The organism is Vagococcus sp. CY53-2, assembly GCF_022604695.1.
Classification (GTDB): Bacteria; Bacillota; Bacilli; order Lactobacillales; family Vagococcaceae; genus Vagococcus.
The window spans coordinates 480,639-538,309 of record NZ_JALAHP010000001.1 but is presented as its reverse complement, the minus strand read 5'-3'; the positions used below and the strand labels follow the sequence as shown (position 1 = coordinate 538,309).

Annotated in this window: 51 protein-coding genes, 1 tRNA gene and 3 pseudogenes; 49 read left to right on the top strand and 6 right to left on the bottom strand. The window is 31.5% G+C overall.

Annotated features, from left to right (window positions below; translation table 11 throughout):
• The first annotated feature begins 422 nt into the window (after positions 1–422).
• The 5 genes from guaC (at position 423) to MN581_RS02580 (ending at position 7,478) form a co-directional block, all read left to right on the top strand.
• Positions 423–1,400, top strand: a complete 978-nt coding sequence (guaC, locus tag MN581_RS02600; RefSeq protein ID WP_117972963.1) for a GMP reductase — start codon at positions 423–425, stop codon at positions 1,398–1,400.
• A gap of 143 nt (positions 1,401–1,543) precedes the next feature.
• On the top strand, positions 1,544–3,274 hold the full coding sequence (locus MN581_RS02595) for an ABC transporter ATP-binding protein (protein ID WP_117972962.1): 1,731 nt from the start codon (positions 1,544–1,546) through the stop codon (positions 3,272–3,274).
• Positions 3,267–5,042: an ABC transporter ATP-binding protein gene (locus MN581_RS02590; protein WP_277756521.1), complete on the top strand. Its 1,776-nt coding sequence runs from the start codon at positions 3,267–3,269 to the stop codon at positions 5,040–5,042. The genes MN581_RS02595 and MN581_RS02590 overlap by 8 nt, the downstream gene beginning before the upstream one ends.
• 226 nt (positions 5,043–5,268) lie before the next feature.
• Complete coding sequence (locus MN581_RS02585) at positions 5,269–5,958, top strand: response regulator transcription factor (protein WP_117972960.1); 690 nt, start codon at positions 5,269–5,271, stop codon at positions 5,956–5,958.
• Positions 5,958–7,478 carry a HAMP domain-containing histidine kinase gene (locus MN581_RS02580; RefSeq protein WP_241699139.1) on the top strand — a complete coding sequence of 507 codons (1,521 nt, stop codon included), beginning with the start codon at positions 5,958–5,960 and terminating at the stop codon, positions 7,476–7,478. Before MN581_RS02585 ends, MN581_RS02580 begins: the two co-directional genes overlap by 1 nt.
• 75 nt (positions 7,479–7,553) lie before the next feature.
• Here the strand turns inward: MN581_RS02580 and MN581_RS02575 are convergent, their stop codons facing one another.
• From MN581_RS02575 to MN581_RS02565, 3 genes are all read right to left on the bottom strand, one after another.
• Entirely contained in the window at positions 7,554–8,060 is a 507-nt protein-coding gene (locus MN581_RS02575; protein ID WP_117972958.1) for a thioredoxin domain-containing protein, read from the bottom strand.
• A 17-nt stretch (positions 8,061–8,077) separates the two neighbouring features.
• Positions 8,078–8,671, bottom strand: coding sequence for an ATP-dependent Clp endopeptidase proteolytic subunit ClpP (gene clpP / locus MN581_RS02570; RefSeq protein WP_117972957.1), 594 nt, complete (start codon positions 8,669–8,671; stop codon positions 8,078–8,080).
• Positions 8,672–8,851: 180 nt separating this feature from the next.
• Positions 8,852–8,923, bottom strand: a tRNA-Arg gene (locus MN581_RS02565).
• A gap of 62 nt (positions 8,924–8,985) precedes the next feature.
• On the opposite strand from MN581_RS02565, the gene rpoN reads away from it, so the two are divergent.
• The 26 genes from rpoN to MN581_RS02435 all read left to right on the top strand — a co-directional run bounded on the left by rpoN (position 8,986) and on the right by MN581_RS02435 (position 38,444).
• Positions 8,986–10,329, top strand: coding sequence for an RNA polymerase factor sigma-54 (gene rpoN / locus MN581_RS02560; RefSeq protein WP_117972956.1), 1,344 nt, complete (start codon positions 8,986–8,988; stop codon positions 10,327–10,329).
• 172 nt (positions 10,330–10,501) lie between these two features.
• The gene (locus MN581_RS02555; RefSeq protein WP_117972955.1) at positions 10,502–11,539 is read left to right on the top strand and encodes a sugar-binding domain-containing protein; all 1,038 of its coding nucleotides are present in this window, start codon (positions 10,502–10,504) and stop codon (positions 11,537–11,539) included.
• A gap of 42 nt (positions 11,540–11,581) precedes the next feature.
• Entirely contained in the window at positions 11,582–12,586 is a 1,005-nt protein-coding gene (gene gap, locus MN581_RS02550) for a type I glyceraldehyde-3-phosphate dehydrogenase (RefSeq protein WP_079348009.1), read from the top strand.
• A gap of 89 nt (positions 12,587–12,675) precedes the next feature.
• Positions 12,676–13,863, top strand: a complete 1,188-nt coding sequence (locus tag MN581_RS02545) for a phosphoglycerate kinase (protein ID WP_241699138.1) — start codon at positions 12,676–12,678, stop codon at positions 13,861–13,863.
• A gap of 21 nt (positions 13,864–13,884) precedes the next feature.
• Positions 13,885–14,640, top strand: a complete 756-nt coding sequence (gene tpiA, locus MN581_RS02540; RefSeq protein ID WP_117972953.1) for a triose-phosphate isomerase — start codon at positions 13,885–13,887, stop codon at positions 14,638–14,640.
• 1 nt (position 14,641) lies between these two features.
• Positions 14,642–16,168: a 2,3-bisphosphoglycerate-independent phosphoglycerate mutase gene (gene gpmI, locus MN581_RS02535; protein ID WP_241699137.1), complete on the top strand. Its 1,527-nt coding sequence runs from the start codon at positions 14,642–14,644 to the stop codon at positions 16,166–16,168.
• A gap of 103 nt (positions 16,169–16,271) precedes the next feature.
• A complete protein-coding gene (eno, locus tag MN581_RS02530; RefSeq protein ID WP_125956685.1) occupies positions 16,272–17,573 on the top strand; it encodes a surface-displayed alpha-enolase in 1,302 nt (433 codons plus the stop codon).
• Positions 17,574–17,788: 215 nt separating this feature from the next.
• Positions 17,789–18,721, top strand: coding sequence for a tyrosine-type recombinase/integrase (locus tag MN581_RS02525; protein ID WP_241699136.1), 933 nt, complete (start codon positions 17,789–17,791; stop codon positions 18,719–18,721).
• A 65-nt stretch (positions 18,722–18,786) separates the two neighbouring features.
• On the top strand, positions 18,787–19,236 hold the full coding sequence (locus MN581_RS02520) for a hypothetical protein (RefSeq protein WP_241699135.1): 450 nt from the start codon (positions 18,787–18,789) through the stop codon (positions 19,234–19,236).
• Positions 19,237–19,847: 611 nt separating this feature from the next.
• Entirely contained in the window at positions 19,848–20,024 is a 177-nt protein-coding gene (locus tag MN581_RS02515; RefSeq protein WP_241699134.1) for a hypothetical protein, read from the top strand.
• Positions 20,025–20,369: 345 nt separating this feature from the next.
• Complete coding sequence (locus tag MN581_RS02510) at positions 20,370–21,893, top strand: hypothetical protein (protein WP_241699133.1); 1,524 nt, start codon at positions 20,370–20,372, stop codon at positions 21,891–21,893.
• Between the two features lie 274 nt (positions 21,894–22,167).
• A complete protein-coding gene (locus MN581_RS02505) occupies positions 22,168–22,545 on the top strand; it encodes a hypothetical protein (RefSeq protein WP_241699132.1) in 378 nt (125 codons plus the stop codon).
• A 98-nt stretch (positions 22,546–22,643) separates the two neighbouring features.
• Positions 22,644–23,405 carry a hypothetical protein gene (locus MN581_RS02500; RefSeq protein ID WP_241699131.1) on the top strand — a complete coding sequence of 254 codons (762 nt, stop codon included), beginning with the start codon at positions 22,644–22,646 and terminating at the stop codon, positions 23,403–23,405.
• Between the two features lie 169 nt (positions 23,406–23,574).
• A complete protein-coding gene (locus MN581_RS02495) occupies positions 23,575–24,183 on the top strand; it encodes a recombinase family protein (RefSeq protein ID WP_241699130.1) in 609 nt (202 codons plus the stop codon).
• Positions 24,184–24,432: 249 nt separating this feature from the next.
• Entirely contained in the window at positions 24,433–24,621 is a 189-nt protein-coding gene (locus MN581_RS02490) for a hypothetical protein (RefSeq protein WP_241699129.1), read from the top strand.
• 28 nt (positions 24,622–24,649) lie between these two features.
• Entirely contained in the window at positions 24,650–24,880 is a 231-nt protein-coding gene (locus MN581_RS02485) for a hypothetical protein (RefSeq protein ID WP_241699128.1), read from the top strand.
• 18 nt (positions 24,881–24,898) lie between these two features.
• A complete protein-coding gene (locus MN581_RS02480; protein ID WP_241699127.1) occupies positions 24,899–26,806 on the top strand; it encodes a LysM domain-containing protein in 1,908 nt (635 codons plus the stop codon).
• Between the two features lie 935 nt (positions 26,807–27,741).
• Complete coding sequence (locus MN581_RS02475; RefSeq protein ID WP_241699126.1) at positions 27,742–28,092, top strand: hypothetical protein; 351 nt, start codon at positions 27,742–27,744, stop codon at positions 28,090–28,092.
• A gap of 336 nt (positions 28,093–28,428) precedes the next feature.
• On the top strand, positions 28,429–29,247 hold the full coding sequence (locus tag MN581_RS02470) for a hypothetical protein (RefSeq protein ID WP_241699125.1): 819 nt from the start codon (positions 28,429–28,431) through the stop codon (positions 29,245–29,247).
• 265 nt (positions 29,248–29,512) lie between these two features.
• Complete coding sequence (locus MN581_RS02465; protein ID WP_241699124.1) at positions 29,513–29,803, top strand: hypothetical protein; 291 nt, start codon at positions 29,513–29,515, stop codon at positions 29,801–29,803.
• A 148-nt stretch (positions 29,804–29,951) separates the two neighbouring features.
• Positions 29,952–30,563, top strand: a complete 612-nt coding sequence (locus tag MN581_RS02460) for a recombinase family protein (protein ID WP_241699123.1) — start codon at positions 29,952–29,954, stop codon at positions 30,561–30,563.
• A gap of 63 nt (positions 30,564–30,626) precedes the next feature.
• Positions 30,627–31,340, top strand: a complete 714-nt coding sequence (locus tag MN581_RS02455) for a hypothetical protein (protein WP_241699122.1) — start codon at positions 30,627–30,629, stop codon at positions 31,338–31,340.
• Positions 31,341–31,418: 78 nt separating this feature from the next.
• Positions 31,419–33,413, top strand: a complete 1,995-nt coding sequence (locus MN581_RS02450) for a site-specific DNA-methyltransferase (protein WP_241699121.1) — start codon at positions 31,419–31,421, stop codon at positions 33,411–33,413.
• Positions 33,413–36,103, top strand: a complete 2,691-nt coding sequence (locus tag MN581_RS02445; protein WP_241699120.1) for a DEAD/DEAH box helicase family protein — start codon at positions 33,413–33,415, stop codon at positions 36,101–36,103. The genes MN581_RS02450 and MN581_RS02445 overlap by 1 nt, the downstream gene beginning before the upstream one ends.
• 448 nt (positions 36,104–36,551) lie before the next feature.
• Positions 36,552–37,457 (top strand): site-specific integrase, encoded by a 906-nt coding sequence (locus tag MN581_RS02440; RefSeq protein ID WP_241699119.1) that lies wholly within the window; start codon positions 36,552–36,554, stop codon positions 37,455–37,457.
• A gap of 45 nt (positions 37,458–37,502) precedes the next feature.
• Complete coding sequence (locus MN581_RS02435; RefSeq protein ID WP_241699118.1) at positions 37,503–38,444, top strand: SH3 domain-containing protein; 942 nt, start codon at positions 37,503–37,505, stop codon at positions 38,442–38,444.
• A 406-nt stretch (positions 38,445–38,850) separates the two neighbouring features.
• Here the strand turns inward: MN581_RS02435 and MN581_RS02430 are convergent, their stop codons facing one another.
• On the bottom strand, positions 38,851–39,846 hold the full coding sequence (locus tag MN581_RS02430; RefSeq protein ID WP_241699117.1) for a hypothetical protein: 996 nt from the start codon (positions 39,844–39,846) through the stop codon (positions 38,851–38,853).
• A gap of 45 nt (positions 39,847–39,891) precedes the next feature.
• Positions 39,892–40,593, bottom strand: coding sequence for a site-specific DNA-methyltransferase (locus MN581_RS02425; RefSeq protein WP_241699116.1), 702 nt, complete (start codon positions 40,591–40,593; stop codon positions 39,892–39,894).
• Between the two features lie 65 nt (positions 40,594–40,658).
• Here MN581_RS02425 and MN581_RS02420 point away from each other — a divergent pair, with 65 nt between their 5' ends.
• The 10 genes and pseudogenes from MN581_RS02420 (at position 40,659) to MN581_RS02375 (ending at position 47,062) form a co-directional block, all read left to right on the top strand.
• Positions 40,659–42,047 (top strand): hypothetical protein, encoded by a 1,389-nt coding sequence (locus MN581_RS02420; RefSeq protein WP_241699115.1) that lies wholly within the window; start codon positions 40,659–40,661, stop codon positions 42,045–42,047.
• Positions 42,048–42,247: 200 nt separating this feature from the next.
• Positions 42,248–42,382 (top strand): annotated as a pseudogene (locus MN581_RS02415) (hypothetical protein); the annotation flags it as partial.
• A gap of 146 nt (positions 42,383–42,528) precedes the next feature.
• Positions 42,529–42,895 (top strand): annotated as a pseudogene (locus MN581_RS02410) (recombinase family protein); the annotation flags it as partial.
• Positions 42,896–43,181: 286 nt separating this feature from the next.
• Positions 43,182–43,607, top strand: coding sequence for a hypothetical protein (locus tag MN581_RS02405; RefSeq protein ID WP_241699114.1), 426 nt, complete (start codon positions 43,182–43,184; stop codon positions 43,605–43,607).
• A gap of 18 nt (positions 43,608–43,625) precedes the next feature.
• The gene (locus tag MN581_RS02400) at positions 43,626–44,243 is read left to right on the top strand and encodes a hypothetical protein (protein WP_241699113.1); all 618 of its coding nucleotides are present in this window, start codon (positions 43,626–43,628) and stop codon (positions 44,241–44,243) included.
• Positions 44,243–44,818 (top strand): hypothetical protein, encoded by a 576-nt coding sequence (locus MN581_RS02395; protein ID WP_241699112.1) that lies wholly within the window; start codon positions 44,243–44,245, stop codon positions 44,816–44,818. Before MN581_RS02400 ends, MN581_RS02395 begins: the two co-directional genes overlap by 1 nt.
• A 154-nt stretch (positions 44,819–44,972) precedes the next feature.
• The gene (locus MN581_RS02390; protein ID WP_241699111.1) at positions 44,973–45,215 is read left to right on the top strand and encodes a hypothetical protein; all 243 of its coding nucleotides are present in this window, start codon (positions 44,973–44,975) and stop codon (positions 45,213–45,215) included.
• On the top strand, positions 45,184–45,663 hold the full coding sequence (locus MN581_RS02385) for a hypothetical protein (protein WP_241699110.1): 480 nt from the start codon (positions 45,184–45,186) through the stop codon (positions 45,661–45,663). Before MN581_RS02390 ends, MN581_RS02385 begins: the two co-directional genes overlap by 32 nt.
• A gap of 145 nt (positions 45,664–45,808) precedes the next feature.
• A pseudogene (locus MN581_RS02380) lies at positions 45,809–45,922 on the top strand (hypothetical protein); the annotation flags it as partial.
• A 192-nt stretch (positions 45,923–46,114) separates the two neighbouring features.
• Complete coding sequence (locus MN581_RS02375) at positions 46,115–47,062, top strand: hypothetical protein (protein ID WP_241699109.1); 948 nt, start codon at positions 46,115–46,117, stop codon at positions 47,060–47,062.
• Between the two features lie 331 nt (positions 47,063–47,393).
• Here MN581_RS02375 and MN581_RS02370 read toward each other — a convergent pair whose 3' ends face one another.
• Positions 47,394–48,335: a sugar-binding domain-containing protein gene (locus MN581_RS02370; protein ID WP_117972944.1), complete on the bottom strand. Its 942-nt coding sequence runs from the start codon at positions 48,333–48,335 to the stop codon at positions 47,394–47,396.
• Between the two features lie 212 nt (positions 48,336–48,547).
• Between MN581_RS02370 and MN581_RS02365 the strand changes: the two genes are divergently transcribed.
• The 8 genes from MN581_RS02365 to MN581_RS02330 form a co-directional block, all read left to right on the top strand.
• Positions 48,548–49,684, top strand: a complete 1,137-nt coding sequence (locus MN581_RS02365; protein WP_117972943.1) for an NADP-dependent malic enzyme — start codon at positions 48,548–48,550, stop codon at positions 49,682–49,684.
• A gap of 20 nt (positions 49,685–49,704) precedes the next feature.
• Entirely contained in the window at positions 49,705–51,009 is a 1,305-nt protein-coding gene (locus tag MN581_RS02360) for a 2-hydroxycarboxylate transporter family protein (protein ID WP_241699108.1), read from the top strand.
• A 25-nt stretch (positions 51,010–51,034) separates the two neighbouring features.
• Complete coding sequence (gene citC / locus MN581_RS02355) at positions 51,035–52,075, top strand: [citrate (pro-3S)-lyase] ligase (RefSeq protein WP_241699107.1); 1,041 nt, start codon at positions 51,035–51,037, stop codon at positions 52,073–52,075.
• 17 nt (positions 52,076–52,092) lie between these two features.
• Entirely contained in the window at positions 52,093–52,389 is a 297-nt protein-coding gene (gene citD, locus MN581_RS02350; protein ID WP_117972940.1) for a citrate lyase acyl carrier protein, read from the top strand.
• On the top strand, positions 52,389–53,279 hold the full coding sequence (gene citE, locus MN581_RS02345) for a citrate (pro-3S)-lyase subunit beta (RefSeq protein ID WP_117972939.1): 891 nt from the start codon (positions 52,389–52,391) through the stop codon (positions 53,277–53,279). Before citD ends, citE begins: the two co-directional genes overlap by 1 nt.
• Positions 53,280–54,815 (top strand): citrate lyase subunit alpha, encoded by a 1,536-nt coding sequence (gene citF, locus MN581_RS02340; protein WP_241699106.1) that lies wholly within the window; start codon positions 53,280–53,282, stop codon positions 54,813–54,815.
• A 12-nt stretch (positions 54,816–54,827) separates the two neighbouring features.
• On the top strand, positions 54,828–56,228 hold the full coding sequence (gene citG, locus MN581_RS02335; RefSeq protein WP_241699105.1) for a triphosphoribosyl-dephospho-CoA synthase CitG: 1,401 nt from the start codon (positions 54,828–54,830) through the stop codon (positions 56,226–56,228).
• A 103-nt stretch (positions 56,229–56,331) separates the two neighbouring features.
• The coding region (locus MN581_RS02330) for an IS1182 family transposase (RefSeq protein ID WP_241699104.1) at positions 56,332–57,671 on the top strand (1,340 nt) is incomplete at its 3' end.

Sequence of the window (57,671 nt, the reverse complement as noted above, 5' to 3'; positions counted from 1 at the left end):
TTAATAGTTTGGTCATTATAGCAACAGCAACAATCATGTTAAGAGAGAATAGTTTGACTTTTTTTCTGTTCATAGGATTAGGAATGATACAATCTGCTGTTTCTAGTATGCTGTCATTTATCCCATTAGTATTAAAATTTTTCTATAACAGGGGTTTTGATCATGAATAACTTAATTATAGTTATAGTGACAGGTATTTTGATTTTGATGTCGCTTCGATTTATGAAGACTCAAAATTTGTAATATTTATAAAAGACGAACAATAATATTATAAAAAGCAAGAACTTTAATGAAAGTTCTTGCTTTTTTTTAAAATATGGTGTAGATTATCAAAGGAATAAGAAACGATATATTATTATTTTTAAATAATAATTCGTCTTTTTATTCCAAATATCACATTTTGACTCTCTAGGAGGATGGAAATGAAGATTTTTGATTATGAAGACGTTCAATTAGTGCCAAACAAGTGTATTGTTAACAGTCGTTCGGAATGTGACACGACAGTCACTCTGGGTGGAAGACAATTTAAGATGCCAGTTGTACCAGCTAATATGCAGACTATTATTGATGAGTCAATTGCTGAATATTTAGCTTCAAATGGATATTTCTATATTATGCATCGTTTCAATGAACAAGCGAGAAAACAATTTATTAAAGATATGCATGATAAAGACTTATTTGCCTCAATTAGTGTAGGGGTTAAAGCAACTGAGTATGATTTTGTTAATGAATTAAAAGAAGAAAATGTAGTCCCTGAATATGTTACCATTGACATTGCGCATGGTCATTCTGATTCAGTAATTAATATGATTAAACACTTAAAGAAACAATTACCAGAAACATTTGTCATTGCAGGAAATGTTGGAACGCCTGAAGCAGTGAGAGAATTAGAAAATGCTGGAGCTGATGCCACAAAAGTTGGGATTGGACCTGGCAAAGTGTGTATTACTAAATTAAAAACAGGATTTGGTACTGGTGGTTGGCAACTTTCAGCATTAAGACGATGCAGTAAAGCTGCTAGAAAACCATTGATCGCAGATGGTGGTATTAGAACACATGGTGATATTGCGAAGTCTATTCGCTTTGGAGCAACTATGGTTATGATAGGTTCATTATTTGCTGGACATGAAGAGTCACCAGGTGAGATGAAAGAAGAAGATGGTGTATTGTATAAAGAATATTTCGGAAGTGCTTCTGAATTTCAAAAAGGTGAACATAAAAATGTTGAAGGCAAAAAAATCTGGACACCATTTAAGGGAAAATTAGAAGATACATTAAACGAAATGCAGCAAGATTTGCAATCGTCTATTTCTTACGCTGGTGGAAAAGATGTTGAAGCCATTCGCAAAGTAGATTATGTGATTGTTAAGAATTCTATTTTTAACGGTGATATATTCTAAACTATTTATTAAATAGAAAAACTACTAAGCATAAATGAATTGGCTTGGTAGTTTTTATTTTATGGCAGTAAATAAAACATAATAGTAGCTGTCATCTTTTTATTGATGTATGATAAGTTCTGAAAGTAAAGAGGAGGGACAATATGGGGATTTTAATAACGAAATTAAAACAAAATAAATCTCTTGTCGGATTGTCTTTATTTATGACTGTAATCATGGTGGCATCGCAATTGTGGCAACCAAAATTATTACAGAAAATAATGAATTCAATTATGACTGAAGATCAAGGGGAGTTAAAAAAAGTTGGAACAATGTTGATTATTGTCGCGCTACTTGGTCTAGTTGCCGGGATACTTAATACGATTTTTTCAGCAAGACTCTCTCAAGAAGTTGCATCTGATATTCGTTCAGATGGGTTTAAAAAAGTACAAGAGTTCTCATTTGAAAATATTGAAACATTTTCTACGAGTAATTTGGTTATTCGTTTAACCAATGACATTACTCAAATTCAAAATGTCGTTATGATGATGTTTCAAAGTATCTTTAGAATTCCTATTATGTTTATAGGAAGTTTTATTTTAGCTATGATGACTCTACCTAAATTATGGTGGGTGATTATTTTACTTGTTGTATTAGTGGTATTGACGGTTATGATTGTGTTTAGCATGATGGGAAAACATTTTGCTAAAATCCAACATTATCTTGAAAAAAGTAACGGGATAGCAAAAGAGAACTTAGCAGGAATGAGAGTGGTTAAGTCTTTTGTACAAGAAAAAAATCAAATTAACAAGTTTTCAGCCGTATCAGAAAAATTAACCAAACACACCATATCTGTTGGAAATTTATTTTCCATTATGATTCCAAGTTTTATGTTAATTTCAAACTTAGCGATTGTGATGTCGATTTATTTTACAGCGAATATTGCTAAAACAGATATTGAGGCAATTAGTGCCGTGGTATCCTTTATGAATTATTTAATGCAAATCATGATGAGTATCATTATAGGTGGAATGATGTTGATGATGGCAAGTCGTGGGATGGTATCCATTAAACGATTAAACGACATATTGGAAACAAAACCAACTTTGACTTACTTACCTGAAAATGAATCAACGCCCATTCAATCAGGGTCAGTTGTTTTTGATGATGTAAGCTTTACTTATGCAGGAGACGATTCACCTACGTTAAAAAATGTATCGTTTCATGTGGATAATGGCATGTCAGTTGGGGTTGTTGGCGCAACAGGTTCTGGAAAATCAACACTCGCACAACTGATTGCCAGAATGTATGATCCAACAAACGGTGTCATTGATGTTGGTGGGGCAAATCTTAAAGACGTTAGTAAAGAAGAGTTAAGAAAATCCATCGCAATTGTGTTGCAACGTGCTATTTTATTTTCTGGAACAATAGGAGATAATATTCGTCACGGGGCAAAGAATGCTGATGAAAAAGAGTTATACCGTGCTTCGTCAATCGCTCAAGCGTATGAATTTATTGAACGACAAATGGATGGATTTGATAGTCGCGTGGAAGAACGAGGCTCAAATTTTTCAGGTGGTCAGAAACAACGTTTGTCGATTTCTAGAGGAGTAATTGGTGATCCTAAAGTCTTGATTTTAGACGACAGCACCAGTGCACTAGATGCTAAAAGTGAAAAACTCGTAAAAGAAGCGTTAGCTAATGAATTAAACGACACGACTGTTTTTATCATTGCTCAAAAAATTTCATCTGTTGTGCAAGCTGATACTATTTTAGTGCTAGATGAAGGAAAACTAGTTGCCAAAGGAACGCATCAAGAGTTATTAAAAACCAGTGTTGTGTACCAAGAAATTTATGAGACGCAAAAATCAAAGGAGGTCGAGGAATTTGACTAAGGAAAATCCAAGTGTATTGAGTTTCTTTTGGAATTATCTAAAAGTGTATAAAGTGAAATTTTTTATTATTATTGTCGCCATCATTTTCTCGACTTACTTGCAAGTAAAAGCACCACAGTATACTGGTAAAGCAATTGAAGAATTAGCCAAGTATGCTGGAGCGTACCTATCTGTTGGACATGCTGATAAATCACCTTTTACTAGTGTGATCAAGTTATTGGTTGGATTGTATGTATTAAATGCTATTTCCATGTTTATCCAAAACATTTTAATGTCACGAGTAACTGGACAGTCTACAAATAAAATGAGAATTGGCTTATTTAGAAAACTACAAACGATGACTATTCGTTTTTTTGATACACATCAGCATGGGGATATATTGAGTCGTTTTACGAGTGATTTGGATAATATTTCAAACACAATGAACCAAGCGTTGATTCAAGTATTAACCAATGTATCCATGCTAATTGGTGTGACATTTATGATGTTTCGTGAAAATGTGACAATGTCATGGGTTACACTAGCCATGTCTCCTATTGCCATTATTTTTGCGATGGTTATTATTAAACAAGCCGAGAAAAAAGTTGGAATTCAACAAGAAAGTATCGGGCGTTTGAATGGCTACATTGACGAAAAAATTTCTGGTCAAAAAGTGATTATCACAAACGGACTAGAAGAAGAAACCATTGAAGGATTTGAAAAAGTGAATAATGAAGTGAAGGAAGCAACCTTTAAAGGTCAAGTTTATTCAGGGTTACTGTTTCCAACGATGCAAGGTATTTCTTTATTAAACACTGCGATTGTTATTTTTGCCGGTGGATGGTTAGTGAATAGTGGGAGTATTGAAAAAGCAGCAGGTTTGGGTTTGATTGTCACATTCATCCAGTATTCACAACAATTTTATATGCCACTAACACAAATATCATCTCAATTTAGTATGCTACAATTAGCTTTTACAGGAGCGAAACGATTGAATCAAGTCTTTGCTCAACCAGATGAACCAGATGATAAAAATTTAGAAAAATTAACAGGATTAGAGAAGAACGTCACGCTGTCTCATGTTGATTTTTCTTATGAAGAGGATCGACCTATATTAAAAGATATTTCGATTGAAGCCAAAAAAGGACAAATGGTCGCTTTAGTTGGCCCAACAGGTTCTGGTAAAACAACTGTCATGAATTTATTAAATCGATTTTATGATGTCAATTCAGGTAATATCACGATTGATGGTAGAGATATTAGAGCTGTGACGTTAGATAGTTTGCGTTCTCATATTGGGATTGTATTACAGGATTCTATTCTTTTTTCTGGAACAATTCGTGAAAATATTGTTTTTGGAAAGCCAGATGCGACAGATGAAGAAGTTGTTTCAGCTGCTAAGCAAGCGAATATTCATGATTTCATTGTATCACTTGAAGATGGATATAATACAATTGTTAGTGATGAAAATAGTATTTTCAGTGTTGGTCAGAAGCAATTAATCAGTATTGCTAGAACAATTATTACCAATCCAGATTTATTAATATTAGATGAGGCAACAAGTAATGTTGATACTGTGACAGAAAGTCGTATTCAACAAGCAATGGAAACAATTATTAGTGGTAGAACAAGTTTTGTCATTGCTCATCGCTTAAAGACAATTCTTGATGCAGATTTTATCGTGGTATTAAATCAAGGAGAAATCATTGAATCGGGTACACATGATTCTTTAATAGCTCAAAAAGGATTTTATGCAGAATTATATCAAAATCAATTTGTTTTCGAGTGAAAAACAAAGAGGTTGTCTATGACAATCCTCTTTTTTATTTGATTTCTAGTTCAATTAACATATTAATTTTGTTAAATTAAATTATAATAAGACCCGTCTATCCTGTAAAGATAAGACTTTAAGTAAATTTTTGAAATAATTATAATAGATTTTTAATTAAAATATCGTTATAATAATTAAGACTGTGAAGAAATCTATTAGTTTAATGAGAAAGGCATGTGTATTTATGTCAAATAAAATATTAATTATTGAAGATGAAAAAAACTTGGCTCGTTTTGTAGAGTTAGAGTTAAAGCATGAAAAATATGAGACAGAGGTCCATTATAATGGTCGTACTGGTTTAGAAGCAGCATTATCACAAGAGTGGGATGCGATTCTACTTGATTTAATGTTACCTGAATTAAATGGTTTAGAGGTGTGTCGTCGTATTCGTCAAGTAAAAAATACGCCTATTATTATGATGACAGCAAGAGATTCAGTGATTGATCGTGTGTCTGGTTTAGACCATGGAGCAGATGATTATATTGTAAAACCGTTTGCTATTGAAGAACTGCTCGCACGATTACGTGCATTACTTCGCCGAATTGATATTGAGGGAGATAAAAATGTCGCGAAACAAACGACTTTATCTTATCGGAATTTAACCATTGAAAAGGAAAATCGCGTAGTTCGCCGTGGTGATGAAATTATTGAGTTAACTAAACGTGAATATGAGTTATTACTTATTTTGATGGAAAATGTTAATGTCGTGCTTTCTAGAGATGTACTATTAAATAAAGTATGGGGCTATGAAATAGAAGTTGAAACAAATGTTGTTGATGTGTATATTCGTTATTTACGTAATAAAATTGATGTTCCAGGAGAAGATAGTTATATCCAAACGGTTCGTGGAACTGGGTATGTAATGAGATCGTGATGAATCAATTTAAAAGTAAGATGAATTGGCCTCAAAAATTTTCTTGGAAATCTATCACATTAAAATGGACGATACTAACATCGTTGGTCATCTCTATTTTGTTTACGCTTTTTGCCATTATCTCTTATCAAATTAGTACACGATTAATGGTCGAACAAGAAGAGGTGACGTTTAATCGAACGTTATCTGAAGTTACCACTCGTTTATCAAGAGGAGTAGAATCGCTAAGTTTTAATAGCTCTGTTTTTTATTTAAAAGAATCAACTGGCGAATATGTGGGAGACAGTTACTATGGTGTTAATACACTAGAATCCAGTATGATGAATTTAAATAGTTTTATGTCAGAACTATCTAGACCTGAAATGGATTTAAAAGTATACAACGTTGAGGGTGATTTGGTTTTTGAAACAAAAAATCGCTTTGTTCCATTTGATAAAGAATCACAATCAGAAACGGTTATAAAAACTTATGAGTATGTGACTGGATTAGTTCTATTAAAACCAGTTCATTCTGATCAAACTGGTAAGCTGATTGGTTACGCACAAGGTTTTTATGACTTAGGATTTTATTATAAGTTTAGAAAAGAACTATTACAGAATTTAATTATGATAGGTATATGTGGATTACTTGTTAGTGTCATTGTGAGTTTTCTCTTATCAACTTACTTTACAAGTCCTTTAAGAAAAATGGTAAAAACATTAAATAATATTGAAACAGCTCATAAAACAGGTCTTAGAATGCCTGTTCCTAAATCAAATGATGAGATTTATGATCTAGCTATGGCATTTAACGACATGATTGAGCGTATGGAGCGTTTTATTACCCAACAGCAACAGTTTGTTGAAGATGTATCGCATGAGCTGAGAACGCCTGTTGCGGTCATTGAAGGGCATATGAATTTATTGAATCGTTGGGGAAAAGATGATCCAGAAGTGTTAGAAGAATCTTTAAGTGCTTCGTTGCAAGAAATCACACGTATGAAAAGCTTGGTTCAAGAGATGCTTGATTTATCTCGTGCAGAACAATCGGACTTTCATTATAAAAATGAAACATGTAGGGCAAAAGAAACCATTCAAACAACGGTTAGTAACTTTCAAATGTTGTATCCAGATTTTGTATTTAATTTAGATGACGATGATTTAGATCACTCGGTTGAAATTAAAATGTATCGTAATCACTTTGAACAAATTTTAATTATTTTAATGGACAATGCCGTAAAGTATTCTAGAGATAGAAAAGAAGTGATTATTTCAGCATCGAAGTCTTATCAATCGGTTGATGTGATGATTCAGGATTTTGGTGAAGGTATTTCAGAAGAGGAGATTGAAAAAGTATTTAATCGATTTTACCGGGTAGATAAAGCAAGAGCTCGTCATACTGGTGGTAATGGATTAGGGCTGTCTATTGCACAACAATTAATCGAAAATTATCATGGTACGATAAATGTAAAAAGTCATGTAGATTTAGGAACAGCTTTTTATGTGTCTATTCCTTATGTGACAGAAGAAACGACTAATTAATTGAATCAAAAATATAATAGAATAAAAAAACGTATCAAGCGTAGAGTTAGATGACTCGTGCTTGATACGTTTTTTTTAATTGAATAACGCTAAAAAATCATCATTTGAAATCTTTTGGTCAAAATCAATATCGCCCATAATTAAAGTAGGAACAAAACGAATAGAGGCTTGTTCTGCTTCTTTTACAATACTATCTAACACTACATCATTTGATTGCTTTACAAGTCCTAAAGTTTCTTCAGCAAAATGAGTTACCTCTTCAGCAGAATATAAACGACCCCACTCATTTTGAGTATCATATATCTTTGTAATAATCTCAAGAGCTCGTTCATCCATTGGGACGTACTGATGCATAACGTTACCCAGTATTAGACTAGGCGATGTTTTATTAAAAAGTTTGATGACATAATGAAGATTATGTTTAGATACCTCATCTGTTATTAAGTCTAACTTTTCATTCCACCATTGACGGCAGTACGGACAACGAAGATTAACAAATTCAATTAATGTATATGGTGCTTCCTTTTGCCCAATCTTTATTCCGTTTGTAGTGGTGACTTTTGATGTGTCGATTTGTGTCATAGGTAGGATTCATCTCCTTATTTTAAAGCGGCACTGTTTACCATTACTTCATCAATGAGGCCATATTTTTTAGCATCTTCAGCTGACATGAAATTATCTCGATCAGTATCTTGTTCGATAATTTCAATTGGTTGACCAGTATTTTCAGCTAAAATTTTATTTAGTCTTTCTCTTGTATTCAGAATATGGCGAGCTGCAATTTCAATTTCTGTTGCTTGACCTTGTGCTCCTCCAAGCGGCTGATGAATCATAATTTCAGCATTTGGTAAAGCAAATCGTTTTCCTTTTGTTCCAGATGATAATAAGAAACTTCCCATTGATGCAGCCATACCTAATACGATAGTTTGAATATCAGACTTAACGAAATTCATTGTGTCATAAATGGCAAGACCTGCTGAAACACTTCCACCTGGCGAGTTGATGTAAAGATAAATATCTTTTTCAGGATCTTGGGCATCTAAAAATAATAATTGTGCAATGACACTATTTGCAACGTTATCGTCAATAGGGCCACTTAACATAATGATACGATCTTTAAGTAAACGTGAATAAATATCATAGGCACGTTCCCCTCTAGCAGATTGTTCGATAACTGTTGGTATTAAATTCATATAAATTCCTCCTAATAGTAACGCTACTAGCCATATTTTAACATATTCTTTTTATTCTACCTAGAATTTAGCGTCATTTTAGTCAAAAAAGGTCAAAAGAATAAAAAGTAAATAAAAAGGACCTACGTCCTTCAAAATAGTATGATAAAATATGATATACTTCTTTTAAAAAGAAAGTAACACGCCCTAAGGGAATCGAACCCCCGTCTCAAGAACCGGAATCTTGCGTGATATCCACTACACTAAGGGCGCATCTACTTTTATTAGTTTACCAAAAAAAACATAAATAGCAAGATGAAAAGGAGGAAAAGCTGATGAAAATGTCGCAACATGTTAGACAGGGTCAAAGCCAAGTTCAGACTCAAAAATTAGCCATGACCCAACAATTACAACAATCCATTAAGATACTGCAGTATGGTACAGAAGACTTACTTTCTTTTTTAAATGACAAAATGTTAGAGAATCCGCTGATTGATGTATCCGTTTTCGAGATGGATGATCAATACTTAGTGCCTAAAGATTATGATGTGTCAAAAAGTGATAGAAAAACGGATTGGATAAATCAAATTCCAGAAACGACCCAATCATTGTTCCATTATTTGATTGAACAAATCCATTTGAATTATCGAGATACAGCGTTGAGAAGTCTTAGTTTATTTCTTGTTGAGTTTATTGATACAAATGGGTATTTAACAATTTCAATAGAGGAAGCGATGAAGTTAAAGCAAGTGACTTATATAGAAGTGCTAGATGCATTGACACTTATTCAGATGCTTGAACCCGCTGGTGTTGGTGCTAGAAATCTACAAGAATGTCTTATGTTACAAATAGAAAGAGATGACAATGCTCCTAACCAAGCTTACTTAGTATTGGAAGAATATTTTGATGAATTAGCCAATAGAAAATGGCAAAAGATTGAAAAAAAGTTAGGGATTTCATTAGTGGAGATTCAAGAAATTTTTGACTATATTCAAAAATTACATCCAAATCCAGGATCACTGTTTCATTCAGACGAAGATAATATTATTTACCCAGATTTAGAAGTCAAAGTAGATAGAACAGATAATTCCATTTCTATTGTATCTACTAAAGTAGGAAAGCCAAATATTAGCTTTCAAACAACGTATTTTGAAAAAATGTCTCATCAAGGTGGAGACGAAGTCAAAAAATATTTAAATGATAAAAAAAGTGAATTTGAATGGTTAAAAAAATCATTGGAGCAACGTGGAAATACAATTTTACGAGTAGGAGAAGAAATTGTTAAAAAACAATCAGCGTTCTTTATAGAATCTGACCACCCACTTACTCCCATGAAGTTGAAAAGTGTGGCAGAGGAACTATCGCTTCATGAATCAACTATTAGTCGAGCTGTTAATGGAAAATATTTAACAACAGATTTTGGTGTATTTGAACTAAGAAGTTTTTTTTCAACAGGATTAGAACAAAAAAATTCAAACGAAGTGATTGGTACAAATAATGTTAAACAGTTAATTGAAATAATTATTAAAGAAGAAAATAAAGCCAAACCATTATCTGATCAAAAAATTGTTGATTTATTAAAAGAAAAAAATATTCAAATTTCTCGAAGAACAGTCGCTAAATACCGTGAGGAATTAGGAATTCAGTCATCTTCTATGCGAAAAAGATTTGATAATTAAGAGAAAGTTTGAGTATCAGACTTGTATTATTCACCAAGACTTGTTATTATAAGCGTGTAAGGGTTGGACAAAATAAAAGTTATTTTGACTCAACCCTATCAAAATACAATACGTGGGTCAAAAAAAGTCTATGTTGGACTGAAATTGTCCCTTGAGTTGAGGAGTATTATCTATGAGCAATGATTTTGATATTATTGAACAGATTGCTCCTGACATGATTCAAGTGATTGAACAACGATTTCGTATTATGCGAAACATTTATTGGAATCAACCAGTTGGACGTAGAAAATTATCTGAAAAGGTAAATTTAACTGAACGAATACTTCGAAGTGAAACAGAAGTATTAAAACAATTGAATTTGATTGATGTGTCTAAAATTGGAATGTCGCTTAGTGAAAAAGGATTAAGTCTTTATAGTGATTTAGAAATAGTCATGGCAGAGCAAACGGGCAATCGCGTCCTTGAAAAAAAATTAGCAAGTAAGCTTGGTATTGAGAGGTGTTTGATTACGCCTGGCGATAGTGATGCTGAAAGCAAAGTGTTAGAAAAGTTTGGCGAGGTTATCTCTGATATTCTTTCAACACGTTTACCTGATGGTGAAAATATTATTGCCGTTATGGGTGGGACAACAATGGCAACAGTTAGTCGATGCATGTACAAATTAGAGACACCAGAAAGACATAATATTTTTGTTCCAGCAAGAGGAGGAATTGGTGAAACCATTCAAACTCAAGCTAATTCAATAAGTGCCACAATGGCAGAACAAACTGGTGGTGAGTTTAAAGTATTGTATGTTCCAGAGCAAGTTAGTTCGGAAACATATGAGTTATTACTTCACGAGCCTACCGTCCAACGAGTATTAGAGTTGATATCTAGATCAAATGTTGTGATTCACAGTATTGGACGAGCACTGCATATGGCAAAACGTCGTAATATGAGTGCAAGTGATTTAGCAATGCTTTCTAACAATGGAGCTGTTGCTGAGTCATTCGGGTATTTCTTTGATAAAGACGGAGAGGTCGTCTATAAAATACCTCGAATCGGTCTTCAAATGAAAGATCTTCAAAAAATACCGTATGTTATTGCTGTAGCAGGTGGTAAAACAAAAGCTAAGGCAATAGAGGCATACATCAAAAATGCCCCTAAGCAGACGTGGTTACTCACAGATGAGGGAGCAGCAAAACAGATTTTAAAAGAGGAGACTCTTTAAAATAAATAAATTTTTTCGATTTTCTAAAGGAGGAAATCTCACATGACAGTTAAAGTAGGTATTAATGGTTTTGGACGTATCGGACGCTTAGCATTCCGCCGTATTCAAGAAGTTGAAGGATTAGAAGTTGTAGCAATCAATGACTTGACAGATGCACAAATGTTAGCTCATTTATTAAAATATGATACAACTCAAGGACGTTTCAATGGTGACGTTGAAGTTCATGATGGATTTTTCAAAGTAAACGGAAAAGAAGTTAAAGTAACTGCTAACGCTAACCCAGCTGAATTACCATGGGGAGAATTAGGCGTAGACATCGTTTTAGAATGTACTGGATTCTTTACATCTAAAGAAAAAGCAGAATTACATTTACAAGCTGGTGCTAAACGTGTTGTTATCTCTGCTCCTGGTGGAAATGACGTTCCAACAATCGTTTATAACACTAACCATGAAATCTTAACTGGTAAAGAAACAGTTATTTCTGGAGCTTCATGTACAACAAACTGTCTTGCTCCAATGGCAGACGCTTTAAACAAAAACTTTGGTATTGTTGAAGGATTAATGACAACAATTCACGCATACACTGGTGACCAAATGACATTAGATGGACCACATCCAAAAGGTGATTTCCGTCGTGCTCGTGCAGCTGCTGAAAACATCGTACCTAATACAACTGGTGCTGCTAAAGCAATTGGTTTAGTTATTCCAGAATTAAATGGAAAATTAGACGGAGCTGCTCAACGTGTTCCTGTTGCAACTGGTTCTTTAACTGAATTAGTAACAGTTTTAGACAAACAAGTTACTGTTGAAGAAGTTAACGAAGCAATGGAAAAAGCTGCTAACGAATCTTACGGTTACACAATCGACCCAATCGTATCTTCTGATATCGTTGGTATGACTTACGGATCATTATTTGATGCAACTCAAACTAAAGTAATGACAGTTGGCGACAAACAATTAGTTAAAACTGTTTCTTGGTATGATAACGAAATGTCATACACTGCTCAATTAGTTCGTACTTTACAATACTTTGCATCATTAGCTTAATTTAATACACCCTATCAAGATTATCGAAGCGGGGAAGCTATCGCGCTTTCTCGCTTTTTTTGTTAATTCATAAGGAGGCGTCAACAAGCATGGCAAAAAGAACAGTTGAAGATTTAGAATTAAATGGTAAAAAAGTCTTAATACGTGTTGATTTTAATGTCCCTATTAAAGATGGAGAAATTACAAATGATAACCGTATAATTGCTGCTTTACCAACAATTAATTATGTTATTGAACATGGTGGAAAAGCAATTCTTTTCTCTCATTTAGGTCGTGTAAAAACTGAAGAGGATAAAGAAGGCAAATCATTACAACCAGTTGCTGCTCGCCTATCAGAATTACTAGACAAACCAGTTTCTTTCGTTCCCCAAACACGTGGAGCTGAACTTGAAAAAGCTATCAGTGAAATGAAAGATGGAGATGTGTTGGTTGTTGAAAACACTCGCTTTGAAGATATTGATGGTAAAAAAGAAAGCAAAAATGATCCAGAATTAGGTAAATACTGGGCTTCTTTAGGTGATGTTTATGTAAATGATGCATTTGGTACAGCTCATAGAGCTCATGCTTCAAATGTTGGTATTGCATCTAACTTACCTTCAGCTGCAGGTTACTTAATGGAAAAAGAAATCAAATTTATCGGTGGCGCTGTTGATGAACCTAAACGTCCATTTGTGGCTATTTTAGGTGGAGCAAAAGTGTCTGATAAAATTGGTGTTATCGAAAATTTAATTGAGAAAGCTGATAAAATTTTAATTGGTGGTGGGATGACTTATACATTCTACAAAGCTCAAGGCAAAAATATCGGGAAATCAATTTGTGAACCAGATAAAGTTGATTTAGCTAAAGAATTACTTGAAAAAGCAGCTGGAAAAATTATTTTACCAGTGGATACAGTCTGTGCAGCAGACTTCGATAATGATGCGCCAACTGAAATTCATGAAAATAATATTCCAGATAACTTAGAAGGATTAGATATTGGTCCAAAAACAATTAAATTATTCACTAAAGAATTACAAGGTGCTAAAACAGTTGTATGGAATGGTCCAATGGGAGTCTTTGAATTACCTACATTTGCTAAAGGGACAATTGGTGTCTGTGAAGCTATCGCAAACTTAAAAGATGCTACTACTATTATTGGTGGTGGAGATTCAGCTGCTGCTGCAATCCAATTAGGTTTTGCTGATAAATTTACACATATCTCAACAGGTGGTGGAGCATCACTTGAATACCTTGAAGGTAAAAAATTACCAGGTGTAGAATCTATTTCAGATAAATAAGACTAATAAGGAGTCGAGAACATGCGTAAACCAATTATTGCAGGAAACTGGAAAATGAATAAAACTGTTTCAGAAGCACGTGAGTTCGCTGAAGCAGTAAAAAATAAAATTCCAAGTAACGATGTGGTGGATTCAGTTATTGGCGCACCAACTTTATTCTTAACAGATTTAGTTGATATTGCTAAAGGAACTGATTTAAAAATTGCTGCACAAAACTGTTACTTTGAAGACAATGGAGCATTTACTGGTGAAACATCTCCAGCAGCTCTAGAAGATTTAGGTGTTGACTATGTGATTATTGGTCACTCTGAACGTCGTGAGTATTTCCACGAAACAGACGAAGATATCAATAAAAAAGCAAAAGCAATCATCGCACACAACATGACACCAATCGTATGTTGTGGTGAATCTTTAGAAACTTATGAAGCAGGTAAAACTGCTGAATGGATTAAAGGACAAATTACAGCAGCATTAGAAGGGTTAACAGCGGACCAAGTATCTAACTTAGTTATTGCTTATGAACCAATCTGGGCTATTGGAACTGGTAAATCTGCTGACGCAACGATCGCCGATGATATCTGTGGCGTTGTTCGTCAAACAGTGGCAGATCTTTATTCAGATGACGTAGCTGGAAAAGTTCGTATTCAATATGGTGGATCAGTTAAACCTGAAAATATCGCTGAATACATGGCTAAAGAAAACGTTGACGGCGCACTTGTAGGTGGCGCAAGCTTACAACCTGATTCATTCTTGGCATTATTGGAGGCATTAAACTAATATGGAAAAAGCACCAGTAGCAATTATTATATTAGATGGTTATGGTAAACGTGATGAAGTTACAGGTAATGCTGTTGCACAAGCGAACACACCTAACTTTGATCGTTATTGGAATAACTATCCTCACAACACACTAAAAGCATCTGGTTTAGATGTAGGATTACCTGATGGTCAAATGGGAAACTCTGAAGTTGGACACACTAATATTGGTGCGGGCCGTATAGTTTATCAAAGTTTAACTCGTATCGACAAAGCAATCGAAGACAAAGAGTTTCAAACAAATGTTGCCCTAAATAACGGGATTCAACATGCGTTAGACAATGATTCTGCGCTTCATTTATTTGGTCTATTATCTGATGGTGGGGTTCATAGTCATCAAAACCATTTATATGCCCTTTTAAAAATGGCAAAAGATAGCGGCGTAAAAGAAACTTACGTACATGCTTTCTTAGATGGTCGTGACGTAGCACCAACTTCAGCTTATGGCTATATGGAAGAATTGCTTAAAGTGATGAAAGAATTAGATTACGGAAAAGTTGCGACAGTGTCTGGACGTTTCTATGCAATGGATAGAGATAAACGTTGGGAACGTGTAGCAAAAGCTTATGAAGCAATTGTTGATGGTATCGGCGTGAAAGCGACTGATCCATTACAAGCTATCCAAGAATCTTATGACAATAAAGTAAATGATGAGTTCTTAGTGCCAGTTGTGATTGAAGAAAACGGCAAACCAGTCGGACAAGTAAAAGACAATGACTCTGTTATTTTCTTTAACTTTAGACCAGATCGTGCGATTCAATTATCAAATGCTTTCACTGATAAAGAGTGGAAACACTTTGAACGTAAAAATCATCCTGAAAATGTTAAATTTGTGACAATGACTTTATATAATCCAAGCATTGTAGCAGAAGTAGCATTTCCACCAATTGAAATGAAAAATGTGATAGGGGAAGTATTATCAGATGCAGGCTTAAAACAATTAAGAATTGCTGAAACTGAAAAATACCCTCATGTAACATTCTTCATGAATGGTGGACGTAACGAAGAATTTCCAGGTGAAAGTCGTATTTTAATCAACTCACCTAAAGTTGAAACATATGACTTGAAACCTGAAATGAGTGCTTATGAAGTCACAGATGCATTACTTGCAGATATTAAAGCAGACAAACATGATGCGATTATCTTAAACTTTGCTAACCCTGACATGGTAGGTCATTCAGGTATTTTAGAAGCAGCAATCAAAGCAATTGAAGCTGTGGATGAATGTTTAGGTAAAGTCGTAGATGCGATTATCGCTAAAGGTGGCGCAGCAATCATTTTTGCTGACCATGGTAACTCAGAAACAATGACAACACCAGAAGGAAACCCACATACAGCTCATACAACTGTTCCAGTTCCTGTCATTGTGACAAAAGCTGGCGTAACTCTTAGAGATGGTGGCCGTTTGGCAGATGTGGCTCCTACAATGTTAGACTTATTAGGTATTGAAAAACCTGAAGAGATGACAGGTGAGTCATTAATTAAATAATTCACGTGCTTTTATTTGAAAGTAGTCGTGAAAATGGTACAATGTTTATGGAAGATTCCTTCCGTAGCTATAAAAACGATATTCCTAAAGGAGAGAAATGTTAATGTCAATTATTACAGATATTTATGCTCGCGAAGTCTTAGATTCACGTGGTAACCCAACTATTGAAGTAGAAGTTTATACAGAAAGTGGTGCTTTTGGTCGCGGTATGGTGCCTTCTGGTGCATCAACTGGTGAACACGAAGCTGTTGAATTACGTGATGGAGATAAATCTCGTTATTTAGGTAAAGGTGTTTTAAAAGCTGTTGATAACGTAAATAACATCATCGCAGAAGAATTAATTGGATATGACGTAAGAGACCAAATGGCTATTGACCGTCGTATGATCGAATTAGATGGAACTCCAAACAAAGGTAAATTAGGAGCTAACGCTATTTTAGGTGTGTCAATTGCATGTGCTCGCGCTGCAGCTGATTACTTAGAAGTACCTTTATACCATTACTTAGGAGGATTTAATACTAAAGTATTACCTACTCCAATGATGAACATCATTAATGGTGGTTCTCACTCTGATGCACCAATCGCATTCCAAGAATTTATGATTGTCCCTGTAGGAGCTCCTACATTTAAAGAAGCTTTACGTTGGGGTGCTGAAGTATTCCACGCATTAGCTAAAATCTTAAAATCTCGTGGATTAGAAACTTCTGTTGGTGATGAAGGTGGATTTGCACCTCGTTTTGAAGGAACTGAAGACGGTGTTGAAACAATCTTAGAAGCAATCAAAGCTGCAGGATTTGTACCAGGAAAAGACATCATGATTGGATTTGACTGTGCTTCATCAGAATTCTACGAAAATGGCGTATATGACTATACTAAATTTGAAGGCGAAGGTGCTGCAAAACGTACTGCTGCTGAACAAGTAGATTACTTAGAAGAATTAGTTAACAAATACCCAATCATCACTATTGAAGATGGTATGGATGAAAACGATTGGGATGGTTGGAAACTATTGACTGAACGCTTAGGCGAAAAAGTTCAATTAGTTGGTGACGATTTATTCGTTACAAACACTGAAATCCTTTCTCGTGGTATTGAAATGGGCGTAAGTAACTCAATCTTAATCAAAGTTAACCAAATTGGTACATTAACTGAAACATTTGATGCTATCGAAATGGCTAAAGAAGCTGGATTTACAGCTGTTGTATCTCACCGTTCTGGTGAAACTGAAGATTCAACAATTGCTGACATCGCAGTTGCAACAAACGCTGGACAAATCAAAACTGGTTCTCTTTCTCGTACTGACCGTATTGCTAAATACAACCAATTATTACGTATTGAAGACCAATTAGGCGAAGTTGCTGAATACAAAGGTTTGAAATCTTTCTACAACTTAAAAAACAAATAATTAACGATTAAATATAGCTTATTCTAATGGAATTAAAACTGTTCGGACGTAATGAAGACTCTTCTTTTGAAGGGTCTTTTTTTTATATAAATGAGGTATACCAATTTTTATTAGTTATAGATATGATATGTATTGTTAAATAAGGAATACGTCTATTTAGTAATACAGAACTTTTTATTTTCTTTTATAATAATTAAGATAAAGGAAGTTGAATTATGGAAATTAAAGATGTTTTAGAAGAGTTTTTATTAGATTGTAAAGTTAGGAATCTATCTAAGAAAACAATTAGTTCGTATGATTATCAAATTGGTATATTTATAAATTATATGGAAACTGAATTTAATGAAAAAAGCATTAGAAAAATTAAAAAAGTACATGTAAAAAAATATTTATTGGACTTACAGGAAACAAAAAAAGCGACGTATATAAATCAATTGTTAAAAACATTAAAACTACTATTTAATTATGGCGTTGTAGAAGGGTATTTAGATAAAAATATAATAAGCAATATATCCTATTTAAGAACAGAGACCACTTTGTTGAATACATTCAATGATGATGAAGTTATAAATATGATTGAGTTTTACGGAAAAAATAAAGATTTTTTATCGCAAAGAAATAAGTTAATTATAGAAATCTTTACAGATTGTGGGTTAAGAGCTCAAGAAGTTAGAGATTTAAAAAATGATAATATTTATGATGACTATATCAAGTTTTGGGGTAAAGGAAGGAAAGAGAGAGTGGTTCCAATTAGTCCTTACCTATCTTATTCTTTAAAAAAATATAATAGAGTAAAAAAAGGTTATTTTAATAATTTAAGAAAATATAGAGAGGTAGATAATTATTTGTTTGTTTCAAAAAGTGGAAAAAGACTAACTAATAATGTTCTACTTGAAAAAATAGTTAAAGATGCGTGTAATGCAATTGGAGTAAGAAATGAAGTTCAAAGAAAATCATGTCATTCTTTAAGACATTATTATGCTCAAAAACTATTAAAGAATGGTGTAAATCTCTATACAATAAGTAGATTACTTGGACACTCAAGTATTAAAACAACTCAAACATATCTTAATAGTTTAACCAATGAAGAGATTTTAACAGATATTCATGGAATTACACCATTAACATTGCTCTTGACTGATAAATAATCATTTGACTTAAGCCATAAACGAAGCTATATTAAGACAAAATTATGAAAGAAAGGATTTTAAATATGGCTAAAACAATTAAAAAAGTAAGTGATACGCAACAATTAAGAGAAGCATTACCCTCTATTTTAAAAACAATATTTAAAGAAGGAGCCACGTTTGATGAATTGTGGGAAGAACTGTCAAAAAACAAAAAGCTAGCTAAAATTATGTATACTGATGATAAGAAACCAAGAATAGGTCTTCTACAAGGTTTATCTAATAGAGTGAAAGATGGTAAAGAAGAAAATATGATGATGGTGAAGAAAGAAGATGGCAAAAATTATTTTGTTTATTATGACAGTTCTTTAGATAAACAAATAAAATTGACGACCCATTATATTTCTTCTATCAAATCAATTGAATTTGATAAGGATACTAAATTTACGGAAGAAAAAGAAACATTATTAAAACAACAAACGAACCTTATCAAAAAATTAGAGGAATTGAATGTACAATTAGTGAGTAAAAAATAAATCACGTAACGGTGTGAAACAAAAAACGATATGCGGAATAAAAATAATAGTACAAACGGAATGTTTTTTTATTTTAAAACGGAATAAAAATAATTATATAAACGGAATTTAATTATGTTTAAAAACGGAAGATAAATAATAAATAAAACAGAATATAATATAAAGGTATAAGGTCTCTGTTTTATGCACATGAAAAATCAGGTTAAACATTGGATGAATGAACCACGTAACGGTATGAAACAATATAAAAATAGTTTATTTAGAACATACCTAATCATTCCAAATAAACGAGAGGATAAATTAGAGTTATCTTTTTATCTGAGGTACCACAGAGCGTCTCTAAGCTAAAGAGAACGTTGTTAGGTATTATTTTATTAAACGGACTCAAAATACGACAGAACGCCTCACGTGCCGAAATATAGTAAAAGAGAAAAAAGCTAGAGATAGCTATCTTTCTTCTAAAAACAGTGATTTATAGGCTATTTATTCAAGTTATTTGAATAGATAGTCTATTTTTTTTGAAAGTGGATAACCGATGTACTGAAAAGAGAAGAGAAACGAGTTATCCTATACTCACCATTTAACACTAGTTAAAAAAGGAGGGAGGATTAATGGATAAATTATTAATACAAGAAGCCTTATTAAAAGGGGGACTATGGGATAAAAGGCAGGAGCTAATCAAGTTAAAACAAGCCATACGAGGTATAGAGGAAGAGATACAGTTGGATACGTTGAAATTAAACGAGATTCAACTAGAGATAGAAGACTTAATGCATCAATCAGAATAGATGCTATCACGCAACGGTATGAAACATACAACCTAATAGATAAAATAGATGAGAATTTAAAAAAATATTCTGTAGAAAAGAGGAAAATCGCTTAAAAAATAACATTTATTTCCAATTTTTCATATAGACAGACTTCTCTAATAGTATATATATATCTATCACATCATCTTATTCATCTTCATCATGAATCAAGAACAGACATCATAGGATAGATACATCAGAAAATGACAATCTAGAATCATCTGCAGAATAATTTCATCTTAATTGAATAATCTTCTTCTATTTTTATCTTATTTTAGGGATATAAAGCATCACTGATTTAAAAATTATAGGAGGAAAGGAGATATGAACACACAAGAATTATCACAATTTAGTCAATTACTAAATGCTTTAAAAGGGGGAATTAACCATGGAACCATTAGGCTAATGAGCTTGTCTAATGTTAAGGAAGAGGTTTTATCTATGGAAGAGGATATCTTTAAAAATAATTACGGAAAACCAATTTATGCAAAGAAAGAAACACAAATTAAGGATAGTTGTTACTTAGCTTTAAATAAAGATATGTTTCAACAATTACAGGAATATCATCGTTTCTTTAAAGAAACGGAGAATCTCTATTTTACACCAAATATCTTTAAATTTTCAGGAACTGAGTCAAAGGAAAATGTCACTTATTTAACGGCACTTTTTGCGGATATAGACCATGTGACAGTGGAGGAAGGCTTATCTCGTTTAGAGAATAGTCAATTACCTGAACCAAGTTTTGCCTTATCTTCAGGTCATGGAGTCCACTTTTATTGGATTTTAACCTACAAATTACCTTCGGAAGAAGGATATATAAAAAGCTGGTTAAAGGTACAAAAATTTATTACAAACCAACTCAATAGTGATTCTTCAGTAAACGAAATAAGTCGTTATATGAGGATACCTCTATCCACAAATAATAAAGAGGATACACCAATTAAATCAAAGATTATTATCGATAATTTAAATCGAATGTTTGATTTTAGAGAGGATTTTTATGATAAATTTTGTAAAAGTCAGGAAAAATTTGACCCTTTTAAGTATAAAAAATCATCATCTAAAGAAAAGAAAAACACTAGAAAGACTAATAAACAGGTGACGAATCATTATGCCGATTTTTTATCAAAAGATATCCATTGTCTTCTAGAAAAAAGAATGGAGGCAGGATATCAATGGAAAGGGATACGTCATAATACGTTACTCGCACTAAAATGCTTAAAGTATACAGAAGAGTACCTTAGGTACGTTAATAATAGTGTGTTTGAAGCACCGTTATCTTCGACAGAACTTAATCATATTATTAGTTACCAGCATAAATTTGATTTTATCACACGAGAAAAAGTCTTCAATTTTTTAAAAGTTACTGAATCAGAGGAAAAAGACTTAAAGGTATTAGTGAATGAAGATGAAGCAAAGGTTAGAAAACTGATAAAAAAATTGGATGGAAAATATAGAAAGCTACTAAAAGAAAGTGTGTTGTATTGTAAGATTAACTACATTAAAACGGCAACACAGACGAAAACAAATAAGGAGGTAGCTAAGAAAATGACACTTTCAGAGAGAGACGTGACACGATTCAATCAAAAAGAATACAGTATTCAATTAAAAAATTCGATTATTAAAACACAGATAGAGGATATAATGCTTAGTTTAGACATAATAGAAACAACAATAAGTGAGAGGATTAGCATAGAAAATCTTGAAAAAATGGATGAATTAGGAAAGAAAATAGTTAGAGTAAAGGAATTAATGTTAAAGGATGATGAATTAACTTCTAAAAATAAATTTAAGATGACCATCCTATTAAAGAAGTATAAGGAATTACAAGCATTAAAAGAGAGGTAAAGAGTAAACTCAGAGAGAAAGAGGAGGAATAGGAGGAAGTAAAAGAGAGAGAATGACCTCTTTTTTACTTAAAATCCCTCTAAAAGTTGACTTATTTGAACCATAATTAAAAAAAGAGAATTAAAAATACGGTTGAAACAACTGGCATTTCATTATTTCGATAAAAAAAAGTTGAAAGATGATAACTGAAGTGAGGAAAGAGGAAGAGAATCGAGCTATACTTAATTTGTGGTTGAGAGAGGAACAGCCACAAAAAAATAAAGGAGGGATGATAATGGAAAATAAAGTGAAGGAAACAAATCAAAAAGGAGGGGATAATATGGTAACAACAAGTAGAAGAAGAGAAGACTATCATGAAAGTATGGCATTTGCAGGAAGGAGAATGGATGTTATGTCCTATTTTTCAAATGAGACAGATTATTTAGATAAATTATCTGATAGGGGACATTTAATCGGTGAGTTATTAGAAGCACATAAAGAGTTTGAACAGTTGTCGTGCACATTATTGAAAGAGCTAGTGGTTGATTTAAAAGAGGTTCATGACTTGGAAGAAGCCAGAGGCATAGTAGACGAGTATCAAGAAAAGGTGATGGCTTTAATAAATGAAGACCAATCCGCTTTTTGGCAAACAGGTGACATGTATAAACGTTAGAGTCAACATATATACAAGACATATAAAAAAATAAAATAAAAATAAAAGGAGGAATAAATATGTTAAAAGAGAATAATCAAATAAAAGGAGGAGATAACATGATAAAAACAAAAAGTATATCAGAATTAATGGCAGAAGAGGTGATTGTAAAAGAACAGGGGGAATCAGATATCTACACTATCACTCTAAATGTTCCTTATTATGAGGAACAAGAAAAAATGGCGGAATATGGTTTCAAAATGGTATCAGGATATGATGAGTATGATGCTTATTATGAAGAGTTAGGGTACTATCATGATGAACTTGGGTGCTTAAACATAAAAAACCGTTATAAATATCAAGAACATATCTACTCAATTACTTTATATAATAAAAGTAGCTATGAGGGGGAGGCCTACATGATACTTGAGGAATCTCTTGAGGAGGCAATTAAAAATAGTAAGGAATTAAAAGAGATTAATACATTTTATGAACAACTTAATATCTGTCCAAAATTTTACCCAGAGACAATGAGTGAATGGTTGCAAATAGATTTTGCAGAAAAGTTGTTTGATTGTGAAGACATTATAGAAGCATACGTGAGAGACGGTTCTGTTGATATTGGTGAAGGATACGTTTTAACCTATATTGACTTAGAATGGGAAAAATACACTGTGGTGAAAAAAATTCTTGAAGACTATTTGAGTTATAGAGGCGATAAAGGATTAGGTGTAGAGAAGACTATTCTAACTGACTATTTAGACTTAATTTTTGACGAGGAAGATTTAGTTGATTTTTGTGAGGCACATACAAACTTTAAAAAAACAGGTGATTATCAATCAGTAGTGAATCTAATCCAGACAACTGTCGAAGAAAACTAAATTTAAAATAAGGAGTGTTATGACGTGATGATGACCAGTCATATAAACTTATATATTATCTAAAGTATCTATTAAAGAGGCATACATACTCTTGGTAGATACTTTTATTTTTTTGTTTGAAACAGGAATAAGATTGAAAAGAATAAATAGAGAGTAGGAGGTGAATTTTATGGAAGAAAAAGAAGTGTTAAAAATCGGATATGGTCGTGTCTCAACGACAGATAAGCAGGATGCCAGTTTAGAAAATCAACAAGATTTATTAAGAGAATATGGTTGTGAATATATCTATTTTGAGAAGAGTAGTGGGAGGAATGATGATAGGAAAGAGTTCAAAAAGTGTATCGAAAAGTGCAAGCAATTATCAAAATCATATAAAGTTATCTTAGTGGTTGTTAAAGCGGATAGATTAAGTAGGAAGTTTACTACCTTAGTCAATACAATTAACAGTCTAGAAGAAGATAATATAGCATTTAAATCTTTGACAGAAACCTTTGATACGTCCACAATCGAGGGTAAACTAATGTTCAATATCTTATCTTCATTCGCAGAATATGAAGTGGCTCAAACGAGAGCAAGAATTAAGATGGGCATGGAGAAAGCTAAAAAGGATGGTAAACTAATAGGGAAACAGAGAAACTTAGAGAGGGAAAAAAGAGTGATAGAAATGTACAAAAATCAAAGCAACACAATAAAATTCATTGCAAAGTCTAACAATATTAGCGAAAGAACTGTTTATAATATAGCCAAACGTCATAATCTAACTAGAAAAATTAGTTAATTTTAGTCAATAGTTGAATAACATGTAAAATGAAGGTATAATATAAAAGAAATTGGGATAATGCATTGATGTATAAGAAATATAAGAGTACCCATTTGCAGTACATATTTAAAATAAATAACAAACTTTTAAGTAGTTGATAACATTGAATTTTAAAAATGTTGTTGACTACTTTTTTTATTTTGTCATGAACTACTCTTTAATGCACCTCTCCCCTACTAATAACTAAAAATTACAAGGAGCGAAATTATGGGTAAAAAGTACGGAAAAATGTATCAAGAAGTCATTGAAACAGAAGATGAAATTAAAACTGGTTTCTTTACAAAATTAGGTTATTTCATTACATTAGCAGTCATCTCAATGATAATTGGAATGTTTAGCACATTATTTGGATGGATAGTTTTTCTTTTAGGTACTTTAATAGTGTGGAATATGTAACTAATTACTAATATAGGAGAAATAATTAATGGAAAATATGACGGAGACTGAAAAATATTATATTTTAAGTCACATGTTAGTTGAATTAACTACACTAGACAGCAAGTATAGTAAAAGGTACAGAAAACATCTGAATAATTTTAAAAAGTGTGTTGATGAAGATAAACGAGTGGATTTAGTTACAGACATTATGATGTTCTGGTTAATAAAAACTCACAAAAAATTAATGACTGACTCTTCATTATATGAAGAAGATTAATAAAAAGGAGAAATTTTAATGAATAGAAAAGACTATAGAAAAATGATGCAACGTAAGAAAATGAGTAAAATTTACTCAAAAAGCTTGATTTTAGCTGTACTAGGTTTAGGAGTAAGTATTAGTGGTAACACGATTGTTAAAGCTGAACAACGTGAGTGGAAAGCTAACACGTCTACCACAATTAAAAAAGGCGACACAGAGTATAAAATTTTGTGGGGTGATACTCTATCTCTAATCAGCAGAGACAGTGGTATCACAATCGAAACTCTTACTCAACTGAACAATATACTTGATGCAAACTTAATTTATGAAGGAAACATCATTTATTTTGGTAATGGAGCAACAGCTACTGTTAAAGATGAAAGTGGTAATGTCATTGCAGAAACACCATTAACTCCTGCCGATAAAGAAGGCATAAAGGAAGCACAAAAAAATAATACTAATTCTACAAATAGTACAACTACAAGCAATGTAAATACTGGAAACAGCTCAAATAATGTAAGTTCTAATACTACTAATAGTAGTTCAGCAAATAGTAACAATGGTAATAATGCTTCAAATAAACCAACGAATCCAACTAAACCTGAAAAACCATCAGATAAACCATTAGATAAGCCATTAGGTAAACCATCAGATAAACCTAGCGATGGAAATGAAGAAGATGGTTCCGGAACTGAAATACCTCAAACAAAAGAATACACTGTAACTATTAACCATTTAACAGAAGATGGTGAAGTACTATCTAAGGAAGTTGTAAAAGCCAAGGAAAACTCTACTTTTGAAGCAAAAGCTAAAAAATTTGAGGGTTATGAACTGTTAAGCACAGACAAACAAACAGTTAAAGTAACTGAAGATAAAACTATTACATTTATTTATAAGAAGGTTGATAATACTAAGCCAGAAGTTGAAAAAGTAGATGTTACGATTAAATATGTTGGTGACGATGGTAAGACACTAGCAACAGAGACAGTTACAGCAGAAAAAGGTTCTACTGTTAAAGCAGATGCTAAAGATTTTACCGATTTAGGGTATGTGTTAGATGATACTTTAACAAAAGAAGTTAAAGCTACTGAGGGATCTGTAATTACCTTTAATTATAGAAAAATTGTTACCCCTACCCCTGTTGAAAAATTCCAAATCACTACTAAATACGTTGATGTAGATGGAAACTCTATTGCGGACGACAAAGTTCAAGAAGTAGAAAAAGGAACAACTGTTAAAGAAGAAGCAATTAGTATTAATGGTTATAAGCTAAAAGGAAATAGCGTACAGTCTGTTATAGTTAACTCAAATGAAACAATCACATTTGTTTATGAGAAAGATGCAGAGTATGTACCAATTCATACAGAGGAAACAATTACACAAGTAATAGATGCTGATACAGGTGTTAATTTAGGAACAATTGTGCCAAGTGGTTATACAGTAGTAAGTGAAACGACTGATGGAGGTAAAACAACAACGGCATCAAACGGAGATACACATACTATTTATACTAAAACAATTACAGTTAAAAAAGACTATGTACCACAACACACAACTGAATATGTAACGGTAAATGTAGATACAGACGGAAACGTGTTATCTTCAACTGATGGATACGAAAAAGTATCAGAAAGCACTGATGGTGGTAAAGTAACAACTCAACCAAACGGTGATACTCATACCGTATATACAACAACAGTTGTTTGGAAAAAAGTAGTAGTAACTCCTCCAGTAAGTGATGGTAGTGTAATTGTAGGAGAGTGGAATGGTGTATATTATAGTGGGTTAGGTAACTCAGGAAAAACATTCAAAACTCAAAATGATGCAGATAACTATGCAATGCAAACAATTGCAGGTGGAGAAACAAGTTATACTGGATGGAGTACTTGGGAAGTACGCATGGCAGGAACAAATGAAATCCGCATTACAGTAGATTTCTACTAAAATATATAAATATTAATTTAGAAAGTCTGAGTGAGAACTCAGGCTTTTTTTGTATAGTTATTTATTGATTGAAATAAAACAGATAAACTACTTGAAAAAAAGAAATATTGAAAAAGCAAATTATAGGGTACGTTATAAATATAAAAGGGGGGAGTTTAAATCTATGAAAAACAAGAAATTATTAAGTTTATTATTATTTTCAAGTCTATTATTTGTATCAAAAAGTAATGTAAACGCAGAGGAAGATAATTGATGTACTTTTATCACAAAAGCCCACACAGCCCCACACGAGCTTTTCAAAAACAAAATAATATAAATACCCCACCTAAATCTAAAATGCCACAAAATGGCTCACAAGTATCACAAAAAAGGAGGAGTAAAATTCTATTGATAACATTAAGAGGGAAACTGAAGGAAGTAAATAAGAGATATTTTTTCTCAAAATTTTATTAAAAAAGATGAAAATCTATTGATAATAGTAAAGATAAAAAGCAGATAAAACTTTTAAGACAAGTCCAGAAAAATTTGGTACACTGTTTTATGAGAGAGAGATGGGTAATAGGCTTAAAATCAAAAACTAAATCTGGGAGCCTTTATATAGGGATTTGAAGGATTTAAGATAAAGATACTAAAGATTATAAGGTAACAATATAGATACAAATAAAGATACATCAGAAGAAATATGACAGGCATAGAATAAGAGATACAACATAGGAAGGTTATTAATTCATGATGAGATGAATTGATAGCTTATTTTTTTACATAAAAATATAGAATTCAGAAGAGATAATTATATGGATACCAAGATGAAAACTATTAAAATTTACCAAAAAAGTGCAACGCTCTGAAACAATCATCCCCTTCTTTCAGTTGAAATTAAAACTCTATCGAAAACGGTAATAAGAGGTATAAATCAAAAAAGGAGGAGATGAATTATGGTAAGAGAAAATTTAAAAGAACTGTTAGAAGAAGTGGTGGAATTTAATAGAAATACAGATTTAGAGGAAATATTAAACGAGCTGAATATAAGGTATACGAAGAATTCTTTAAACAGAATAATAACTAAAATAAACAAGGAACTAGGTATCAATTATTGTGATATTAATCCTTTAGAAATACTAGAAGCTATTTTACAAGAAAGAGCTAGCGAACGCTATTTGATGAATGAAAGTCCAAATTTATTTGAATTAGAAAAAAGCGTGTTAGATGATTATTATGAAGATGAATTAGAAGATAGTCTAAATATATTGGCGGATACTATTTTAGAAGAATTAAATATTAAATAAACAGTTTTATATGGTAAATGAGCTATCTAACTCAAGTAAAGATAGCTCATTTTTTAGCTTGAAAAGTAAAAATTTATAAGAAAACCACGTACAGGTTTGAAACGAAAAAAGTAATCTCAGTTGAAATTAAAATCGTATTGAAAACGACAATAATAGATACAAAGAAGATACATATTTTTAATAAACTTAACTATTTTAAAGTGAATAATCATTAAAGAAAGTGTAAATATATATGACATACAAATTTGTTGGAATATAAATACTTTTTTATAGAAGATTTTCTAAAAAGTGTAAATAGTTGTGACATGAATATGTATCCCTTTAGGAGGTGAAAAAATGGAAGAAAAAAATAAATTGTTTGATTTTGAAGTAGACTCTACCCCCTTAAATTACGACATCAATAAAACTATATACAACCAAGATACACAATTTATGTTAAGGACTGATGACTGGAAACAGACATTTAGAAGAACTAACAACAAAGAGCTACTCAATTTAATAAAAGAAAATACCATCTCACAAGAAGCGTTAATAAGGTTATGCGGTAGTTATTCTACAAAATCATTAAATAACTTAGCGACTAATAAAATAATCATGAAAGGTATAAAAACTAGACCAATAAAGGTATTTTTTGATGAAGAATGTAACATAAATAATTTGTTAGTAAACGAAATGTTGAGCTACATCCCCTTTTTCTTTTATAAGTACAATCAAGATGCAAACAGTAAGCTTTATATAGATAATTTAGTCTTATTCAATAACAAATTATACTTTACGATTTACCTAAAGGAAGATGTGTTAGTTGAAACTGAATGTCTCTATATAAATGAAGAAGATTTAGTAAGGGATAGGATACAAACTTCTGCTGGAAATAACAACAAATTAAAAATATTTATAACTGATGTTTTTAATAGTCGAGTATCTAAAAGGGTTCTAAAGAAGAAAATAAAAGAAGATTTTATATTAATAACAATGAATGAACAATTTAATAGTATGTATAGCTCTATCTACACAAAAGATACAGAGGTTAAATTTTTAAGAGAGAACCTACTACTGTTAAAGGATGTACAACAATCATACAAAGATGTTGATTTATATAATTTAATCAAAGGAAAATATGAATTTGAACGAAAAACTATTAGTAGGAATAAATAAAATAATTTTAGTGAAAATACAGTCAACATACAAAGATGTTGAATCAACTATGGATAATAGATTCTCTAAATTTTCAAATGAAGAAAAGCGTGTTAAAACAAGCAATAAATAACAAATGTGAGAAATGATGTGAGAAATCAGACTATCTATTTTTCAAAAATAAACCTTTTTATTTTAGGTAAGATGTTGAAATAACACAAAAAAATATAAATTTAGAATTTATCACAGAAAAAATCACAGAAAAAAATAAAAGGAGGGATTGAAGATGAAGAAGACAAAAACAATAAGAACAAGAAGACAAATATCAAATACATTTTATAAATACACAGAACTATATGCAGAATTAGTAAACAGATATAGTTATTTAACGGATGAAGAAAGATTTTGGGTAATTAGGCAATTTGAAATGCCTATGAGAATAATTGAAGAATACTATTTTTATAGAAATGAAGTACTGGAAGGTGATAAAGTATATATCCCAGCGGAAAAAACGCTTAGGTTACTAGAAGCTACTGTTAGTAAGATGAAAGATAGAAAAGAAAGACCTAAAAAATAGCATTTAAAAATTTATTATAGGTATTCTTAAATTGAACAAAAAGTAGAAGTAAAAAATAAGTGAGAACAGGTTGAAATGAATCAATGAAAAAGTTCATTTTGACTTGTTCATTATAATAGGAAGAAAAAACATAGAGGAGGGAGTGAAAATGAAATTTTTTTATATCAGAGTGAGTACGAAGGAACAAAACGAAGGTAGACAATTAGAAGTAGCAAAAGACATGGGGGTAGATGAGAAGTGTATATTTGTAGATAAAGAGAGTGGGAAAAACTTAGAAAGACCAGAATGGGAGAAACTAAGTAACATATTGAGGATGGGAGATACTCTCATAGTGCAAGACTTATCCAGATTGTCTAGAAATAAAAAGGACATTAAGGATGTTTGGAAAGATTTAACAGATAGAGGTGTAAATATTGAAGTTGTGAACATGCCAATTTTAAATACACAGAGATATGAATCTTTAGGAAGTATGGGGCAACTTGTTTCAGATATAGTATTTGAACTTCTGAGTTGGATGGTAGAAGAAGAAAGAAACAGAATTAAAACGAATCAAAAACAGGGAATAGAGCTAGCAAAAGAACAAGGTAAGTATCTGGGAAGACCAGTCAAGTACCATAAAGATGCTACTGGAGCAGATAAACTAGTGTATGATGCTGTTGTTGAAGGTTTAGAAAAAGACGAACCAATTCAAAAAATAGCTAATAAAGTTGGTATCAGCAAAAATACTGTATATAAAATTAATAAACAACTGATTACTTAATATATTAGTTATTGTTTATGATATAATTAATAGGTAAATATAATTATAAATGGAGGAGATTTTATGACAGTACTTTCTAATGATATTGTAAACATTCCTGTAAGTAATAATGTTATTAATAGGGCAGCTGAAACATCTTTAAAAAAATTACCTTATCTTTATCGTGGATTTATTAATAGTAGAACCTTGAAGAAAAGATTAGAAAATTCTTTTCAAGGTGATGTTGCCAAACTAGCATTGATGGAAAACTTAGAAAGTAACGGACGAAATGTTTCAGATGATTTTGATGTAGTTAGAACAGATAATTTTATGCAACCAATGAATAGAGCATATCATTTTATAATGGATGAGATACGTATTGAATCTAATTCTTCAAAATTACCTCCTAGAATAACAGCGATAAATGATACTAATCTATTAAATATGGATATTAAAATTTCCCATAGTGAAGGAAGAAATACTTTTCCCCTATTCGTTGATTATGACATGGCAGTTCAAATGTATTTTGAGATAGAACATACTGAAGAAATTTTTGTTTTTGAGGACATAGATAATGCTATTAATTATTTGACTGATACTAATGAAAATATTAATAGGCGGATAGAGTTTTTATTAAGTTGTTTGAATGTAGATTTATTATTATATTTTTTCGCATTTATTGATGAAAATAATTTAAGGGATTTACCTTATTTTAGTGGTACTTGGACTTTTCCAAACTCTGAAAGAAATTATTATAAATGCAAAATAAAAGATTGTGAGCCATATTCAAATTTATAAAAAGATAAGCCCTTATGAGGGCTTATCTTTTTATTTTGACTGAGTTATAATAAAAAAGACTATACAAGGAGGTTTATCATGATAGAAACAGTTTTATTAAAAGAAATAAAAAATGTGTTATCCCAATTTGCTAACTATTGGGATAATGAAATATTACTAAAAAATAGAGTGTCAGAAGATTTAAGAAGCTATGAATCTGAATTAATAACAGCGTTATTATCTAATGAAAGTATCAAAAAACAATTTGAAGTTTCTATAAATGGAACAAGTATCTTTAAAATAGAAGAATTCATCCAAATGTTAACTTATAAGGGTTTTTGGGAAGATAGCTATACTAAATATTCTAACAAAATAGGTTTAACAACTAATGGAAAATACTTAGATTATAATTCAGATGTGGTATTAGATTTCCCTTTTAAAGATTGTATCTTAGAAGGTAGAATGACTAAAGAAGAGGTAGGAAAAAAAGAAATTTATTATAACAAGGTTATTGCACGTGATGAAGTAGATACCTTGTTGTCCCCTAAGGTGTTTACTAACACTAAAAAATATACTAAAGTCGATGAAGAAGAGATATCAGAAATAAGTGACACAGACAATCTAATTATCAAAGGCAATAACCTACTGGCTTTACATTCATTAAAAGAAAAGTACTCAAATAAAATAAAATTTATATATATTGACCCACCATATAATACAAAAAGTGATTCATTTAGATATAATGATAGTTTTAATCATTCTTCGTGGTTAACATTTATTAAGAATAGAGTTGAAATTGCAAAGGATTTGCTTTCAGTAGAGGGATTGATTGCAATACACTGTGATGATAACGAAATAGGGTATATCAATGTTTTATTAGATGAAGTGTTAGGAAAAGAAAACTTAATATCTATTTTTCCAAGAATAACTAAAAGAGGTGGCAAATCTACAGAGGTAGTAGCGAAGAATCATGATTATGTATTTCTCTATTCTATCGATAAAAATCTAAAAAAACTTTATCCAGTAGAGCACAATGATGCCGATTTTAAATATAAAGACGAATATTTTGAAGAACGTGGATATTATAAACTTAATCAGACTTTAGATTATGATAGTCTACAGTATAATAAGTCCTTAGATTATCCAATTGAAATACAAGGCCATAAACTTGTACCAGGTGGAGATTGGAGTAAATTTAAAAGTAGAGAATCAGGGGAGTTTAATCGAGCAGACTGGGCATGGCGTTGGAGCAAAGAGTTATATAATTTTGGTTTAACTAATGGATTTATTGAGTTAAAAACAAGTGGAGCAAGACCGAGAATTTATACTAAAACTTATCAGAAAGTAAAAATAGAAAAAATAAATGGAGTATATGAGATTGTATCTCAGTTGAGAACGAAGCCTCTATCTACTCTAGAATTCACTGATAACCTGTACTCCAATGACAATGCTACAAAACATGCTACGAAATTATTTGAAAAGGGCATGTTTGATTATACTAAACCAGAAACAGTTATAAAAAAATTGCTGGAAATAACAACAAAAGAAGGAGACATAGTCCTAGACTTCTTTATGGGGTCTGCCACAACACAAGCTGTTGCTATGAAAATGAATCGTCAATTCATCGGTATCGAACAAATGGATTATATTAATTCTGTATCTGTTCCTCGTCTTCAAAAAGTGATGGAGGGTGAACAAGGAGGCATTTCTAAAGACGTTAATTGGCAAGGTGGTGGAAGTTTCATCTATACTGAATTAATGGATTTGAATAATAAATTTGTAAAAGACATTCAAGGAGCTTCTTCATCAGAAGAGTTACTGGGTATTCTTGAAGAGATTAAAACATATGCAGATTTAAACTATTTAGTGGAATTAGAAAAATTGACTAATGAACCTATTATCATTGATGAAGATACAAAAGAAACCTTATCTTTTGAAGAGTTACCTTTAGAAAAACAACGAGAGTTGTTGATAGATGTGATGGATATCAACCAATTGTACGTTAACTATTCTGAAATAGATGATGATGAGCTGGTTGTTTCTGATGAAGATAAAGCCTTTAATCACAGTTTCTATGAAGCAGGTGATAACTAATGGCACAGTTAAAACTCTTTGAATGGTTATTTGGTAAACAAGGAAAAAATAATAACATCATTGCGACAGGTGAATTAAATAGTATTCTTTATAAGAAAAATGCTGAACCCCTTCCTTCGTATATTCAAGATAATTTAGCGGATACGTTAAGACCTTACCAAAAGAGAGCATTAGAAGCCTTAGAATTTGTGTTAGATGAAGACTATTCAAGTGAGATAATTAATGCAGGGTATCAAAATAAACACCTATTGTTTAATATGGCAACTGGTTCAGGGAAAACAATGGTAATGGCGAGTATCATATTGTATATGTATCAAGAATTTGGGTATCAAAACTTTTTATTCTTTGTTAATACGGATGCGATTATTACTAAAACAAAAGAAAATCTCTTAAATCCTGACTCATCTAAATATCTCTTTTCAAAAGAAGGAATCGTCATTGATGGAGAAACAATTATGATTGAGGCAGTGACTGATTTCCCAATCAATCCCAGCGAGAACACTATTTATTTGAAGTTAACGACTATTCAAGGGTTACATGAAGAATTAAATAATCCGAAAGAAAATGCGATTACCTATGATAGCTTGAAACAAAATAAAATTGTGATGTTAGGTGATGAAGCACATCACTTTAATGCGGACACAAAGAAAAAGAAAAAATCAAAGGCTGAAGTAGAAGCCTTGTCATGGGAAAGAACCATTAATGATATTCTTTACTTAAAGAACGATACTGGACAATTACTTAATAATAAACTCTTCGAGTTTACGGCAACCTTAGATATGGAGAATAAGAGTCTATTTGAAAAATATGTTGATAAAGTGATTTATTCCTATGACTTAAAAGAATTTATGGAAGATAAATATTCTAAGAATGTGGTGAGACTACAAGCGACAGAAACAGATGATATCAAGATGATGGATGCATTACTCATGAGTCAATACCGTAAATTAGTCGCTAGGGATAACGGTATTTACATTAAACCTATTGTGATGTTTAAATCGAATACAATTAAGGTATCTAACAGTAAAGAGGAAGAATTTAACGATTTAATTGAGAATCTATCCATCGACAATCTATTAGAACACATGGAAAGAAGATTGTTATCTGTATCAGACGGTTCAATTTTAAATACCTTATATAGTTATTATTTAGAGAAAGAAACGAGTGAGATTAATAAACTCATTCTTGAACTAAAAGAGGATTTTCATTACTTAAACATTCTAAATGCCAATGGGAAAGAGTTATTAAGTGTGGATAATGCCACATTACTTAATACTCTTGAAGAACCCAACAACCCTATTAGAGTTATTTTCGCAGTAGCGAAATTAAATGAGGGATGGGATGTGTTGAACCTATATGATATTGTACGTGTAGGGGAAGGGGCATCCACAACTAAAACAGCGACTGATAGTGAGGCACAGTTGATTGGACGTGGTGCAAGATATTACCCGTTTGTGTATGAAGGAAAGAAATCTTATCAAAGACGATTTGATAAACAAGCGATTGATTTAGGGGTATTAGAAACCCTTCATTATCACACCACAAATGAATCGGCGTATCTTAAAAACTTAGAAAAATCATTGGATGCGATTAACCTTGATACGGATGTGGATGGGACTCAAAAAGTATATGAGGCTAAGTTGAAACCCTCTTTTATCAAAACAGATGTTTTTAAGTTTGGTAAGTTATACGAAAATGAAACGAAAGAAACGACTGCGGATGATTATAACTCATTATCTTCATATGGTGTGGAAGGAACGTGGGAGATAGATTATATCTCACGTGTGGCAGAGAAAAATCTCTTGACAAATCAAACCGACCAGTTAGCTAGTCATAAAACGAGCTATTTAATGCCGTTGGAAGAACCTATTGTGAGAAAAGCGATGCAGAGAAATAAATTTTTTCATTTTGATAGATTAAAAGAGTATGCCCCTATCATAAAAAGTAAAAAAGAGTTTATGGACAATGAGAATTTCTTAGGGAATAAATCAATTAGAGTGTACTTACCTGCCCATATGTCTGAAACAGAATTAACGAAACAAGATAAATTGATTATTACGGAGAAATACTTGTCTTATATAGAAGACAAAATGAGACGAAATTACCACAAAGTTCATGGATTAAAGACCTTTAAACCGATTCCTATTAAAGAAAGAATCAAAGACTATACTATATTAGCAACGGATAAAGACTATACGAATGAACATGTTAGTCAACGACTAGTTGATGAACCAACTAATAATTTTAAATGGTATATTTACGATAGAGCGGTAATGAATCATCTAGAATATTCTTTATTAGTCTTGTTGGATAGTTTTTACGACAAAATACAAGAAAAATACCCAACGGTATTTTTAATCAGAAATGATGAACGAAGTGCTCGTTTAACCATTAGGGAATTTGATGGTGTGAGAGGGTTTATGCCTGACTTTATTTTATATCTTCAAAATGAAGACCATATTTTACAAGTCTATATTGAACCGAAAGGGAAACACCTTGTTCAAACTGATTTATGGAAACAAACCTTGCTTGAAGAAATACAGGCAGGGGAAGGTATCACTATTATTGGTGAAGATAACACAGTACGACTATCAGGTGTAAAATTCTTTAATCAAGACCAACGTGATGAGTTTGTTGATGATTTGTCTAATGTGGTGAACGATGGTGAGTATTTGGAGCAACAACTATAGGTAGTGTCAGGAGTCACAGAAATGTGGCTCTTTTTTGTCATAAATAGTTTTTTGCTTGATTGATATAAAGAAGCTAAAATGAAAATATAAGAATGAAGATAAAAGTGTGGGTGAATATATGGCTAAAGAAGAACTTATTATAGGGACAAAGAGCAATGGAATAGTTAAAACAGGTGTTTCTAAATACAAATTTAGTTATCGAAAGAAACAAACAAACTATAAAGATTTTGTGAGAACAAAAAGTATTATTAACACTTGAGGTAAGCAGTCGGTAAAGGCAGAATACAACCGTTGGTTAAAGAGTTTAGAAGAAGATGAAATAAAACATTTTTCTCAGTCCACTTACGCCAATCAAAAGGTAGATGTAAGGTTAGGAACCTACATTGAGTATGGGGGAGACTGGGAAAAATGGGCGAAACAAAATTATAGTAGAAGTAGTTTCCCTAATATGGGGACAGCCATAAAAATAATTAGAGAAGATAAAGAATTTTGTAATCTCTATATATCTAAGATAACCAAAAATGATTGTCAAACTTTTTTTAGAAAAGTATATGAACGGAAGAAATTAAAAGAAAATAGCTTAATAAAAGTAAAACAAGCATTATCAAGTGTATTTGTCAGTCGAGAAGAGGAAATCAATCCAACTTTAGGCATAGGGTTTAAGGATTACTATAAACATGAAGTGGATAAACAAGTTAAAAAAGATATGATATTAAGGGATGACCAACTAAAAATCGTATTAAATAGAGCAAAAAAAAAAACAAAGGATAAACGGTTTATAACAGTTGTTTATTTAACCTTATTTCTCTGTTTGAGACGAGGAGAAGTGCATGGCTTGAAGGTATCAGATATAAAATGGGATGAAAATAAAATAAATATTGATAGAACTGTGGTGCAATTAAAAGAGGGACAAATCATTCAGAACTGGACTAAAAATGGTGAAACTAGGGTTGTTCCTTTATTTAATGAAATTAAAGGAATTCTGAAAGAGTATATGCAATATAGAGAAGAAAAAGGCTATGTCAAAGAATACGATGAAAAGGGTGTAGAAACTAGCTTTTTATTTGCGAATAGAACAGGTAAGCTACCCCACTTGGAAACATTTAGTAAGAGATTCAAAGGAATAATTGATGAATTGAACAATGAAGGATTGTTAGATATTCAACCAACTTTTCACAGCCTACGTGGGTCAGGAATTAGTTATTATGTGATGAACCAACATGTATCTTTGCCAATCGTTCAAAAATTTGCGGGGCATTCTGACATAAAGACAACGATGAAATATTATGTGAAAATGGAAGATAAAGATGTGATAGAGTTATCTAAAAGAGAAATAGATAGAGATTTTTTATAAATAATATAGACTATTGATATAAACCAAATTAAGGAGGTTTTTTTATTGGCTGACAATAAAAATGAAAATTTGATAGTTTCAGGTAACCCCCTCTCTTCAATAGGGACAAAAAATATTACAGCTGAGTATACTAAGTCACTAGAAAATATAAATAAAATGCTCTCTTCAATAGGAACAAGAAATATGATAGCTGAGTATACTAAATCATTGGAAAGTATAAATAAAACCCTCTCTTCAATAGGAACAAGAAATATGATAGCTGAGTATACTAAATCATTGGAAAGTATAAATAAAACCCTCTCTTCAATAGGGACAAAAAATATGACAGCTGAGTATACTAAGTCATTAGAAAATATAAATAAAATGCTCTCTTCAATGAGCAGTGAGGGAATTGCTTCAAGATACAAGGAAATTTTTGATAGTTTGAATAGTACTATAACAGAAGGGATTATTCCTATAATTGAAGATATAAGAAACGTTAGGGAAGAAAACAGGAATTCTAAAAATACTTATATAGAAGATGATTCAAACTATGTATCAGCTAATATTGATGAAAAGTTTGAAAATATAATGGAAAGTATAAGTATAATAGATAAAAAAATTGAAAGACAGTATACAAGAAAAGATAAAATAATAAATTTTGTATTGCATATTATGTCTTGTGTTCTTATTGGCATGATATTTAGTTTTTTGGGAATAGATAATCTGAGCTTGGAAGAATATTTTGTTGAACAAGGAAGAGAATTTGGGAATAGTATTTTGGGATATGTTAGTAGCTTTAATGAGGAGTCTAGGGTACAAACAATAAAATCTTTATCAGTTTATAAATCAAACAGAAAAGATTCAGAAATTCTAGGAAAATTAGTAGCAGGTCAAGAAGTAGAAATTATTGAAAAGAAACGTAATTGGACAAAGGTAGTGTATATGGACAATCATGATAACAACTTTAAAATAGGTTGGGTTTTAACTCGGTACTTAGATAAATAAACGATATATACTAAGAGATATCTTGGATTATGATGATATAAAGGGGTACTTTTGGGGTAATATGGTTAGAATAGTCAGAAGAAATTAGTTTTTCAAAAAAAGATAAACGTTGATAAATAAACAAAGTTAGTAAAAAATAAATTCAAAACTTCGACACCATCACAAATTTTCGGAAAATTAGTAAAACTAAAAGAAAGTTAATAAATAATGGGAATGGAAGAAACGAAGTTGGAACATTTGTTTAATTTATTTATACTCATCAAAATGTCTATATATTATTTTTGAATCGGAAACAGTTAAATGACACTTTAGAAGATTTATATATCAATTTATTCGAATGACTATAATCAGTATAAAATAAATAGAAAAAAACAGTAAATTCATGAATAGAATCTACTGTTTTTTTCTATTGAGGTGAGATAGCCCAAGTTATGGTATGTCCTTTTGTATCAGTTGTCCATGTATCAAATGATATGTTTCCATAATTGTATTTGTAAGGAATATAATAATCTTTAATGTTAATAGTGTTAGGGGATAGAGAGTAAGATTCATCATAATCTGGTCTATATGTCCCAGCTAATTCAATATGTACAGTAGAATTATCTTTAAAAGTAATAATTTGAACACCATCATGTATCAGGTTTTGTGGAGCTTTATTATTGTTCATCGCTTGTTCGACATCTATTCCATCATAAAGAATAGGTTTAATAATATATGTTTTTCCAATAAGTTGCTTCTTTGTAATATTTAAATCATCATTTGATTTAGCTTGTGATTTTAATTGCTCAGCAAAGTAGTCTTTAGCAATTGAAGTGTCCATATATTTATTTGATATTACAATCCATTCATTATTACCAGAGAATTGCCCCATATATGGCATAAACTCTAATTGACCTTTTGCATTTACTCTAAATGTTCCAAATCCGTCTAGTTGGTCTATCCCAACATGGATATATGCTAAGTTATCCTTATCATTAACGTTAACAGTCAAAATATATTTAGTTGGTGGTGGAGTTGTTAAGTTTAAAATTGCCATCACCCATTCTTTTAATTCTTGTTCAGATAAATTAGTTTCTTTTGTGAATGATTCAGTTGTATTACTACTATTCAATTGCTGATTTATACTTGATGATGATTCAGGATTTTTGGTAACATTTATTTTTTTTGTGGGCTGATTACCAACGTATAAAAGGATAGTTGGAATTAGTATTATAATAAAAACACAGATTGTCCATTTTATAGCTTTTTTCTTTTTCTCTTCTTTCTCAATATTCACTAACATTTTTGTTAATTCTAATCTAACATTTGGGTCAGTTGAATTGTTTATTTCTGTACGTAATAAGTCTTTATTATTTCTATCGTTTTTCAAACTTCTTGTTAAATTTTTATTTTTTTTATTCACTTATAAACTCCTTTTTATTTTTATAAATGATTATATGAAAATAGATTAAAAAAGAAAAATACTTCTAGAAATATCTTTTTTAACATCCATTAATCGTTTGTTGCTACTCTCAGCATGTTTTTTATCCATTTCACATGCTAAAAACTGTCTATGTGTCGCCCAACATGCTACAGGAATACTCCCTGAGCCACTTGTTGTGTCGAGTACAATATCATTAATACTTGTAAATTCCAGTAAGACTTTTTCAAGAAGTTTTACTGGTTTTTTTGTTTCATGTTCGACATCATTTTTATAGATAGTCGTTTCAAATTGAGATATCCATACTTCAGATTGAGTAAGATTTAATATGTATTCATCTGGGTTAAATTTATCCATTTCTTTAGTCTTATATGCAATAAAAAGATGTTCAAATATTCTATATAAATCTAAGGACGGACGAGGATTCGTTTTACCCCAATTAAACGAATCAAGAACAATCCATCCTTGATTTTTAAAATAGGGAATAAATCGTTTATCAATTATTTCTTTTGTATTCCATATCATAACTAATCCATCATTTTTAACTTTAGGAATAACCAAATTTAACCAATCGACAAACTGGAAATCGTAATCCCACTCAGCAATAGCAATGTTATAAGGAGGGTCAGTAAAGAGGACATCGACTGATTCATTAGGTATTCGTGGTAAAAACTCCTCAAATGTTGAATGAGTGACTTTGTTTAATAAATCGTTCTCTATTATAGTCATAACTATCTCACCTCTTTAAGATATTGTATAATTAATTGAGATAAAAAGAAATAGGAGAATAGCCTATGTCATCAATGGAAGAAGATTTAAAAGAAATAAATAAGTTAATTCAAACAGAAAATATTATTGTGGATGATGAGTCACTCACAGTGGATAAAATTGATGCTGAGTACGACCCCAATTTTTATGTAAGAGTTCGCGATACGATTAAATTATCTGAGAAGTTAGATAAAGTTCTTTCAGTTAAAGGGGTTCATTTTTATGAATTTACTGAAGAAGAAGCGCAATTATATTTTATGATGACACATGGCACTATTATTGATTTGTTCGAATTTTATGATGCGTCGCCAAACGAGGTAAAAGATTGTGTTGACTGGGAAGATTATATATACAGAATTTTGGGGACTATTTATATTTATGGTGACTCTTTATACGTTAACGATATAAAAGTTTTTACAAAGGAAGTTATCGTTATATTAAACTTAAATAGAGCAGATTTATTATCTGAAAACGATAAAGGCAAAGAGGCAAAAAATCAAAGAGATTTTAACCAATTTATAAAAGAAATAAAAAAAACTATTAAGAATGAATGGAATTTAGGTATAAGACCTATTTTAAATTCATGTAAAATAAAAATTTCTAGTCATCAAAAGAAATACTCTTTAAAAGAAGATATTAATTTTATAGAAAGATATGTTGTTTTAAAAGGATTTAAAATTTTTAAAACGTTTAGTAGGTATCATGATGTGTATGAACGACACCGAGATATTCCATTACAAGAATTATTATCTTTAGACTCCTATTTATCCTATTTTAAATCAAAAGATTATCTAAAAAAACAACTATTTTTTCGATTATTAGTAGAAGACCTAAAAAAATATGAACCTTACATTAGAGAGGAGATAAAAAAATCTAAAAGTAAAGAAAAGCCATTATCTGACAAGATAAAATCTACCTATGTGAATTATTATAGCTACTCTCTACTTGCGATGTACTATGCGAGAAATGTCGAAGGGAGTTATGCAACAGCTAAAGCTATATTGTGGCAGAAAATTAAGTATGACGGAGAGAACGAAGATATTTTAAGGGAAGGTATTGAACAGGCAAAAGAAATCATTGATAATGAAACAGAAATAGACTGGAACCCTTCTAATATTTCAAAAATGTGTGGCATAACAGAAGGTAGAGCGAAAAAATATAAATTACATTTTTTATTCGGGACAGTTTATAAGTCCAATAAAAGTAGAGTGACAGATTGGAGACATAAGAATGGTGGGAAAACGAGGGAAGAATATGTAAAATCTGTTCAACCGCCACAAGATAAGATTACATATGTTGCAGAACTAAAGAAACAAGGCAAAACAATTCCACAAATTGCAGACATTATGGGGGTATCTACAAAGACAGTAAGCAATTATTGGAAAAGGTATAGGGATAAAGTAGTTAATGATTAATTGAGAGAAATATTTTAATTATAATAATTAGTATAATGGTATGGTATTGCTAACTTTAAAAAGTATTCTATTTAGTTATACAGAGCCTTTTATTTTTTGATTTGACTTATATTTTTGTCGAAGGTAAGATGCTGTATAAATAAAAGAAAAGTTAATGTCTGTAACAATAAAAGCTGGAAAATTAAAAATATAAATACTTAAAAGTATTTATAGGTACTTGCTCTCGTACTGACCGTATTGCTAAATACAACCAATTATTACGTATTGAAGACCAATTAGGCGAAGTTGCTGAATACAAAGGTTTGAAATCTTTCTACAACTTAAAAAACAAATAATTAACGATTAAATATAGCTTATTCTAATGGAATTAAAACTGTTCGGACGTAGAGCACCCTCTAGTTAATACTGGAGGGTGTTTTTTGTTTTTTTAAGAGGATTCAAAATGTCAATTACTATGGCAAAATGATCTTTGTGATAAGTAATAAATTCCTTAAGAGAACAAAATTTAGAAAGACAATTTAAGTTATTAGAGCTGCAAAAGTTTAAAAATTTTCTTGGATAAATTAAGTGGTAAAGATAATAATCGTCCATAATTAAAATAGATGCTTAACTATATTAGGGAAAATGATATAATAGTTGTGTTGGAATTAGACAGATTAGGACGAAGTAACAAAGAAATAACTAGAATCATGAATTCAAGACAAAGGGCTACATTCGAAATCCTTAATTTACCATCCCTAAAAGGTAAATAGGACGATAACTTGAGAAGGTTACTAAACAACTTAATCATTGAATTGTTTAAGTATACGGCTGAAAATGAGTGTAAACAGATACGTAAAAGGCAGATATAAGGTATTGAAAAAGGTAAATATAAAGGTCGTCCTTTGACTTATAGTGCTGACTCAACAGATAAACAGAAATGTGTAACATATGAAAAGATTGTTGAGATGTTGGAGAAAGATGTTCCTATAACTCAGATTTCTAAAGAGTTAGATGTGGATAGGAACACGATTTATAGGATTAGAGATGAAAGATCAATAGATAAAGAGTGTATTTAATTATTTGTCTAAACGTAATATTCAATAAAACAATAATATAGAATATTTTTAAAGAAAATTAGGAGTTGATTATTGTATGTACGAAAAATTTACTAGACAGTCGTTACCTTCGAAAAAATATAGAGAGTTGTTAGGTAGCTCAATTACTGTATTTAATTCGAATACTTCATTTGTGATAGAAAACTACCTAAAAATTGAAACAAGTAATAGTTTTGATTGGTATTCATTAATTGATATGACATCTGGACGATTAAAAAATTCAGTTCAATCAGAAATAAAGAAAGCCTCTAATCTGAAAATTATGGAAAAATTTGAGGAATTAGTTGAGAAGAGAAATAGAATAGTTCATAGTTTTCAAATTACTGATATAGATGGAGAGCAAAGACTAGCATCTAAAGATAGAAATCATGTTCAATTTGTTATTACGGAAGACTATTTACATCGATTCATTAAAGAAAATGAAGAACTTTCAGAGATGCTTCATAAATTAAGAGGATATTAGTTTAAAAAGGGGATTATTATGGCAAAAAGTCAACTTATCAAAGATGTAGCGACTAATCAAATTACTGTTGAAGAAACTTTACAAAGATTATTAATAATTACTGATGATTTAAATATTGTTGAAATGAAAGAGTGGATAAAAGGGGAGTTAAATGGATATTCAAACTTGGAAATGTTACCTGATTATAGAAAAAAAGTAGGAAATAGAATTATATATTCTGGAATAAATGGGAGTTTTCAAATTACTAATCAACCGCTTCCGATTTCTTTTATTCCAGAAGAAATGAGAGATGTTGTGCTCAATCCAAAAATAAAGGAAAGTATTAGCTCAATAGAAAAAACATTACTTGATGAGAGTGAAATAGGAGTTGATTTGACTTCTTTAGCAGGTGCTATTTACAATAAAACAGGTGTTCAATGTTATAGTATTTTCCAAGAGTATAGTTTAATGTCATTATCTGAAATAACCAGTAATGTGAAGAATAAAGCGTTATTGATGTTACTTGATTTAGAAAAAGAGTTTGGCAATCTAGATAGTCTAGATATAAATGATTCAGATATAACAGAAGAAAAAGTTAAAAGAATAAAAAATAGTGTAAATGAAATTTTTTATGACGAAATAAGTGAGGAATTATAATGCAAAGAGATGTTATATTATTAGTCATAGGAGCACTCATTTCATTGCTAACAACTATATTTTTGCAAATGACGCAATTTTTAATTTCTAGATATCAAGTTAATAAAGGAAAAGTAAATCTTTATACAAAATCTGTTTATAGTAAAATAAATTCAAAACCTTGGGGAATCTATAGAGTAAGTAGCGGTGAATCGCTTATGATTCCTTTATGGATAGAATTACATAATACTAAGGGAAAAAAAGAGGTAATACGTAATCTTAATTTAGTTCTTTATCAAGGAGATAAGAAAATTAAGAGTATGGTTCAGTCATCACATTATAAAAATAGTGAAGGAATAATAGTTGCTTTTGGAAATGAGGGAACTTATACATTTATTTTGGAACCAGAATCAATTGTTAGGTATAATTTACAGTTTAATTTAAGAAAAGATACAGAATTAGAATTTGATACAATAAGAATTTCATACTATGATACTAAAGATAAATACTGTGAATATCTTTTTCTTGATGTACCAGACGGTTGGAGAACCAAAAACACGAAAATTGATGATGAATGGATAAAAATTAATAAATAAAATTCTGATTTTATATATAAGGACGATAAAGATGAAAAAAACAAAAGATATTTTAGTATCTAAAACACATATAAGATTTAAAAGATTTAGTAGAGAAATGAAGAATATCTGGTAAGAATATAATTATTTACAAAATTTAGTTCAGGAAGCAGACTTGAAATCGTTTATTCAGAACTCATTGCTGTCTAATGATGAGTTATTAGTAAGTAAAAAAAGAATGGCTGGAGATAAGGATAGGTTCTTAGAACATGGGAATTTGAAAACTCATTTTATTGATGCGATTAATTTATTTGAAGATTATATATGTGATATTGCTATAATAAATTATTCGTATAGACCAGAAAAAATGGGAGATGTACCATTAGATGCAAAAAAAAACATACAAATTAATTTATAAATATGATGATGTTTCGAGTGTTTTAGATAGAGTGATAGAAGAAAAGGTAAGAAGTATTTTCTATGGAAATCCTGTTGAGTTTTTTACTAAAGAAAAATGTAAACTTGAATGCAAAACTTATTTTGAAAATTATGATAATGAGATAAAAAATTTTTATACCGAAATTGTAGCAAGAAGAAATATAATAATTCATAATCAAAGTCGAGTTGATTCTAAGTTCATTAAAGAAGTTCCAACTACTTTGTATAAAAAAGGAAATAAAATAGTTTTGTCAGAGAATTACCTAAGAGGTACTATAGCATTGCTAATAGGTTTAGGTGCAGGGACAGCAAATTGTTTTATAAGTAATGTACTTGGGGAAACCATTGGAGGTAAATTAAAAGAAGGTTTGAACTCATTTGAACGTTCTAGTAGAGAAGATTGGTTTTCACAATTATTAGAGAACTAATATGTATATTTCCAGAAGATACTATTATATAGTAAGATACTGCTAACTACAAAATGTATCCTAGTTAGTAGTACATAACAATCTATTTTTAAGAATGTTGATATATAAAGCTTTATGTGGTATGATTTTTTTTAAATAAAAGCAAAGTTCGTCTGACTGTATTGATAAATACAATCAATTATTACGTATTGAAGACCAATTAGGCGAAATTGCTGAATACAATGGTTTGAAATCTTTCTACAACTTAAAAAACAAATAATTAATTTTTAAATAAAGCTTATTCTAATGGAATTAAAACTGTTCGGACGTAGAGCACTCTCTAGAAAACTGGAGGGTGCTTTTTTATGAACTAAATAATAACAAAATAATAAACACTTTTATATGATTTTGAATAACATAATTTGTCTTTATGTTATACTTTTTATAGGATTATTTAGTTTTGGAGGATGACATGGTAAACAGTAAAGAGCACTTAAATCATTTGTTGGAAGAGTTAAGTCAACAGAATAATAAAAATAAAAAATATATGATTCAATTTGAAATAGCGAATACAACGGATGAAACGATAAAATCAGTATTACAAGAGATGCTTATTGATTTAGAAAAAGCAGAGAAAAGGAAAAAAAGATTATTATCCATTGGTGGATTGCTAGTAATTATGATTGTAGGTATGATAATTGGTATTAAAAAAAATGAATCTAACCAAACAATGCCATCATCTAATGTAGCAGCTATACAAACGTCTCAAAGTACATCAGAAGTAGACTCAACAAAAATAGAAACAACAACGGAATCGAGTATGATTGATGAAAAACAATTAACAACAGATCAAATTAAACAATGGGTAGGTGCTGTATGGGAAAAACGTTTCGAAAATTTTCCTGACTTACAAGATTATCGTTTAACCATACGTAGTGATGAAAAGGATCGGCTAGTGTACATTGATGTGTTGCCACCAGAAAATAAGCAAGTGGATAAGTACTGCGTGTTTAGGACTAACGAAAATGGGCAACTAGAAATATCTGGTTATTATTTAGGAAAAGGTGATGTCACTGGTTGGGAAGTGATATCAGATAAATATATGGACACAACTAATGTTGAAGTAAAACCCAAAATATCTAAGCAAACTCAACAAATAACAACTAGTGAAGCAGAGACTTGGGTGAAAGATTATCTTTCTTCATTAGCTACTGAGCCAATAAATTTTGAAGATATTGGACTTCAGTCAGAAACGGATAATGAAGGGATAATTCGAGTATCTCTTTATACTTGGAATCCAGCACATACCTATAAAACATTATCTTCAGTTTTTCGTGTCACAAAGGATGGGAAATTAGAACAAGGATCACCATACTCAGAAAATGAATGGCAGGTGGTGAGTGATGAATTTATAAGATAAATGTTTAGCAGACAAAGGCTAAGTTTTAGTTTTTAGGTATGGCAATAATTAATTTAAAACTTTTTAGTATATAAAATGGATAGATCAATAAATATTAAAAGCAACAGTTTTTTATAGTCATTATAAAAAACTGTTGCTTTTTGTCCGCAATAAATTTCTTTATTATAATATTTAGATTAAAAAGAAAGAGTTTTATAAATAAAAAACACTTTTAAATACAAAATATCTATTTAAGTGTTATAATATATATATTAAATAATTATTTAATATTTTATGAATTTTAATTAAGTTTTTTACAACAAAAGAAAATTAATAGCACAATACATAGTAGTTATTGTTCTAATTGGTCAAGGATACTAAGCGCACTTTTCTCATTTAGAAACATATGGGTAAAGAAGTTTCCTCTTAATGCGCCAATTAGAGCACCAGTTTTAAACCTATTATTGTTAACACAGACTCTTTTTGGTATTTTGAATATTTGTTCAAGTGACAGACCAAATGTTTTATCATTTTCTAAATTTAGAATATTTCCGTACCCGTCAAAAGGTCTACCATAAGCGAATCCACATGTTTGATTAAAAGAGTCACCAAAAAGTAAATGTTTATTTTGGTTCCATGAATCAACACTCGTGATAGAAGCAGGTGTTGCGACAGCAGTTAAAATGACATCGGATTTTTCTGCCGTAACTAACGTTTTTTGCAGTAAAGGTTCCAGTGCAAGAAGTTCTCTTGCTTGGTTATTAATGATATAAAGTGGGGCTGTGAGTGTTAAGTAATTTGCTTCAAATTTTGAAGCAGCTTTTTGAACTAATCTCATAGAGCCTGCTAAAGAATGGTATTTTCCTATCTCACCAACAAATTGTGTGAAAACTAAATTTTCGGTAATAGCGGGTTTAAATTGTTCAATAATTTGATAGATGGAATCACCCCAGGATAGAGAGACAACATTTGCTTGGACGATGTAATCTTCGATAATTTCAGCTGAAAATTTCCAAAAATAGTAATTGGAGTTTGTCAGATCTTCACTTTCTTTGAGGATAAAAAAAGAAGTATCAAACATAGAACCTAATAATCTCTCTAGTTCATAATTTCGCTCATAAGGAGCTTGTATGTTGATGGTAATGATTCCTTGCTCTTTGGCATCATTTAGATATTTTAATATTTTGTATCGACTTAATTCATATTTATTGGTCAGAGTTGTGATGGGAATATCTTCAATATAGTAGTCTTTTGCTAAATTAATCATGAGTTGATTGATATCATTTTTTTCCATAGTAAAGCTCCTTGACTTATTATTTCTTTTATTATACCAAATTTTTCAAGTGTATTCTTTCTGAAAAATGAAAGTATATGACTATTTTTTTTGAAAATATTAAAAAAACAAACAAAACTATTTACATTTTTTTAAAACGATAATAATTATTTACAATTTTTAAAATAAAATGTATAATGTGTTTATAAAAATATAAAAAGGAGCTGAGAATTTTGAATAATGAAATTCTAGAATTGCATCATGAACATATTGGTGTTTTAAGTGTACAATCAGAATTACCTGTAAAAAACGGCATAGATTTAGCTAAGGCTTATACGCCAGGTGTGGCTGAACTGAGTAAACTCATTGAAAAACACAATGAATTGGCTAGAGAATACACAATCAGTGGAAAGTTGGTTGCAGTCATTTCTGATGGTTCTGCTGTATTAGGTCTTGGAAATGTTGGGCCACAAGCTGGATTGCCCATTGTTGAAGGTAAATCTCTTTTATATAAAACGTTTGCTAATGTTGATGCTATTCCAATGGCAATTGATCAGGTAGAAATTGATGTATTTGTTGAAACAATTAAAAATATGTCTCATAGTTTTGCGGGAATACATTTAGAAGATATTCAAGCTCCAAGATGTTTTGAAATAGAAGACAAGTTAAAGGAGCTATTAGATATACCTGTCTATCATGATGATCAAGAAGGAACAGCCATTGTTGTATTAGCTGGACTGATTAACGCGGCAAAAGCCAGTCACCGAAAATTATCTGATTTAAAGATTGTGTTAAATGGTGTTGGGGCATCAGGTGTTGCAACAGCTAAGTTACTTGCAGCAGCTGGCGTGACTCATGTGACATTAGTGGATAAAGAAGGCATCTTAACAAAATCATCAGCTCAATTGAACCCTTATCAGAAGCATTTATTATCATTATTTAACAAAAGAGAATCTGGTGATTTATCAGAGGCAATTGTGGATCAAGATGTGTTTATTGGGTTATCGACGGGGAACCTCTTAACAAAAGAGATGATTCGTACGATGAATGATAATCCGATTATTTTTGCATTAGCTAACCCTGTTCCAGAGGTGACTCCTGAAGAAGCCAAGGAAGGAGGAGCGAAACTAGTTGCGACTGGAAGTTCAGACTACCCTAATCAAGTGAATAATGTATTAGCCTTTCCTGGGTTATTTGCAGGACTTTTAGAAGCGAAAGCTAAATCTGTTGACGAACAGTTACAATTACACGTTGCTAAGACATTAGCTGATTTAGTAGAAAATCCAACTGAGGATTATTTTATTCCAAATGTATTTGAAACAAGAGTTGTTCCAGCCATTAAACGAGCTGTCGTTAATTTTTTTAATTAAAAAGAGAAGAGGAATAAAAAATGGAAGAAAAACAACAACAACCTTTTTTTGAAAAAGTGACAAAATTAAAAATTGGATTTATCCCATTACCAATCTACCTTATTTTAGTTGTCGTTTATTTATTACTAACAGTGAATAAAATTATGCCAAATGACATGATGGGTGCCATTGGTGTGATGACATTATTTTCTTTTATCTTAGAAGAAGTTGGAAAGCATATCCCTATTTTAAACTCATTAGGGGGGAAAGTATTAGTTGTAACGTTCTTGCCATCCTTTTTAGTATATAAATCTTGGCTTCCTGAATCTTCTGTCGAAACAGTAACAGCATTTATGAAAAATAATAACTTTTTATCTTTCTTTATCGCTTTATTAATCGTCGGTAGTATTTGTTCAATGAATCGTAAGACATTATTAAAGGCTAGTTCTAGAATTATTTTAATCTTGATTATTTGTGATATTGTTGGTGCATTGGTTGGAACAGGAGTTGGTATGTTACTAGGTTTATCAGCGTTTGAAGCATTTTTCTTTGTAGTAGCACCAATCATGGCTGGTGGAGTTGGTGAGGGAGCATTACCTTTATCAATTGGATACGCAGGACTTATTGCAACACAACAAGCAGATATTTTTGCTTCAATTTTACCATGTGTCATGTTAGGTAGTTTAGTGGCGGTTATTTTTGCTGGATTATTAAAAAAACTTGGTGAAAAACGTCCAGAATTAACTGGTAATGGACAATTGATTGATGGTGATGATGAACACTTAGATAACTTAAAAGGTGGAAAAGTCGACGTTGATATTGAAAAAATGTTAGTCACAGGTGTTCTTGCTATTACATTATATCTATTAGGTGTTTGGGTTAATCATGTGATTCATTTACCTGCTCCAATTGTATTATTAGTCGCTGTTATGGGTGCTAAAATGTTAGGATGGATTCCAAAGGATATTGAAAATGGTGGGCATTCGCTTTACTCTCTTACTGTTAAAGGCATTACTCCTCCACTACTATTTGGTGTTGGGGTTGCAATGACTCCTTGGGGTTCTTTAGTTAAAGTCTTTACACATGTTCCTATGTTAATTACCATTTTTGCCACAGTTCTTTCAATCGTATTAACTGCTTACTTTGTTGGAAAAGCGTTAGGTATGTATCCTGTTGATACAGCCATTGCTGTTTCTTGTTGTAGTGGACAAGGTGGTACAGGAGCTTTAGCTATTTTAGCAGCAGGTGATCGTATGGAATTGATGCCATTTGCTCAAGTTTCAGTACGTTTAGGTGGGGCTATGATGGTAACAGCCGCCATATTTTTAATGAGTTTATTCGTTTAGATAGTTAGTATAAGGAGAGATTATCATGAGTGATGCATTAAAAATTACGACTCTATTTTTAAAAGATAAAAAGACACGTCAACAGTGGGAAAGTCTGTTATATCACCATGATATCTTTTCTATTACAGATAAAGATGTTTTACTTCTTGATCAGACTTTTGGAATTTATGATAATCAAGGATTAATTGCGACAATTTCTATTGCATCAAATGTATTGAAATATTTAGTCATTGATGAAAGGTATCGTGAAAATGGAAAGTTGTTTAATATGTTGGTTTCTCATGCTATTAACGTATTAGCTAGTCAAGGGGTGTTTCATGTATTGGTTTTTACAAAATTAGATTATGCTAAATCTTTTCAATATTTAGGTTTTTCTAACATCATGACGACTGAATATGGAGTTTTCTTAGAAAAAGGAGATCAATCGATTAATATCTTTTTATCACAACTACCTTTGGTAAAGGGCGATTATACGATTTCAGCAATAGTGATGAATGCCAATCCATTTACTAAGGGACATCTTTATCTGGTAGAAGAAGCACTGAAGAAGAGTGACTATGTTTATGTTTTTGTCGTAAGTGCAAATCAGTCGCTATTTACGTCAGAAGAAAGATATCAGTTGGTGTGTCAGGGGGTTGAACACTTGAAACGCGTTATTGTATGTCAAGGCGGAGAATATATGGTTAGTTTAGCTACTTTTCCTTCTTATTTTTTAAAAAATCAAGAAGAGGTAATTTCTTATCAAACACAGTTAGATGCCTTATTGTTTAAGGAATATATTGCGAAAACTTTACATATTACCAAACGATTTTTAGGAGAAGAACCATTATCTGATATAACTAAGCGCTATAATAACGCGTTACTAACTTATTTGCCACCAGAAATAGAAGTAGAGATTATTCCAAGAAAAGCGATTAATCATCATCAAGTTATCTCGGCAACAAAAGTTAGAGAGTGTATTCGATTTGGAGACTTAGAGTTAATTAGACAACTGGTCCCCATAACAACATATCGTTTTATTAGCGAACATTTAACCGAATTACAGAAACGGTTGGATAATAATTAAAGAAAAGGAAGAGAATTATGGATATTAAAAAAACAGCAATTGCTGGAACACTTGAATCTAGTGATATTCAGATTATGGTATCAACTGGTGAAAATGGCATTGAACTTGATTTAGAAAGTCAAGTTATTGAACAATTTGGTAAACAAATTAAAACTGTTATTTTAGAAACATTTGACAAATATGGTATAAAAAATGCGACAGTTAAAGCAGTTGATAAAGGAGCGTTGGATTGTACCATTAAAGCACGTACAGAAGCAGCCATTCAACGTGCTATTGAAAAAGATCATGAGCTAAATTGGGAGGCGCTAATCTAATGGAAAGATTAAGAAGAACAATGATGTTTGTGCCAGGAAATAATCCTAGCATGATTAAAGATGCCGGGATTTATGGAGCCGATTCGATTATGTTTGACTTAGAAGATGCTGTATCTATGACAGAAAAGGATGTTGCAAGATTACTTGTGTTTGAAGCGTTACAAACAGTCGATTATGGTGATACTGAATTAGTAGTTCGTATCAATGATTTACATTCAGAATTTGGTCGAGCAGATATTTTTGCTGTAGTGAAAGCTGGAGTAGATGTTATTAGACTTCCTAAAACAGAAACCGTAGAAGATATTGTTGAAGTAGAAAACGTCATTGAAGAAGCAGAAAACTTTTTTGGCATTCCAGTGGGAACAACTAAAATGATGGCAGCAATTGAAGGAGCTAAAGGGGTATTGAATGCACCGGCTATTGCTGTTGCAAGCAATCGTCTAATTGGTATCGCAATTGGGGCAGAAGATTATGTGACAAATATGAAAACCAGACGTTATCCAGATGGAAAAGAGTTATTTTTTGCTCGTAGTATGATTTTACATGCAGCAAGAGCGGCTGGCATTGCCGCGTTTGATACTGTGTACTCTGATGTTAATAATGAAGAAGGGTTATTAAATGAAGTGAGATTGATTCATCAATTAGGCTTTGATGGCAAATCAGTTATTAACCCAAGACAAATTCCTATTGTAAACAGTGTGTATCAACCGACTGAAAAAGAAATTAAACATGCTAAAGACGTGGTTTATGCGATTGAAGAAGCGAAGAAAAAAGGGTCTGGTGTTATCTCATTAAACGGTAAAATGATTGATAAACCAATTGTTGAACGTGCAGAACGTGTGATTATGTTGGCGAAAGCATCAGGACTTTTGGATGAAGGAGAGTTTTAAATGAAAAACAAAGTAAATCGTGACATACCAGATGAATTTTTAACAGATTATTCTGTCTTTGAAACAACTAAAATCGATCATCAAAAAATCGATTATAAAGCACCTACTGTTAAAGTGGTTTCTCAAAAAGATACAAAATTAGTTCATAGTATTAAAGAAGTCATTGAAAAAGTTGGATTAGAAAATGGCATGACGATTTCATTCCATCATCATTTTAGAGAAGGAGATTATGTCTTCAATCAAGTGATGAGTGTGATTAAAGAGATGGGCTTTAAAGATTTAACCTTAGCACCTAGTTCTTTAACAAACGTGATGAATGATATGGTTGTTGAGTGTATAAAAGAGGGTGTGATTACGCATATTACGTCTAGTGGAATGCGTGGTTCATTAGGAGAGTTTATTTCTCATGGCGGACTGGATAATCCTGTTATTTTACGTTCGCATGGTGGTCGTGCAAGAGCAGTTGAACAAGGTGAAATAAAAATAGATGTGGCCTTTTTAGGTGTACCAAATGCAGATGAATATGGTAATGCCAATGCTATTCATGGAAAAGCAGTCTTTGGTTCTCTAGGATATGCGATGGTGGATGCAAAATATGCGGATAATGTCGTCTTAATTACTGATACTGTGGTACCATATCCATGTACTCCGATTAGTATTCCACAAACACAAGTGGATTATGTTGTGCAAGTGGATGAAATTGGAAATCCTGAAAAAATTGGAGCTGGCGCAACTCGTTTTACAAAAGATCCGAAAGAATTAAAAATCGCACAATTAACGAATGATGTGATTACACAATCTCCTTATTTTAAAAATGGTTTTTCTTTCCAAACAGGTACTGGCGGCGCGGCATTAGCCGTTAGTCGGTATTTAAAAGAAAGCATGAAAAAAGAAAATATTAAAGCCTCTTTTGCTTTAGGTGGTATCACTAAACCAACTGTTGATTTGTTAAGTGAAGGATTTATTGATAAAGTATTAGATGTACAAGATTTTGATAAAGGTGCTGCTTTAGGAATGGCAGAGCATGAAAATCAACAAGAAATTGATGCCTCATTCTATGCAGATCCATTTAATAAAGGCGCTGTAGTTAATCAATTAGATATTGTCATTTTATCAGCACTTGAAATTGATACAAAATTTAATGTGAATGTGATGACAGGTTCTGATGGTGTGTTAAGAGGGGCAATTGGTGGACATCAAGATGCCGCTAATGCTAAATTAACAATTATTACTGCACCACTTGTACGTGGTAGAATACCAACAGTGGTAAATGATGTGACAACTGTGATTACACCAGGGGATAGTATTGACATTTTAGTGACTGAAATTGGGGTTGCGATTAACCCTAAACGTGAAGATTTAAAAAACATATTCGCTCAGTCAAAAGTCCCTGTGTTTACCATTGAAGAATTACAAAAACGTGCTGAAAGAATTGTTGGAGTTCCTGAAAAATTGGAATTTACTGATCGAGTGGTAGCACTCATTGAGTACCGAGATGGGACACTAATTGATGTGGTAAAACAAATAAAGAGATAGGTGTGAGTGTTAATGAAAAATGTATTTGAAGAAGGACATGAAATAACTTTAATGGATGCGTTAGATAATCGAGAAAATCGTGTGTCTTTACAAAAAGAATTATTAGAACGTTATCCTACAAATACATTGATTTCATTAAAAATGAACATACCTGGACCAATTAAAACAAACAATGCGATACGAAAAGTGTTCCATTCTGCAAGTAGTATTCTTCAACAGTATTTAGTGAAAAATGACGTGATACTACTTGCGGACACTAATCGTGATTTGCCAACTGGGCCAGAAGGTTACTTTATAGTTGACATGAATGATGTTGAGGCAAAAGCATTGTGTATAAAACTAGAAGATGATTTTTTGCTAAGTTCTATGGTGGATTTAGATGTTTATACCTTAACAGATGATGGGATTCAAGATATTTCTAGGCAGTCATTGAATATCCCACCTAGAAAGTGTTTCGTTTGTCAAAACGAAGCAAAAGCTTGTGCTAGAAGTAAACAACACACGCTAAAAGAAATCCAACAAAAGTTAGTGACGTTGTATACTGATTATTATTTTTCTGAGATAAAACAGTCTGTTGCTCAATGCGCACAAAAAGCGTTATTGTATGAAGTAACCTGTACCCCAAAACCTGGACTGGTTGATGCAATGGATTCTGGTTCGCATGATGATATGACGATATACACATTTATAAATAGTAGTTGTGTGTTAACGCCATTCTTTGCTTCTTTTTTTGAAGAAGGATATCATTATCCTAAAGAGAAACCATCAAACGAGTTATTTACCAAGATACGTCCAATTGGAATTGAGGCAGAAAAGTCTATGAATGAGGCTACCCAGCAAGTGAACACACATAAAGGGGCAATCTTTTCTTTAGGCGTGTTAATGACAGCTTTAGGATATGCCTTTGCTCAATCGGGTTATTTTGATTTAAAACACATTCAAGACATCATAAAAGACATGTTATGTCATTTGATGGATGATTTTGATGGAGTGGAAAATAAACGTTCTGAAGACCTAACCATTGGTGAAAGATTATTTTTAGATTATGGTATTTCAGGGATTCGAGGAGAAGCAAGCAGCGGTTATTCAATCGTATTTAATCACTCACTACCATATTTGGTTAATCAAACAACGGGCGATATTAATGATCGAATGATTGATACGTTATTGTTTTTATTAAAACATTCTAAAGATACTAATCTTATAAAACGGGCAGGTACTGTAGAAATATTGGATGAAGCAAGACAAAGCGCAACGGATATTCTAGCTGCTGGTGGAGTAAAGTCAAATCTAGGGAGACAATTATATCTTGATATGATTTGTGAGTATAAAGAAAGAAATTTAAGCATTGGTGGAACGGCTGATTTATTAATTATGACGTTATGTCTTTATTTTATCGAACAATTACCTTAAAAGACTACCTATAAAATAGGTAGTCTCAGACTGTAGACAAAGTATTGATAAATTTCGATACTTTGTCTTTTTTTGGTAAAATAGAGAAAAGGAGTGACTATTAATGTTGAAAAAGCAAGACATGAGTAAACGTAATCAAATAGGTTTTTATTCATTAGAAGACTTAGTTCCACAGGAACATCTTTTAAGAGATATTGATAAATACGTCGATTTTAGTTTTATTTATCAACTTGTTGAGGATAAATATGATCAGTCTAATGGACGCCCTAGTTTAGACCCAGTTATGTTAATCAAACTACCTTTGATTCAATACTTATACGGAATTAAGAGCATGAGACAAACGATTAAAGAAGTCGAAGTTAATATGGCTTACAGATGGTTTTTAGGTTTAGATATCCAAGACTCAGTCCCTCACTTTTCAACTTTTGGTAAAAATTACTCAAGAAGATTTAAAGGAACAGATATCTTTGAACAAATTTTTTATGGTATTTTAGCGCAGTGTATAGAAGCTCATTTAGTTGATACGTCTGAGATATTTATTGATGGGACTCATATCAAAGCACATGCAAATAATAAAAAATATGAAAGTAAAGAAATAACTGAAGACACATTATTTTATGTAAAATCACTTCAAAAGGAAGTTGAAATAGATAGAGATAAACACTTAAAAAAGCCATTAAAAAGAAAAGAAGAAAGTGAGGCAAATACAAAGATTAAAAAAATTAGTAAAATCGATGCTGACAGTGGTTGGTTTCATAAAGGAGAACATAAACAGGTCTTTGCCTATGCCACACAAGTGGCATGTGATAAAAACGGATGGGTTTTAGGATATACAACGCATCCAGGTAATCAACATGATAGTCGTACTTTTATCTCTATTTACAATAAATTAAAAAGTCATTTTACTCTAAATAAATTAGTGATGGATGCAGGTTACAAGACACCAGGTATTGCCCATTTATTATTTCAAGATAACTTAACACCTGTTTTTCCATATAAAAGACCAATGACTAAGAAAGGTTTTTTCAAAAAATATGATTATGTTTATGACGAATACTATGATCAATATATTTGTCCCAATATAAAAACATTAACTTATACTACAACTAATCGAGATGGTTATCGAGAGTATAAAAATAACCCTCGTGATTGTATGACGTGTTCTTTAATAGATAGATGTACGCAATCAAAGGATAAGAGAAAACAAGTCCAACGTCATTTATGGGAAGATGATATGGAACGATGTGAGGACATACGTCATTCCCTTGGAATGAAATCTATCTATAATAATCGTAAACAGACGATTGAGAGATTATTTGGAACAGCCAAAGAGTTTCATGGATTACGTTATACCAACTTAATAGGCAAAGAAAAAATGCACATGAAAATTGGGCTTACTTTCGCATGTCTTAATATAAAAAAATTAGCAAAAATACTTAAATT

Excerpts from the sequence above, each read along its gene's own strand:
- guaC (WP_117972963.1), top strand. The coding sequence starts at position 423 with ATGAAGATTTTTGATTATGAAGACGTTCAATTAGTGCCAAACAAGTGT.
- MN581_RS02595 (WP_117972962.1), top strand. The coding sequence starts at position 1,544 with ATGGGGATTTTAATAACGAAATTAAAACAAAATAAATCTCTTGTCGGA.
- MN581_RS02585 (WP_117972960.1), top strand. The coding sequence starts at position 5,269 with ATGTCAAATAAAATATTAATTATTGAAGATGAAAAAAACTTGGCTCGT.
- MN581_RS02580 (WP_241699139.1), top strand. The coding sequence starts at position 5,958 with ATGAATCAATTTAAAAGTAAGATGAATTGGCCTCAAAAATTTTCTTGG.
- MN581_RS02575 (WP_117972958.1), bottom strand. The coding sequence starts at position 8,060 with ATGACACAAATCGACACATCAAAAGTCACCACTACAAACGGAATAAAG.
- clpP (WP_117972957.1), bottom strand. The coding sequence starts at position 8,671 with ATGAATTTAATACCAACAGTTATCGAACAATCTGCTAGAGGGGAACGT.
- rpoN (WP_117972956.1), top strand. The coding sequence starts at position 8,986 with ATGAAAATGTCGCAACATGTTAGACAGGGTCAAAGCCAAGTTCAGACT.
- MN581_RS02555 (WP_117972955.1), top strand. The coding sequence starts at position 10,502 with ATGAGCAATGATTTTGATATTATTGAACAGATTGCTCCTGACATGATT.
- gap (WP_079348009.1), top strand. The coding sequence starts at position 11,582 with ATGACAGTTAAAGTAGGTATTAATGGTTTTGGACGTATCGGACGCTTA.
- MN581_RS02545 (WP_241699138.1), top strand. The coding sequence starts at position 12,676 with ATGGCAAAAAGAACAGTTGAAGATTTAGAATTAAATGGTAAAAAAGTC.
- tpiA (WP_117972953.1), top strand. The coding sequence starts at position 13,885 with ATGCGTAAACCAATTATTGCAGGAAACTGGAAAATGAATAAAACTGTT.
- gpmI (WP_241699137.1), top strand. The coding sequence starts at position 14,642 with ATGGAAAAAGCACCAGTAGCAATTATTATATTAGATGGTTATGGTAAA.
- eno (WP_125956685.1), top strand. The coding sequence starts at position 16,272 with ATGTCAATTATTACAGATATTTATGCTCGCGAAGTCTTAGATTCACGT.
- MN581_RS02525 (WP_241699136.1), top strand. The coding sequence starts at position 17,789 with ATGGAAATTAAAGATGTTTTAGAAGAGTTTTTATTAGATTGTAAAGTT.
- MN581_RS02520 (WP_241699135.1), top strand. The coding sequence starts at position 18,787 with ATGGCTAAAACAATTAAAAAAGTAAGTGATACGCAACAATTAAGAGAA.
- MN581_RS02515 (WP_241699134.1), top strand. The coding sequence starts at position 19,848 with ATGGATAAATTATTAATACAAGAAGCCTTATTAAAAGGGGGACTATGG.
- MN581_RS02510 (WP_241699133.1), top strand. The coding sequence starts at position 20,370 with ATGAACACACAAGAATTATCACAATTTAGTCAATTACTAAATGCTTTA.
- MN581_RS02505 (WP_241699132.1), top strand. The coding sequence starts at position 22,168 with ATGGAAAATAAAGTGAAGGAAACAAATCAAAAAGGAGGGGATAATATG.
- MN581_RS02500 (WP_241699131.1), top strand. The coding sequence starts at position 22,644 with ATGATAAAAACAAAAAGTATATCAGAATTAATGGCAGAAGAGGTGATT.
- MN581_RS02495 (WP_241699130.1), top strand. The coding sequence starts at position 23,575 with ATGGAAGAAAAAGAAGTGTTAAAAATCGGATATGGTCGTGTCTCAACG.
- MN581_RS02490 (WP_241699129.1), top strand. The coding sequence starts at position 24,433 with ATGGGTAAAAAGTACGGAAAAATGTATCAAGAAGTCATTGAAACAGAA.
- MN581_RS02485 (WP_241699128.1), top strand. The coding sequence starts at position 24,650 with ATGGAAAATATGACGGAGACTGAAAAATATTATATTTTAAGTCACATG.
- MN581_RS02480 (WP_241699127.1), top strand. The coding sequence starts at position 24,899 with ATGAATAGAAAAGACTATAGAAAAATGATGCAACGTAAGAAAATGAGT.
- MN581_RS02475 (WP_241699126.1), top strand. The coding sequence starts at position 27,742 with ATGGTAAGAGAAAATTTAAAAGAACTGTTAGAAGAAGTGGTGGAATTT.
- MN581_RS02470 (WP_241699125.1), top strand. The coding sequence starts at position 28,429 with ATGGAAGAAAAAAATAAATTGTTTGATTTTGAAGTAGACTCTACCCCC.
- MN581_RS02465 (WP_241699124.1), top strand. The coding sequence starts at position 29,513 with ATGAAGAAGACAAAAACAATAAGAACAAGAAGACAAATATCAAATACA.
- MN581_RS02460 (WP_241699123.1), top strand. The coding sequence starts at position 29,952 with ATGAAATTTTTTTATATCAGAGTGAGTACGAAGGAACAAAACGAAGGT.
- MN581_RS02455 (WP_241699122.1), top strand. The coding sequence starts at position 30,627 with ATGACAGTACTTTCTAATGATATTGTAAACATTCCTGTAAGTAATAAT.
- MN581_RS02450 (WP_241699121.1), top strand. The coding sequence starts at position 31,419 with ATGATAGAAACAGTTTTATTAAAAGAAATAAAAAATGTGTTATCCCAA.
- MN581_RS02445 (WP_241699120.1), top strand. The coding sequence starts at position 33,413 with ATGGCACAGTTAAAACTCTTTGAATGGTTATTTGGTAAACAAGGAAAA.
- MN581_RS02440 (WP_241699119.1), top strand. The coding sequence starts at position 36,552 with ATGGGGACAGCCATAAAAATAATTAGAGAAGATAAAGAATTTTGTAAT.
- MN581_RS02425 (WP_241699116.1), bottom strand. The coding sequence starts at position 40,593 with ATGACTATAATAGAGAACGATTTATTAAACAAAGTCACTCATTCAACA.
- MN581_RS02420 (WP_241699115.1), top strand. The coding sequence starts at position 40,659 with ATGTCATCAATGGAAGAAGATTTAAAAGAAATAAATAAGTTAATTCAA.
- MN581_RS02405 (WP_241699114.1), top strand. The coding sequence starts at position 43,182 with ATGTACGAAAAATTTACTAGACAGTCGTTACCTTCGAAAAAATATAGA.
- MN581_RS02400 (WP_241699113.1), top strand. The coding sequence starts at position 43,626 with ATGGCAAAAAGTCAACTTATCAAAGATGTAGCGACTAATCAAATTACT.
- MN581_RS02395 (WP_241699112.1), top strand. The coding sequence starts at position 44,243 with ATGCAAAGAGATGTTATATTATTAGTCATAGGAGCACTCATTTCATTG.
- MN581_RS02385 (WP_241699110.1), top strand. The coding sequence starts at position 45,184 with ATGCAAAAAAAAACATACAAATTAATTTATAAATATGATGATGTTTCG.
- MN581_RS02375 (WP_241699109.1), top strand. The coding sequence starts at position 46,115 with ATGGTAAACAGTAAAGAGCACTTAAATCATTTGTTGGAAGAGTTAAGT.
- MN581_RS02370 (WP_117972944.1), bottom strand. The coding sequence starts at position 48,335 with ATGGAAAAAAATGATATCAATCAACTCATGATTAATTTAGCAAAAGAC.
- MN581_RS02360 (WP_241699108.1), top strand. The coding sequence starts at position 49,705 with ATGGAAGAAAAACAACAACAACCTTTTTTTGAAAAAGTGACAAAATTA.
- citC (WP_241699107.1), top strand. The coding sequence starts at position 51,035 with ATGAGTGATGCATTAAAAATTACGACTCTATTTTTAAAAGATAAAAAG.
- citD (WP_117972940.1), top strand. The coding sequence starts at position 52,093 with ATGGATATTAAAAAAACAGCAATTGCTGGAACACTTGAATCTAGTGAT.
- citE (WP_117972939.1), top strand. The coding sequence starts at position 52,389 with ATGGAAAGATTAAGAAGAACAATGATGTTTGTGCCAGGAAATAATCCT.
- citF (WP_241699106.1), top strand. The coding sequence starts at position 53,280 with ATGAAAAACAAAGTAAATCGTGACATACCAGATGAATTTTTAACAGAT.
- citG (WP_241699105.1), top strand. The coding sequence starts at position 54,828 with ATGAAAAATGTATTTGAAGAAGGACATGAAATAACTTTAATGGATGCG.